This window comes from Enterobacter cloacae complex sp. P24RS, assembly GCF_014982165.1.
Lineage (GTDB): Bacteria > Pseudomonadota > Gammaproteobacteria > Enterobacterales > Enterobacteriaceae > Enterobacter > Enterobacter quasihormaechei.
Genome location: NZ_JADCKU010000006.1, coordinates 171,784 through 229,337, shown reverse-complemented (window position 1 = coordinate 229,337; position 57,554 = coordinate 171,784). Strand labels below are relative to the sequence as shown.

Below are 57,554 nucleotides of genomic sequence, written 5' to 3'. Positions count from 1 at the left end.
CCTCATCGCGGTCTTTCGCAAACTGCGCACTGGTCAGGTTAAGCCCGATATCAAACATACGTATCCCCATATGACAACCGCCCTGACGGGCGGTTGGTTTTATTCTTTAGTGGTCTCTTCAGACGGCTCGTCTTCTTCGTCCCCGGTACGTCCCTTTCCTACGTAGAAACGTGCGAAGAACACGCCGACTTCAAACAGGCAGTACATGGGTATCGCCAGTAAGGTTTGCGAGAAGACGTCCGGTGGCGTCAACAGCATACCTACGACAAACGCACCCACCAGGATATAAGGACGCTTCTTGCGCAGGTCGTCAGGCGTGGTCACGCCCACCCAGCAGAGCAGGACAATCGCGACGGGCACCTCGAAGGCAACACCAAAGGCCATAAACAGCGCCATGACGAAGCTGAGGTAGCTGGCGATGTCCGTCGAAACCTGTACCCCTTCCGGCGCGGTATGCGTCAGGAAGCCAAAGGCCAGCGGAAAAACAACGAAGTAGGCGAACGCCATGCCGATGTAAAACAGCAGCGAGCTGGATACCAGCAGCGGAATAACCAGCTTGCGTTCATGCCTGTACAGCGCGGGCGCCACAAATGCCCAGACTTGATACAAAATGACCGGTGCAGATGCAATCAACGATACCCAGAAGGTCAGCTTGATGGGGGTAAAGAACGGCGAAGCAACGTCCGTTGCAATCATCGTCGCGCCCAGCGGCATCTGTTTAATCAGCGGCGCAGAAACCACCTGATAGATATCGTTGGCGAAATAGACCAGACATAAAAAAATGAGGAAAACCGCAATAATGCAGTTTAACAGGCGCTTACGCAGCTCAATGAGGTGCGCAATCAGCGGTTGAGTATCATCTACTGCCATGTTTACGCTTTATCACTCGACGAGGGGGATGATTCGGAAACAGGCGCGGCGGGTTTTACCTCAGCCGTTTTGACCACGGGCTCTTCCGGCGGCACCTGCTTTTTCACTTCGGGCTCCTGCGGCGATTGCTCTGGCGAAGCGGCCTGATGCTCCGCGCTGGAAGGCGTCACACCCTCGCGCTGCTCTTCGCTGCCCTTCACCACCGGATTATGGATGGTGTTTGCTTCATCGCTCGCCTTCTCAGGATCGTTAATGCTGTATGAGCGCTTCATGGATTCAGCCGCTTCGCGCAGCTCATCCATCGATGCTTTCAGCTCCGGCGTCAGGTTGTCCATGCTCGCCTTTTCAACCTTTTTCAGGCTGTCCTGAAATTCCTGAAGCTTCAATTCCTGCGCCAGCTCGTTCTGCACGGTCGTTGCCAGCGAGCGGAGCGCCCGCACCCAACCCACGACGGTTTTCACCGCAACGGGTAAACGCTGCGGCCCCAGCACGATCAGACCAATCACAAAGACCAGCAGTAACTCACCAAAACCAATGTCGAACACGAATTACACCTGCTCTTTATCGTGACGTTTGGCCTCTTCCTTTTTGGCTTCGTCCTGCTTATCGGCGATAGATTTAGCGGTAAAATCAGCATCCTGACCGGTTTTTTCCTGCTTATTCTCATCATCGCTCATGGCTTTCTTGAAGCCTTTGATTGACGCGCCCAGGTCGGAACCAATCGATCCCAGTTTTTTCGTGCCGAACAGCAGCACAACGATGACGGCAATGATCACTAACTGCCAGATACTGATACCACCCATGCGTGTTCCCCAGTGATAGATGATTAATTAGTCAGATCGCATTATACGTATGCAATCCATCGATAGCGACGCTAATTCAGCGCGTTTTTCGCCAGCCAGCAAGCCAGACAACCACGCCGGCAGCCATAATCCAGGCTGGCATCATTTCCCAGTCCGGACGATTGATCAACAGCAACGTGCCGCTTATCAGCAGCGTCGCGCCAATTCCGAAGAGATAGCGGGACTGCCCCTGACGCACGCGACTGGATTGAAGCTCGTGCGCGATTTTATCCATGCTGTGCTGAAGGTTCTTGCTCTGACGCAAACTGTCGTAAACCAGTTCAGGAATTTCAGGCATTTTTTCAATCCAGAACGGGCCTTTCTCTTTAAGCGAGCGAACCAGCGCAGGAATACCGACCTGATCCTTAATCCAGGACTCAAGGAACGGTTTCGCGGTTTTCCACAAGTCTAACTGAGGATAGAGCTGGCGGCCTACGCCCTCAACGTAAAGTAATGTTTTCTGAAGTAAAACTAATTGTGGCTGCACTTCCATATTGAAACGGCGTGCGGTGTTGAACAGGTTCAGTAAAACGTGACCGAAGGAGATCTCCGACAGCGGCTTTTCAAAAATCGGCTCGCAGACGGTGCGGATCGCAAACTCAAACTCTTCCACGTTGGTATCTGGCGGAACCCAGCCTGAATCCACATGCAGCTCGGCCACCTTACGGTAGTCGCGGTTGAAGAAAGCGATAAAGTTCTCGGCGAGATAACGCTTGTCCTCTTTATTCAGCGAGCCAACAATTCCGCAGTCGATGCCGATGTATTTCGGATCTTCCGGGTGCTCGTAGCTGACGAAAATATTGCCCGGATGCATGTCAGCGTGGAAGAAGCTGTCGCGGAAAACCTGCGTGAAGAAGACCTGCACGCCGCGCTCGGCCAGCAGCTTCATGTTGGTGCCCTGCTTTTCCAGCGCCGCCACGTCCGAGACCGGAATGCCGTAGATACGTTCCATCACCATCATGTTCTGGCTGCAATAGTCAGAGTAGACTTCAGGAACATACAGCATCGGGCTGTCTTCAAAGTTACGACGCAGCTGAATGGCGTTCGCCGATTCACGCAGCAGGTTAAGCTCATCAATCAGCGTTTTTTCGTATTCCCGCACCACTTCCAGCGGACGCAAACGGCGGCCATCCGGCAACAGACGCGGCACCCAGCGGGCCAGGCGATAGATCAGCTTCATGTCCGCTCTGATAACCGGCAGGATATCCGGGCGAATCACCTTAATGACCACCTCTTTGCCATTTTCCTTCAGGCGCGCGGTGTGAACCTGCGCAATAGACGCTGAGGCCAGAGGCTGGATGTCGAAATCATCAAACCAGGTGTCGATGGGAATATTACCCATCGCCTCTTCGATTTGTTGCTTTGCTCTCTCCCCATCAAACGGGGCGACGCGGTCCTGCAACAGCGCGAGCTGATCGGCAATCTGCGGCGGGAATAGGTCGCGACGCGTTGAGAGCATCTGCCCAAACTTGATCCAGACAGGACCGAGCTCCTGCAACGCAAGACGCAGGCGTGCGCCCAGCTCCTCATCCTTATGGCGATTCGGCATCCAGAACAGCGTGCGCCGCCAAAGCCGAAGCGGCAGAGTGATACGCATTCTGGGGATAAGCTCGTCGAGCCCGTAGCTCAAAAAGGTGCGAACGATAAAGTAGAGGCGCCGAATTTCACCAGGCGTCATTTGCCCTCCAGTTTTTCCAGCCGTTTGGTTAACGCATCAACTGCGCGCTCAACTGCCGCGGTCTCTTCAGCAAACCAGGCGACCTCTAAAGGCCCCGGCGCCATACGCCACTCTTCGGTCAGCACCTCGGCAGCATAGCGTTGTTGACGGAGCAGACCTTTGCGCAGGAAAGCGGAGCCCGTGCGCAGCGTTTTGCTTATCCCTTCGGCCGCGATGTCGCCGATATAGGGTGCCAGAAGTTCCGCCGGGTCGAATTCTGCCTGATCGCTGAGTGCAACGAAGTTCTGTACAACCTGAATATCGCCTTCGACTTCCAGCTCACCGCTGCGAATAAGCGCCGTCATCTGCTGACGGTCACGCACTTTTGGCAGTACGCTCATGTGCGTAATCACCGAGCAGTCAGCCGTGCCTTCCCATTCACCCAGAACGTCAAGCTGGCGTTCGCTGAAGACCAGCACAAGCGGCGTCGAGAACTCCTTTAATACAATACGCAGTACCTTCCCGTTAAGCCGCTGACGTGCGGTTTTCAGCGCCGGTGCGCGATACAGAAAGGCATTCAGTACATTCTCGATGCCAGCGGTGACTAAGGGTTTAATGGGCACGGGAAACCTCCACTCAGAACTTGTAACCACGATGCAGCGCGACGACACCCGCCGTCAAATTGAAGTATTCCACGTTTTCAAACTCCGCATCCTGCATCATCGCTTTCAGCGTGTCCTGATCCGGGTGCATTCGGATGGATTCGGCCAGATAACGGTAACTTTCGGCATCGTTCGCCACCAGCTCGCCAATGCGCGGCAGAACGTGGAAGGAATAGGCATCGTAAGCTTTGCTCAGCGGGTCGATAATGGGTTTTGAGAACTCGAGAACCAGCAGACGACCGCCCGGCTTCAGCACGCGGTACATGGAGCGCAGCGCTTTGTCTTTATCGGTCACGTTACGCAGACCGAAAGAGATGGTGATGCAGTCGAACGTATTGTCCGGGAACGGCAGCGCTTCGGCGTTCGCCTGAACATATTCCACGTTCCCCACCACGCCGATGTTGCGCAGCTTTTCGCGGCCCATTTTCAGCATGGAGTCGTTGATATCCGCCAGCACCACGCGGCCCGTTTCGCCTACCAGACGGGAGAATTTTGCGGTCAGATCGCCCGTGCCCCCGGCTAAATCCAGCACCGTTTGTCCACGGCGCACGCCGCTGCAATCAATAGTAAAGCGCTTCCACAAGCGATGAATGCCGAATGACATCAAATCATTCATCACATCGTACTTCGCCGCCACGGAATGAAATACGTGGGCCACCATGTCAGCTTTCTGCGCTTTGGCGACAGTCTGAAAGCCAAAGTGCGTTGTGTCTTGTGAATCGTCAACCATCTCAGAGCCTGCTAATCAGTCAAATGTTCGTGAAGTGTAACAGATTGGGCGCATTTGCCCTACGTTTCAACCACCGTGAAAGAAACGTGCCGGCTGCTCATCTGGCGATAAACTCGCCGCTAAATCGTTGTCTTCATTGCGGGAATTTTGCTCAGCGTCGCCTTCGCGCAGGCGGAACTCTTCGTCCTGAGCGGTCGCCTGCTCCACCAGTTCCGGATTAATCTCGCGCTTCACCTCCACGCCCAGGCTGCGGAACGCCTCCGCCTGTGCCAGCAAATTGCCGCGCCCGGAGGAGAGTTTTTTCATCGCCTGGCGGTAATTATCCTGGGCGCGATCCAGGCTTTGCCCCACCGAGGACATATCGTCAACGAACAGCCGCATTTTGTCGTACAGCTTGCTGGCGCGATCGGCAATCTGCTGCGCGTTACGACTTTGGTGCTCATAGCGCCACAGGTTGGCAATGGTCCGCAAAGCCACCAGCAGCGTGGTGGGGCTGACCAGCATAATGTTATTTTTCAGCGCTTCGGTAATAAGCTCAGGCTGTCTGTCGAGCGCCAGCAGGAATGCAGGCTCGACAGGAATGAACATCAGCACGTAATCCAGCGATCGCAGCCCCGGCAGCTGCTGATAATCTTTCCTGCCCAGCAGACGAATATGGTTACGCACGGAGGCGATATGCTCCTGCAACGCTGATTCTCGGGTGTAGTCATCGTCAGCGTTGAAGTAGCGCTCATAGGCGACGAGCGTCATTTTGGCGTCGATAACCACATCTTTGCCCTGAGGCAGACGCACAATCACATCCGGCTGCATTCGCGAGCGCGCGTCGTTTTCAATGCTGACCTGCGTCTCATATTCATACCCTTCGCGCAGGCCTGAGGCCTCCAGCACGCGAGTTAAGACCACTTCGCCCCAGTTTCCCTGCGCTTTGTTATCGCCTTTGAGCGCCCGCGTCAGGTTGATTGCCTCCTGCGCCATCTGCGCATTCAGCTGCTGGAGGTTACGGATCTCGTGCGCCAGGGTGTGGCGCTCGCGCGCTTCCTGTCCAAAGCTGTCCTGCACCTGACGGCGGAAACCGTCCAGCTGTTCGCGCAGCGGCGTCAGCAGGCTGTTCAGGCTCTGGCGGTTTTGTTCATCCACGCGGCGGTTGCTGTGCTCAAAAATACGGTTCGCGAGGTTTTCGAACTGCTCGCTGAGGCGCTGCTCGCTGTTGATCATCTGGCGGATTTTGTCTTCGGCGTGCAGCTGGGTGGATTCAAGACGGGTGGTCACTTCGCGGAGATCGGCCTCCAGCGAGGTATTGATGTCGCGCAGGTTACGCAGTTCGTTATTGAGCAGTTCACACTCTTCGCGCCAGTGGTCGCTCAGCGCAAGCTGCTGTTTTGTCGCGCTGAGTTCAGCCACGATCTCTTCGCGCTCTGCCAGCTGTTCGGCTTTCTGCTGCGCGTGCTGGTAGCTGGAAATGAGCCAGCCAATCCCCACGCTCGCCAGCGCCACTACCGCATAAACCAGGATTGAGATATCCACAATGCCCCCCTGCATCCACGTATAACCCGCACAAAATAGAATTGTGCTGTATAAACGTCCAGTTTGAAAGGGTTTTCCTGCGAGGCGCTACGCAAAAAATAAAGGCCGAACGCGTCGGCCTTTTATCTCAGACGAGAGGATTAGAGGAGACGGCGAGCCGCTTCAACCACAATTTTCACCGCATGACTTTCGGTCTGCTTCATGGTTTCGGCGTTCGGGATCTCCTGCTGGGTACGGTTGACGATCACGCCCGCCACCATACCGGCACGCAGACCCTGGCTTGCGCACATGGTCAGCAGCGTTGCAGATTCCATTTCATAGTTCATCACGCCCATGGACTGCCACTCTTCCATTGAGCCTTTGAAACGGCTCACTACGCGGCCAGAGAAGGTGTCGTAACGCTCCTGGCCCGGATAGAAGGTGTCGGAGGAGGCCGTCACGCCCACGTGAGTGGTTGCGCCAACGGATTTCGCCGCTTCTACCAGCGCGGTGGTGCACTCGAAGTCAGCCACTGCCGGGAATTCCATCGGTGCAAAGTGCAGGCTTGCGCCGTCCAGACGCACGGATGCCGTCGTAACCAGCACGTCGCCCACGTTGATGTGCGGCTGAATGGCGCCCGTGGTGCCGATACGCAGGAAAGTACGAATGCCCAGCTGCGCAAGCTCTTCAACGGCGATTGAGGTAGACGGACCACCGATACCGGTAGAGCACACGATCACCGCTTTGCCGTCCAGCTCTGCGCGCCAGGTGGTGAATTCGCGATGGGCTGCCAGCTTAACCGGCTTATCCATCAGCGCGGCGATCTTTTCCACACGCTCAGGATCGCCAGGGACGATAGCCAGCGTAGCCCCTTGTAAATCGTTTTTAGTGAGGCCGAGATGAAAAACATCAGACTTAGACATAGGTGACTCCTCTGTGGGTCGGTTAGTCAGAAGAAGTAAAAAGGTACTTTACAGAAGCAATGTGCATTATTTCGTGATGCATCTCACCATGAATGAAAATGATTGCAGTTAATTTCCATCAAATAGTGATTCACATCACATTAACAAGTTATATCGACGGGTGCTGCACAAAAGATAGACGCTATAAGGCACTGTGGATTGTTAACCTGGTGTCTATATTTATCTTTGCGCTAATCCATTCATTGGTACGGAGAATGCCATGACTGAAAAAACCGGTTTTGCACCTGCTGCTGCCCCGCATGCCTCAACCTTTGTCTCAACCCCTGAAGAGGCCATCACCGCAGGCGAAACGTCGATTCCCTCTCAGGGAGAGAACATGCCGGCGTACCACGCGCGGCCAAAATCCGCCGAGGGCCCGCTGCCTATCGTGATTGTGGTTCAGGAAATATTTGGCGTTCATGAACATATTCGTGACCTCTGCCGCCGCCTGGCGCTGGAGGGTTATCTGGCCGTTGCGCCAGAGCTCTATTTCCGCCAGGGCGATCCGAACGATTACAGCGACATCCCGACGCTGTTCAGCAACCTGGTCAGCAAGGTGCCGGACGCGCAGGTGCTTGCCGATCTTGACCACGTTGCCAGCTGGGCGGCGCGCAACGGCGGCGACCCGCACCGTCTGATGGTGACCGGCTTCTGCTGGGGCGGGCGCATTAGCTGGCTGTACGCCGCGCATAACCCGCAGCTGAAAGCCGCCGTAGCCTGGTACGGCAAACTGGTGGGTGAAAAGACCCTAAACTCGCCGAAGCATCCGGTTGATATTGCTACCGATCTCAATGCCCCGGTGTTAGGGCTGTATGGCGGCCAGGATACCGGCATTCCGCTTGATACCGTCGAGACCATGCGCCACGCGCTGCGGGCGGCAAACGCGAAGGCCGAAATCGTGGTGTATCCCGATGCCGGACACGCGTTTAATGCCGATTATCGTCCGAGCTATCACGCGGAATCGGCGAAAGATGGCTGGCAGAGAATGCTGGCGTGGTTTAGCCAGTACGGCGGGAAAAAAGCATAAAAAAAGCCCGGTGGCGGCTGCGCCTTACCGGGCCTACAGGCAGGCCGGGTAAGCGATAGCTCTACCCGGCAATCCAGCAACACTACGCCTGACGCAGATTCTGCGCTGCCTTCACCATATTTGCCAGCGCGGCGCGCGTCTCCGGCCAGCCGCGGGTTTTCAGGCCGCAGTCCGGGTTTACCCACAGGCGTTCCGCCGGGATGCGCTGGGCGGCTTTCCTCAGCAGCCCTTCAATCCACTCCACGCTCGGCACGTTCGGGGAGTGAATGTCATACACGCCCGGCCCAATTTCGTTCGGGTAGTCGAGCTCTTCAAACGACTCCAGCAGCTCCATGTCTGAACGCGAGGTCTCGATGGTAATGACGTCGGCGTCCAGCGCGGCAATGGAGTCCATGATGTCGTTAAATTCGCAGTAGCACATGTGGGTGTGGATCTGCGTATCATCCTTCGCAACGGCGGCGTTAATGCGGAAGGCTTCCACGCCCCACTGTAAGTACGCATCCCAGTCGCTGCGACGCAGCGGCAAACCTTCCCGCAGCGCCGGTTCGTCGATCTGAATGATGCCAATCCCCGCCGCCTCCAGATCCGCCACTTCATCGCGCAGCGCCAGCGCGATCTGTTTGGCAATCGTCTCGCGCGACACGTCTTCGCGCGGGAACGACCAGCAGAGAATGGTCACCGGGCCGGTCAGCATGCCTTTTACCGGTTTATCGGTCAGAGACTGGGCATACTTCGCCCACTCCACGGTAATCGCCGCCGGGCGGCTGACGTCACCGATCACTACCGGCGGCTTCACGCAGCGGGAGCCGTAGCTCTGCACCCAGCCGTTCTGGGTAAAGACGAAGCCGTCCAGGTGCTCACCAAAATATTCCACCATGTCGTTACGCTCGGCTTCACCGTGCACCAGCACGTCCAGCCCGAGGCGTTCCTGCTCGATAATCGCCTGCTTGATGTGTTCCGCGATGCCGGTGCGGTAATGATTCGCGTCCAGATTGCCCTTTTTGAAGTCCAGACGCAGGCCGCGGATCTCGGTAGTCTGCGGGAATGAACCGATGGTCGTGGTCGGCCACGCGGGCAGGTTGAAACGGGCGCGCTGGGCTTCGGCACGTACCTCGTACGGGCTCTGGCGCTGGCTGTCCCGGGCGGTAATGGCCGCCAGACGCTTTTCCACCGCCGGGTTGTGCACGCGAGCCGAGTGACGACGCGCCTGGATTGGGGCGCTCCAGTCGGCAATCGCCGCCGTATCGCCGCTGTTGAGCGCATCGCGCAGCAGCGCCAGCTCTTCACATTTTTGCAGGGCGAAGGCAAACCAGCTTTTCACTTCTGCGTCCAGGCGAGTCTCCACGCTCAGATCGATCGGACTGTGTAGCAGAGAACAGGACGAAGCCACCCACAGCTCGCGTTTACCGACGATGTCTTTAATTTGCGCGTATTTCTCGGTCAGATCGGCGCGCCAGACGTTACGGCCGTTAACCAGACCGGCGGAGAGCAGCCAGTCCGCAGGCAGACGCTTATGCAGCTCCGCCACCACGTCGTCTTTACCGTGAACGAGGTCCACGTGCAGGCCCTGAACCGGCAGCGCGGTAATGGTGTTGAGGTTCGGCGTCACGCCTTCGAAATAGGTGGTCAGCAGCAGCTTCACCTGGCCGGTGAGCGCGTCATACGCTGGTTTAAAGGCATCCAGCCACGCCTGCGGCAGCTCAAGCACCAGCGCGGGTTCGTCGATTTGCACCCACTGGATGCCGCGTTTGCCGAGCTCGATCAGCACCTGCTTATAGACCGGCAGAATATCGTTGAGCAGGCTGAGGCGGTCAAACGGTTCGCCTTTCACTTTGCCCAGCCACAGGTAGGTTACCGGCCCCAGCAGTATGGGCTTCACCTGATGGCCCAGCGCCAGCGCTTCGTCCACTTCATCCAGAAGCTGCGTCCAGGTCAGCGCAAACTGCTGGCCCTTAACGAACTCCGGCACCATATAGTGATAGTTGGTGTTAAACCATTTGGTCATTTCCGCCGCTGCCGCTGGCTCACCCGTTGGCGCGCGGCCACGGCCGATGCGGAACAGGGTGTCGATATCTACCGATCCATCGCTGTTCTGATGACGAGCCGGCACGTTGCCAAGCAGCAGGCTGGTGGTCAGAACATGGTCGTACCAGGCGAAATCGCCCACCGGCAGCAGGTCAACGCCCGCCTGTTTTTGCTGATCCCAGTGACGGGCGCGCAGCTCGCGGCCCACCGCCAGCAGTTCTTCACGGGTGGCGTTACCCGCCCAGTAGCTTTCTTGCGCTTTTTTCAGCTCGCGACGCAGGCCAACGCGAGGGAAACCGAGAGTGTGAGAGCGGATTGTCATGGCATACCCCTTGTAGAAATTCGTTATTTAGACGTCCAGATGTTTACACTTCTATAATTGGCAGGTACTGTATATTCCTCAAGCGCAAAATGTTCATGGCGAAGTGAAGGACTTTCATGATCGAGATAAAACACCTGAAAACGCTACAAGCGTTGCGGAACTGCGGTTCTCTTGCGGCGGCAGCGGCCACGCTGCACCAGACCCAGTCTGCCCTTTCTCACCAGTTCAGCGATCTGGAACAACGCCTCGGTTTTCGTCTTTTTGTGCGTAAGAGCCAGCCTTTGCGCTTTACGCCGCAGGGCGAAATTTTGCTTCAACTGGCGAACCAGGTGCTGCCGCAGATTGCCAGCGCGTTGCAGTCCTGCAATGAGCCGCAGCAGACCACTCTGCGCATTGCCATTGAGTGTCACAGCTGTATTCAGTGGCTGACCCCCGCGCTTGAGAACTTCCGCCAGAAGTGGCCGCAGGTGGAGATGGACTTTAAATCCGGCGTTACGTTTGATCCGCAGCCGTCGCTTCAGCAGGGTGAGCTGGATCTGGTGATGACCTCAGACATTCTGCCGCGCAGCGGCCTGCACTATTCGCCGATGTTTGATTTTGAGGTGCGTCTGGTGCTGGCCCCGGATCATCCGCTGGCCGCCAAAACGCGCATCACGCCGGAAGATCTTGCCAGCGAAACGCTGCTGATTTACCCGGTACAGCGCAGTCGTCTGGATATCTGGCGCCATTTTCTGCAACCCGCAGGCATCAGCCCTCAGCTGAAAAGCGTGGACAATACCCTGCTGCTGATCCAGATGGTGGCGGCCAGAATGGGGATCGCGGCGCTGCCGCACTGGGTGGTCGAGACGGTTGAACGCCAGGGTCTGGTGGTCACCAAAACCCTGGGTGAAGGACTGTGGAGCCGGCTGTACGCTGCCGTGCGCGACGGCGAGCAGCGTCAGCCGATTACGGAAGCGTTTATTCGCTCAGCGCGGAACCACGCGTGCGACCATCTTCCGTTTGTGCGGAGCGCGGAGCGACCCAGCGGCGATGTACCCACAGCGAAGCCAGGATCACCGTTCCCCCAATAAGGAAGCTCGGCCAGTGCGGCTGTTCCTGCCAGATGGCGAGGTTTACCAGCAGCCCCGCCGGGACGTGTACGTTGTTCATGATCCCCAGCGTTCCGGCGTCTACCTGCGTAGCGCCGTAGTTCCACATAAAGTACCCCAGCCCCGACGCCACCACGCCCAGCCAGACCAGAACGCTCCACTGCACGGTAGTGGTCGGCAGCCTTTGCGGATTGCCGAGCAGAAACCACGCCGCTACCGCGACAATCGCCGCGCCCATATAGAACCATGCAAACGCGTTATGCTGCGGCATCGGGCGGGTTTCCATCAGGCGTTTGTAACCCACCATCCCGATGGCGAAGCTGATATTGGCGAGCTGGACGAACATCAGCCCGGTCCAGAAGTGATCGCTCACCTTGTCGTAGCGAATGATCGCCGCGCCAATCACCGCCAGCGCGGCGCTCAGCAGATATCCCCAGCGCAGGCGGCGCTTGCTGAGCAGGTCGTAAATCAGCGTGATATAGAGCGGCGTCAGGACGGTAAAGAGCAAGAATTCCGAGACGGACAGGTAGACGTAGGCCCGAAAGCTGAACAGATACATGATGCCGAGCTGCATCGCGCCCACCAGCATGTACAGAAGAAGGGTTTTCAGCGATTGTCCGCGGGTGCGCAGGAACGGCAGGAATACCAGCGCCGCCAGCCCTACGCGCATCAGTACCGAGAAGTAGCTGTCGACCGATCCGGCAAGGTATTCGCCAATCAGGCTAAAGGAGAAGGCCCACAGGACAGTGGTGATAATGAGTAGCGCCACAATGCTTGTCTCTCAGAAAGAAGGACAGGCATTGTAGCGAACTCTTTAGTTGACAACTGAGCAATAAATAATCAAATGAAGATTATTCAAGGAACAGCTTGCGCAAATACTTAGGCACCGCGTTATCGGCGTTGGTGCCGATCACTTCCAGCTCCGGGTGCAGGTCTTTAAGGCGCTGGTGCGCGTTCTGCATGATGCAGCCTTTGCCCGCCATGGAGAGCATCTCGGCATCGTTCATGCCGTCGCCGAACGCGATGCAGTCTTTCAGCTCAAAGCCCAGACGTTTTGCCACCGCTTCCAGGGCGTGACCTTTGGACACGCCGCCCGCCATCACTTCCAGACAGGTCAGCGTGGAGAAACTCACGTTGACGCGGTCGCCCCAGCGGGCGTTGATCGCCTGCTCCAGCGGCAGCAGCGCTTCGTGGCTTTCGCAGGTAAAGAACACCTTGCTGATCCCCTCCGGATCCAGCAAACCCGGCTCATACAGCGAGTAGTTGAATACCGCTTCCTTGAAGAAGCGCATTTCGTCCGGGCGATGACGGTTCATAAACCATTCGTCGTCACGGTAAACGTTGGTGACGATATCCGGGTTGTTATGCACCACGCCGAACAGATCGGCGGCGATATCACGATCCAGGTTATGGGTGAAAATGAGGTTGCCGTCCGTGTCGTGTACGCGAGCACCGTTGGAGGTGATCATGTACGATTTGATTTCCAGGTTATCGCGGATCTGCCCCACGTCCACGTGGTGGCGGCCGGTGGCGAAGACAAAGTTCACGCCGCGGGCGGTAAGGAGTTTTAAGGTCTCTTTCGCGTAAGGCGACAGGGTGTGGTCGGGGGAAAGCAGCGTGCCATCTAAATCAGATGCAACAACCTGGTACATAGGGATTTAAACCTCTGGTGAAAACAGTAATCAGTTATGCCTGTTGAAAAATTCAACAATAGCGTTGAGCGCGACTGAGCGCATAGCGTCCTTTTCGAAAAGGATCTCATGGTACGCGCCGTTGATGACAAGCGGTTTACCCCCTTCACACGGGTGGCCCGCCGCGGCGCGCAGTTCACAGTATCGATCGTGCATGCGGTTATCCACCACACGCTCTTCCTCCGCCTGAATCAGAAGCGTCGGCGTGTCATCATCCCCCACGCCCGCCAGCACCTGCTCACCGGCGTGAATGCCTTCCCGCACCCAGTGCCAGGTCGGGCCACCGACGCGTAAGCGTGGCTCATCGGCATAAAAGCGCAGGTTGCGGCGATAGCGCTGCCGGCTGTGGGTTAACACGTTGATGGCAAACGGCAGCGCCCGCCAGCGCCCTGTCCCGATGGCATAATTTTCCCGAATACGCTGATGGCCCTCAGCCCAGTCGAGAAGATGGCGTACCATCCAGTCAGGGAAGCGAATCACAATGCCATACATCGGCGCGGTAAGCGCGATGGCATCGCACTGGTGATCGTAGCGCTGCAAAAACAGCGTGGAAATGGCACCGCCCATGGAGTGCGCCAGTATATAGCGCTTGCGCCACGGGCCTGGCTGCACTTCCTGCTCCCAGAACGCGGCGAAATCGTCGACGTAATCGCTGAAGTTATCCACGTGGCCGCGATGGGTATCCGGCAGCAACCGGCCTGAAAGCCCCTGCCCGCGATGGTCGATAATTAATACGTCGAAGCCCAGATGGAACAGGTCATACGCCAGCTCGGCATATTTGACGTAACTTTCGATACGGCCGGGGCAGACCACAATCACCCGGTCATTTTTTTCATCACGGAAACGAACGAAGCGTACCGGGATCCCTCCGACGCCCGTAAATTCATCTTCCTCTCGCTGGCGCCAGAAATCGCTCAGCGGCCCCATGGAGAAAGCCGCAAATGCGTTTTCTCGTGTTTCCCAGTCCTTTTTCTGCTGAAACATTGGGTTTCCACCCCCCGTAATCCAGGGAATATAGTTTTTTTCGTCATCGGTCACAAAATGACTCAACAATAGCGTATTGTGGCATAAAAACAGACGATCCGGGAGTTTCAAATGACCTTCGAGTGGTGGTTCGCTTACCTGCTGACATCCATCATCCTCAGCCTTTCACCCGGCTCCGGGGCCATCAATACCATGACCACCTCCATCAACCACGGCTATCGCGGCGCGGCGGCGTCGATTGCCGGTTTACAGACCGGGCTTGGCATTCACATTGTGCTGGTGGGGATTGGCCTGGGGACGCTGTTCTCCCGTTCAGTGCTGGCGTTTGAAGTACTGAAGTGGGCCGGTGCGGCGTATCTGATTTGGCTGGGCATTCAGCAGTGGCGCGCGGCAGGCTCAATTGATCTGAATACGCTTTCCCGGACGCAAACGCGCAGCCATCTGTTTAAGCGCGCGGTGTTCGTTAACCTGACCAACCCAAAAAGCATCGTGTTCCTCGCCGCCCTGTTCCCGCAGTTTATCGTGCCGCATCAGCCTCAGGTCATGCAGTATGTGGTGCTCGGCGCGACCACCATTATTGTCGATATCATTGTGATGATTGGTTACGCGACGCTGGCGCAGCGAATTGCGGCGTGGATCAAAGGGCCTAAGCAGATGAAGGCCCTGAACAAAGTCTTTGGTTCACTGTTTATGCTGGTTGGCGCGCTGCTTGCGTCAGCGCGTCATGCTTAGCGAGAAATAATGAGATGAATGCCGAAGCCGGCGAACAGCGCGCCGGCAAAGCCGTCGATCCACTTCGCGATACGCTGGTAGCCGCGACGCATTGCCGGTAAGGCGAACAGGCTGGCAACAATAGTGAACCAGGCGAACGTCTCAACGACGATCAGCAGGAAGATCCCCCAGCGCGCGCCCGCGCCGACGCTGTCACCCACAAACAGCGAGAACACGGAGCCGAAATAGATAATCGCTTTCGGGTTCGCCAGGTTGGTCAGGAGACCTTTCACAAAGCTTCGTCCGCCCGTTGCCAGCTCAACCTTTGGCTCTTCCGGCTTTTTCTCTTCTTTCTTCAGCGCCCCGCGCAGCATCTGATAGCCCATCCAGCACAGGTACAGTCCGCCGCCGACCATGATGATGTTATGCAGCCACGCCATCTTCGCCAGGATCAGGTTCAGACCGAGCAGCGCAACCGCCGCCCAGACCATGACGCCCATGGTAATACCGAGCACACCCATCATCGCCTCTTTGCGGGAGCGGCTGACGGCCGTTTGTGACACGAAGAAAAAGTCAGGGCCAGGGCTCATCAGCGCAACGATGTGCACTAACGCCACGGTGAGAAATAGCATTAACATAATTAGCTCGCGGGGAAATAATTCAGTGAGTCATCATCCTGGCACTTTTTCGCCCGGCTGACTACTCCTCATCATCACCATCGGCGTGAGAGCGGATGAGCGCCATAAATTCTTTACCAAAGCGCTCCAGCTTGCGCGTACCGACGCCGTTGACGCTGAGCATTTCGCTGGCGCTGAGCGGCATCTGCTCGGCCATCTCAATCAGCGTCGCGTCGTTGAACACCACGTATGGCGGGATGTTCTCTTCATCCGCAATGGCCTTGCGCAGCTTACGCAGCTTGGCGAACAGCTTGCGATCGTAGTTGCCGCCGTAGGACTTTTGCATCACCCGCGGCTTGAGGGCGACGACGCGCGGCACGGCGAGCTTCAGCTCCACCTCGCCGCGCAGGACCGGTCGCGCCGCTTCGGTGAGCTGAAGCGCAGAGTGCTGGGCGATATTTTGCGTGGCAAAGCCGAGGTGGATCAGCTGGCGGATGATGCTTACCCAGTGCTCGTGGCTCTGGTCTTTACCGATGCCGTAAACCGGCAGCTTGTCGTGACCCATGTCGCGGATACGCTGGTTGTTGGCACCGCGCAGCACTTCCACCACGTAGCCCATCCCGAAGCGTTGGTTCACGCGTCCGATAGTCGAGAGCGCTTTGCGCGCGTCCATCAGGCCATCGTATTGCTTTGGCGGGTCGAGGCAGATATCGCAGTTGCCGCACGGCGCCTGTCGTCCTTCACCAAAGTAGTTGAGCAGCACCAGACGGCGGCAGGTTTGCGCTTCGGCGAAGGCCCCCATCGCGTTGAGCTTGTGGCGTTCGATATCCTGCAACTGCCCCTGCGGTTTTTCCTCCAGACAGCGGCGCAGCCACGCCATATCCGCCGGATCGTAAAACAGCATCGCTTCCGCAGGCAGGCCATCACGCCCCGCGCGGCCGGTTTCCTGATAGTAGGATTCAATGTTGCGCGGAATGTCGAAGTGCACCACAAAGCGCACGTTGGGCTTGTTGATCCCCATCCCGAATGCCACCGTTGCAACCACAATTTGCAGGTCGTCGCGCTGGAATTTCTCCTGCACCTCGGCGCGAATGTGGTTCTCCAGCCCGGCGTGATAGGCCGCGGCGCTAAAGCCGCGGTTTTGCAGACGCGCGGCGGTGTCTTCCACCTTCGCGCGGCTGTTGCAGTAGATGATGCCGGACTTGCCGCGCTGCTCCTGCACGTAGCGTAAGAGCTGATCCAGCGGCTTGAATTTTTCCATCAGCATGTAGCGGATGTTCGGCCGGTCGAAGCTGCTGACCTGGATGTACGGATCTTTCAGCCCCAGCAGGCGAACGATATCCAGACGCGTGGTGTCATCCGCCGTGGCGGTAAGCGCCATAAACGGCAGCTCGGGGAAGCGCTGACGCAGCTGGCCGAGCGCGGCATATTCCGGGCGGAAGTCGTGCCCCCACTGGGAGATACAGTGCGCTTCATCCACCGCCAGCAGGACCGGGTTCCAGTGCGCCAGGTTTTCGAGGAAGTTGTCCAGCATCAGACGCTCTGGCGCGATATACAGCAGACGAACCTGTCCGGTGCGGCACCCGGCCATCACCTCTTGCTGCTGCTCGCGGGTTTGCGTTGAGTTAAGACAGGCCGCCGCCACGCCGTTGGCGAGCAGCTGGTCGACCTGGTCTTTCATCAGGGAAATAAGGGGCGATACCACGACCGTCAGGCCGTTAAGCACCAGCGCGGGCACCTGATAGCAGAGCGATTTACCGCCGCCGGTCGGCATCACCACCAGGCAATCGCGGCCTTCCAGCACGGTTTCAATGATGGTTTCCTGGCCAGGACGGAACTGCTGGTAGCCGAAGGTTTCATGCAAAACCTGTTTAGCCAGCGATTCCTGATTCAATACTTCCGCCTGCGCCACGTTAACCCCATATGCCAGAAATGAAACAGGCGCTATTTTCAGCGCCTGAGAGAGAAACTTCAACGTTTAACGCAAAAACATTCGAGCAGCTTAGAAAATATCGTTCAGCATGACGCCCACACCAACGCGAGTCTGATTGAAGTTGTAATCGATCAGCGATTCGCCATACCCGCTATACACCTGGGTATAGAGACGCACGTGTTTCGTCACCGGGTAGCTCAGGCCCAGCTCAGCGCCGCCGTATCCGGTGTTCCAGTTGTACTGACCTTTGGCGCTCAGCACCGCGTCACCCAGCTGATAGCCCACCTTGAGCTGATAGTAGCCCATGTATTTGGTGATATCCGGGTTGTCATCGGTGCTGCCCACCACGTACCACGGCTTCACTTCCACCATGAAATTGCCGTTCTGCGCCATCAGACGCGTATAGACGCGGTTCCAGCTGCGTGAGGTTGGGTCGGAACGACCGTTGGAATCGTGGTTATAACCCACCTCTACGTCGCGCAGCGTCCAGCCTGCAAACTCATAATCGGTGGCGAAACCGAGGAACAGCTGCGGCTCATAGTTGGTTTCGCGGAACGGTGAAGATTCGCCGCTGTTGGAGAGCTGCCACCATGACTTCTGCGTGTAGGACGCGCCAAGCACCGAGTTCGGCCCCAGGATGCCGCGCCAGAACGGGAAGGCGAGGCTGAGCTGGAACTTCACCTCATCTTTACGCGCATTATCAGACCAGTTATAGGAGCTTATCGCCTCTTTGTTGAGATCGCTGGTCTGGGTGTAGATCACGTAGTTTGTGTCATAGGGGTACAGCGTGAACGGATTGTCGTGCTCCTGAAGCATATTGGCGATGATGCTGCCCTGAACGGCAGGTTTATCATGCACTTCTTTGATCGTCGCTTCCTGCGCATATGCTGTGAGGGGCAGCGCAACCGCCGCCAGTAACCAACCCAGATACGTCCGCATCGGTGGTGTTCTCCTGAAATTGTGACATTTAATGAATAGTTTTGTCTGCGCATTCTACAGACTTCTGCGATAACTTCCGCTTCCTCGTTTCTTAAAGTGGCATTCCTTTATCCTGAAGCATAAAATCAACATTTTATTAACAATAAGGATGCCACGTCTGATGTCAGCCACGCTAACCGCCGAAGAAACATTAAAACTCGTGGGCGAGATTTTTGTGTACCACATGCCGTTTAACCGTGCACTGGGTCTTGAGCTGGAACGATACGAAAAAGACTTTGCTCAGCTTAGCTTCAATAATCAGCCAATGATGGTGGGCAACTGGGCGCAAAGCATTTTGCACGGCGGGGTGATTGCCTCTGCGCTGGACGTGGCGGCCGGTCTGGTGTGCGTGGGCAGCACGCTGACGCGCCACGACACCATCAACGAAGATGAGTTACGCCAGCGCCTGTCGCGCATGGGAACCATCGATTTACGCGTCGACTACCTGCGACCAGGACGCGGAAACCGCTTTACCTGCACCAGCAGCCTGCTGCGCGCCGGGAATAAAGTTGCCGTTGCCCGCGTTGAGCTGCATAACGAAGAGCAGGTTTATATCGCCAGCGCAACCGCCACTTATATGGTGGGTTGAGGCGGCAAATTCGGGTAAAATTGATTCACTTTTTTGTAACGGATTTTCCCGATGGATGCTAAACAGACGCGGCAGGGCGTTTTACTCGCCCTTGCCGCTTATTTTATTTGGGGTATCGCGCCGGCGTACTTCAAGCTTATCGCCTATGTCCCGGCGGACGAAATCCTCACCCACCGCGTCATCTGGTCGTTTTTCTTTATGATCGCGCTGATGAGCATCAGCCGTCAGTGGTCAGGCGTCAAAACGCTGCTGAAAACGCCGAAGAAGGTCTTCCTGCTCGCGCTTTCCGCAGTGCTGATCGGCGGCAACTGGCTGCTGTTCATCTGGGCGGTGAATAACCATCATATGCTCGAAGCGAGCCTGGGGTACTTCATTAACCCGCTGGTGAACATCGTGCTGGGGATGATTTTCCTCGGCGAGCGCTTCCGTCGGATGCAGTGGGTGGCGGTGATTCTGGCCTTCTGCGGCGTGCTGGTGCAGCTGTGGACCTTTGGCTCGCTGCCGATCATCGCCCTCGGCCTGGCGTTCAGCTTTGCCTTCTACGGCCTGGTGCGTAAGAAGATTGCGGTGGAAGCGCAGACGGGCATGCTGTTTGAAACCTTGTGGCTGCTGCCGGTCGCGGCAATCTATCTGTTCGGTATTGCCGACAGCGCCACCAGTCACATGGGCAGCAACCCCTGGTCGTTAAACCTGATGCTGATGGCCGCAGGCGTGGTCACGACGATTCCCCTGCTGTGCTTCACCGGCGCGGCAACGCGTCTGCGCCTCTCCACGCTGGGCTTCTTCCAGTACATTGGCCCGACGCTGATGTTCCTGCTGGCGGTGGTATTTTACGGCGAAGTGCCGGGTGCGGATAAGATGGTGACCTTCGCCTTTATCTGGGTAGCGCTGGCGATTTTCGTCGCCGATGCGATTTATACCCAGCGCAGAACCCGCAGAGGAATGTAGGTGTTTTGTAGGGCGGGTAAGCGCAGCGCCACCCGCCAGATTTTACAGCCAGTTCTTCCGCTTAAAGTACAGATACGGCGCCAGCCCGGCGAGGATCATAAAGATAATCGCCCCCGGGTAACCAAAGCTCCACTTCAGCTCCGGCATAAACTCAAAGTTCATCCCGTAGCTGGACGCCACCAGCGTTGGCGGCAGGAACACCACGGAGACCACCGAGAAGATCTTGATGATGCGGTTCTGCTCGATGTTGATAAAGCCCATCGCCGCCTGCATCAGGAAGTTGACCTTCTGGAACAGGGATTCGTTGTGCGGCAGCAGGGATTCGATATCGCGTAAAATCTCACGCGCCTGCTCCAGCTGACCGCCCGGCAGACGCGCCTTGCGCACCAGGAAGTTCAGCGCGCGCTGGGTATCCATCAGACACAAACGCACCTTCCAGCCGATATCTTCCAGCTCCGCCAGCGTGGACAACGCTTCGTCGTATTCATCGCCCTGATGGCCTTCCATGATCACACGGCTCAGCTTTTCCAGGTCGCTGTAGATGTTTTCAATTTCATCCGCCAGCTGTTCGATTTTGGTTTCGAACAGATCCAGCAGCAGCTCATAGGCGTTTCCGTCTATCATCGCCTGGCTGCGGGCACGCATGCGGTAGAGACGAAACGCCGGCAGTTCGCGCTCGCGCAGGGTGAACAGGCGGCCATCGCGGATGGTGAACGCCACGGTAGAGTTCCCCGCGTGGTCTTCGGCATCTTCAAAAAAGAAGAAGGAGTGAATGTGCAGGCCGTCTTCGTCTTCAAAAAAACGGGCGGATGCTTCGATGTCTTCCAGTTCCGGGCGTGTCGCCAGGCTTTGCCCCAGTTCAGATTGTACGCGAAGGCGTTCATCGTCGTCCGGCTCGACCAGATCCACCCATACGGCATCAATGAGGGGCTGTGACTCTTCGGCTTCAAGCCGAGTCAGTCGGTTATTTTCGAGTTGAAATGCGCTCAACATGACCGGGACTCCCAATGCAAAAAATATCGGACAGTTCGGTGGGCACACAGAAACAAATTGGGTTTCAGACCATTAAACAGCCTGACTCAGCGCGACGGGAAAAATGCAGTCGCTGACAACCACTAAGGCCATCAGCAAGAGGAGATAGCCTTAGGAGTTGTTCCTGGATGACAGGGAATTGAGCCAGTATCTACTGGGTGTGTCCAAGGCGAATGTCCTCTTAGCGTAATCGTGCGCGCATGTTACGCCAGCAATAACTGTGGCGTCAACACGCAACGGAACGCTGAAGGGCATTAATTGACCTTCAGCGTATAAGGCTAGCAGATTATTACAAAATAGTGATATTTTTCTGAAAGTTACACACTTTCCAGCCTGGCATAGGCTGCCACCAGCCATTTGATCCCCTGCCCCTGGAACGCCACCTGCAAGCGGCTGTGCTCGCCGCTGCCTTCCAGGTTGACGATGGTGCCTTCGCCAAATTTAGCGTGGCGCACGCGCTGGCCCAGCTTATACCCGGTGTCGGTTTCAGAGATTGGCGACCCCATACGCTGATGGCTGACCGGACGGCTGATGCTGGCGCGCAGGCGCACCTCTTCCACGCACTCTTCGGGCAGCTCGCCGATAAAGCGCGACGGACGGTGATACACCTCTTTCCCGTACAGGCGGCGGGTTTCCGCATAGGTCAGGGTCAGCTTCTGCATCGCACGGGTCACGCCCACGTAGGCCAGACGACGCTCTTCTTCCAGACGCCCGCCTTCATCCAGCGACATCTGGCTCGGGAACATGCCTTCTTCCATCCCGACGATAAATACCTGCGGGAACTCCAGACCTTTGGCAGAGTGCAGGGTCATCAGCTGAACCGCATCCTGCCAGGTATCGGCCTGCCCTTCTCCCGCCTCCAGCGCGGCGTGAGAGAGGAATGCCTGCAACGGCATCAGATCTTCGTCTTCTTCGTTGTAGCTGAACTGGCGCGTTGCCGTGACCAGTTCCTCTAAGTTCTCTATACGGGTCTGCCCCTTTTCGCCTTTTTCCTGCTCGTACATGGTGCGCAGGCCGGAATCTTTGATCACCCGGTCGGTCTGTACGTGCAGCGGCATGTCGGCGGTTTCCTGCGCCAGCGCGTCAATTAACTCAAGGAAGCGCTGCAACGCGCTGGCGGCGCGTCCGGCGAGGGCTTTTTCCTGCAACAGCTCGCGGCACGCCTGCCACAGCGTAAGCTGACGATCGCGCGAGGCCTGGCGCACCACGTCCAGCGTGCGATCGCCGATGCCGCGCGTCGGCGTGTTCACCACGCGCTCAAACGCCGCATCGTCGTTACGGTTGGCAATCAGACGCAGATACGAGAGCGCATCTTTGATCTCCTGACGTTCGAAGAAGCGCATACCGCCATAAATACGGTACGGCATGCTCACCTGCAACAGCGCCTCTTCCAGCACGCGCGACTGGGCGTTGCTGCGATAGAGAATGGCGCACTGCTCCAGCGCGCCGCCGTTGTCCTGCCAGGTTTTAATGCGGTTCACCACGAAGCGCGCTTCGTCGAGTTCGTTGAAGGCGCAGTAAATCGAAATAGGTTCGCCGTCGACGCCGTCGGTCCACAGCTTTTTACCCAGGCGCCCGTTGTTGTTCTCAATCAGGGCGTTGGCCGCGCTCAGAATATTGCTGGTTGAGCGGTAGTTCTGCTCCAGACGGATGGTTTGCGCGCCGGGGAAATCGTTGAGGAAGCGCTGGATGTTTTCCACCTGCGCGCCGCGCCAGCCATAGATAGACTGGTCGTCATCGCCGACGATCATCACCTTGCCGGTATCACCGGCCAGCAGGCGGATCCACGCGTACTGGATGTTGTTGGTATCCTGGAATTCGTCCACCAGGATGTTGGTGAAGCGTTCACGGTAGTGTTGCAGGATATGCGGTTTGTTGAGCCACAGCTCATGGGCGCGCAGCAGCAGCTCGGCGAAATCCACCAGGCCGGCGCGGTCGCACGCTTCCTGATAGGCCTTGTAGACGTTCTGCCAGGTCTGCTCGACCGGATTACCGAAGCTCTGGATATGGTGCGGGCGCAAACCTTCATCTTTCTGACCGTTGATGTACCACATCGCCTGACGCGGAGGCCACTGCTTCTCGTCGAGGTTCATCGCCTTGATCAGGCGCTTCAGCAGGCGCAGCTGATCTTCGCTGTCGAGGATCTGGAAATCCTGCGGCAGGTTAGCGTCCATATGGTGCGCGCGCAGCAGACGGTGCGCCAGGCCGTGGAAGGTGCCAACCCACATGCCGCCCTGGCTGGTGCCCATCAGCTGTGCGATACGGTGGCGCATCTCTGCCGCCGCCTTGTTGGTAAACGTCACGGCCATAATTGAGTACGGCGAGCAGTTCTCCACGCTCTGGAGCCAGGCGATACGGTGAACCAGCACGCGCGTCTTACCACTGCCCGCTCCAGCCAGTACCAGCAGGTTTGTACGCGAGGCGGCAACCGCATCACGTTGTTTATCATTAAGGCTGTCGAGCAGGTAAGAAACGTCCATTGGCACCGTCACGTCATGTCGGGCAGGCAAATGTTTCCATTCGCCAAAACCCTGTTAATTTATACAGAACAATTGATGATTATATCAGCGTCGTGAGGGATGCCAACCGCGAAATTTCCACGTGCGGCAGAAGACGGCTGTCCAGGGTGGTCATCAGATCGGCGTTTTCCGGCTTGATCCAGCAGGCCTGCATGCCGCAGCGGATCGCCCCGGCGACGTCCGTGGTCAGGTCATCGCCCACGTGCAGGATTTCGCCGAGCGGCAAATCCAGTTTTTCCGCCGCCAGGTGATACATATCGTTAAACGGCTTCGAGCGCCCGTGCGGGCCCGCGCGCAGCACGAACTGAAAATAGTCACCTAAGCCGAACAGCTCGGGCTGAGCGTTGCCGTTGGTGATGGCCACCAGCGGCCACTTACTGGCCAGTTTCGCCAGCGTGTCGTGTGTCTCCTGCGGCACATCGATGCGGCTGCGCCATTTGGCGAAGTTTTCCATGGCCGCTTCGGCCCCCGTGGCCGCATCCTGCGCGCTCAGGCCGGCGTTGAGCATCGCCTGCTCAACCGCACGGCGACGCCATTCGGTCACGTCGTGGTAAATCTCCGGTTCGGTTTCCCGCAGGGACTGACGCAGCTGCTGGAAGTCTTTGTTCTGCATCGCTTTCAGCGCAGGATGGTAGTTCTGCACAAACGTCAGCGACTCCTGCTCGGTACGCAGGATCACCGGACGGTTATCGTAAAGAGTGTCATCAAGGTCAAATGTCAGGGCTGATATCTGGCCGAGTGGGCGGTAAAAACGCATTATTTCCCCCGTTTGGCGCGTGGATGCGCCGCGTCATACACCGAGGCAAGGTGTTGGAAGTCTAAATGGGTATAGATTTGGGTGGTCGACAGATTCGCGTGGCCGAGCAGCTCCTGCACGCCGCGCAGGTCGCCGCTTGATTCCAGCATGTGCGTCGCAAAGGAGTGGCGCAGCTTGTGCGGATGCACGTGGCTGTTCAGCCCCTGCTTAATGCCCCACTCCGCAAAGCGTTTCTGCACGTTACGCGCGGAGATCCGCTTGCCAAGCTTCGACAAAAACAGCGCATCTTCTTCGGCGCCAAACAGCCCGCGCAGATCCAGCCAGTGCTCAATCCAGGAGACGGCGTTGCGGCCAATCGGCAGGCGGCGCTCTTTGCTGCCCTTGCCCATCACCCACACTTCGCCCGTTTCCAGGTCGAGATGTTTTATATCGAGATTGACCAGCTCGGACAGACGCAGCCCGGCACCGTACATCACCTCCAGCATCGCGCGATCGCGCACGGCCAGCGGATCGTTAAGATCGATATCCAGCAGGCGGTTTACGTCGTCGACGTCGATATTTTTCGGCAGATGGCGTGGGGCTTTTGGCGTGGCGATCCCTTTTGCCGGGTTAGCTTTCAGCTTGCCCTGACTGACCAGCCAGTCGAAAAAGCTGCGCAGGGCAGAGAGCCGGAGCGCCAGGCTCGCCGGGCTTAAGTTTTTTTTACGGCTACGCACGACGAACCCGCGTACCGTGGCGGCGTCACATTGTTGCCAGCTTTTCAGGCCGATTTCATCGGCAATCTGCATGATGGCATCAAGCTGACGCTGATAGTTGAGCAGCGTAATGGGGCTAAGCTGGCGCTCTACGCCCAGATAGCGCAGAAAACGCGAGACGTCAGTGGCAAGCAGTGCGTCCGTCATACGCGCTCAATCCAGCGCTCCAGCAGCTCAGGCAGCATCAGGGCGATTTCCTGTAGCAGCTGCGTGCCCTGCCCCTGCTCATAATGATGCGCGTCGCGGCTGGTAAACAACATCACGCCCAGGTCACCATCACGCCCCATCAGCGACATCGCCACCGAGCCAATAGCTTTGGCTTCCGGCAACACCACCAGCAACTCTGGTCCATTAAGCGGCCCCAGATAGTGGTGCTCATGGCCCAGACGCTGAATGCGCAGCGGCTCAAATGCCTGACGGCTAAGCGCCAGATGGGTAAACCCGGACGGCGCGCCAATGCGCCAGCGGTCAGGGAACAGGCGGAGAGTTGCGCCTGCCAGCCCCAGCTCGCGCGCCCAGCGGTGGAAGCGGTTGAGAAACTCTTCGAGACTGTGCGCAGACGCCAGGCGCGCCTGGAGGTGCAGAAGACGGTGGAACAGGCTTTCGTTATTGCTGGCCTGCTCCATCAGCAGCGTCATGTTCTCTTCGAGCTGATGGATGTGATTGCGCGAGCGCGCCATGTGCCATTCAACCAGCGACACGGTCTCGCGAACCGGATGCGGCACGCGCATCCGTTCGACGACGCGTGCATTGCGGATAAAAAACTCAGGATTGTGCAGCAGGTAATCCACAACGGCGCTGTCGTCCAGCTCCGTTAAGGGTTCCCGCAGTTCTTCCCCTGGTTGCTTCATAGATGGATAAACCCGTCATAAACATGTGTCGCCGGGCCAGTCATGTACAGTGGATGACCCGCTCCTTTCCAGGCGATATCAAGACGCCCGCCCGGTAATTCCACGCGAACCTCTTCTGCCAGTAACCCCTGCGAGATGCCCACGGCCACCGCCGCACAGGCACCGCTTCCACAGGCCTGGGTTTCGCCCGCGCCGCGCTCGTAAACCCGCAGGCGAATGTGTTCACGCTTCACCACCTGCATGAAACCGATGTTCGCCCGCTCCGGGAAGCGCTCGTGGCTTTCCAGCACCGGGCCGAGCGTTTCGACCGCGGCGGTTTGCACATCATCCACCTGAATCACGCAGTGCGGGTTACCCATTGAGACAACGCCGCACAATACTGTCTGCTCGGCGGCGCGCATAATATAGGTCTTTTCCGCTTTGTTGGCGCGAAACGGCACGGCAGAAGGCTCGAAGTTTGGCTCGCCCATGTTCACGCGCACCAGTTCGTCGTCGGTGACGCTGAGCACCATCCGACCATTGGCGGTGCTGACGCGGATATCGCGCTTGTTGGTGAGCCCTTTTAGCCGAACAAAGCGGGCAAAACAGCGCGCGCCATTGCCGCACTGGGACACTTCGCTGCCGTCGGCGTTAAAAATGCGGTAGTGAAAGTCCAGGTCAGGATCGTAAGGAGGCTCCACCACCAGCAGCTGGTCAAACCCCACGCCCACGTGTCGATCCGCCAGACGACGGATCAGCTCCGGGGAGAAAAAGACATTCTGCGTTACCGCGTCGACGACCATAAAGTCGTTGCCAAGGCCATGCATTTTAGAGAACTGCATCATTTGCTCCATTGCGCGGGTACAGAACGTAATCGTCAGAGATTGACCTGAGTCGGGCCACCGTTATTGCCGCGATCGTTGGTATCCGGCGTAGATGACTCGATACCACTTTGCACCGGTTTTGTCGGCGGTGGTGCGTTTTTATCCTCTGGCGGGAAGTAAAGTGGTCCCTTCAGTCCACAGCCGGTCAGGCTAAACAGAGTGACAAGAACGGCAAGCGTTCGAAAGACGTTTTTCATGTAGAGGTTGCCCGTAAGTTCAAATCTGTTTCTATCATCGCAGGAGAAGACACAAAAGCAAGAGTTTGCCGCTTTCCTGCAACGGGAATTATTTAGCGTTATACTGCCGCCATCACGAAAAACAGGAATAAAACCATGAACGACAGTGAATTTCATCGCCTCGCCGATACCCTGTGGATGACCATCGAAGAGCGTATCGACGACTGGGACGGCGACAGCGATATCGATTGTGAAATCAACGGCGGGATCCTGACCTTAAGCTTCGAAAACGGCAGCAAAATTATTATTAACCGTCAGGAGCCGCTTCACCAGGTGTGGCTGGCGGCTAAACAGGGCGGTTATCACTTTGACCTGAAAGGTGACGAGTGGGTTTGCGATCGCAGCGGCGAAACGTTCTGGGATCTGCTGGAACAGGCTGCAACCGCGCAGGCGGGCGAGAACGTGAGTTTCAGGTAGTTTTGTTGCCCGGTGGCGGCTACGCCTTACCGGGCCTACAACGGCTCGGACCGTAGGCCGGGTAAGCGTAAGCGCCGCCCGGCGAAAAGGCTCGGACCGTAGGCCGGGTAAGCGTAAGCGCCGCCCGGCGAAAAGGCTCAGGAGAAATACTGCTGTAACAGCGGTGCGGTATCCTGATTCGCAGGCGCCGCAGGGGTAATTGCCTGCGTACGGAACGGGATCACCTGCGCCCGGCCATCTACGTTCACAATCTGGTAGAACTGCGGCAGGTTGAAGTTGATAAAGCTTGAGCCGTAGGTAAAGCGATCGTGCGAGGACGAATAGAAGCGGCTGACGTCGCGCACCAGCTCCTCTTTACTGCCTTCACAGTGGTGATACACCTCGGCGCGGTTGGTTTCATCCAGAATGTAGATATTAAACCCGGCGTTATCGCCCGACTCTTCAAAGAAGAACTGAATGATCCCTTCACTCGCAAAGCCATCCACCACCTGTGGCAGCTTAACGTGGTTGGTTTCCACCTGAACCGACAGGCCATGCAGCTTGTTGTGCGAAATCGCGCCGTAGAATTCAATGGCGTTTTCCAGCTTCTGTACCGACACGTTCAGGCGCTCAAAGAACAGGCCCCAGGTCTGGCCGGAGACGCGCAGCGCTTTAAAGCGCCCGGTTTCCTGGCGGGTGCTGGAGAGGCGCAGTTCGATGCACTCAGACACCAGCTGCTGCACGCGGGTACGAATCAGGCCGCGCAGGTGCTGGCTGTAGCAGAACACTTCCACGCTGTCCGGCGGCGCGGCGTCCTGGTGCATCTTGCCGAGAATGGTTTTCAGCGCTTCGATCATCGCCTGCTCGCCGTTGAAGTGCAGGGTGCGCACTTCGTTCCACGAGTTGCGGTACAGCAGATCCACGCTGCCCACCAGGCAGTTTTGCTGCTCGCCGAAGCTAAAGACGTCCAGCTTGCGGAAGTCAAAGTGGACCACCTGATTGCGGAAGGCCGCCGTCGGGTCGTATTCCAGGTTGACGATGATCGCCAGATGGCGGATCTCACACGGGCTGTAGAGCGCTTTTGGCGTCGGCGCAGGCAGGCGCAGCGGGAAGTGGTGCGAGACGTCCGCCACCATCTCCTGCAACTTGGCTAAATCGACCACCTCGTTGCCCTTGATAAACAACCGGGTGCGTGAGGTGAGAAGGCCGTTAAACCAGGCCCAGGCCACCAGCTTGTTCAGGTAGCGGTTATATTCCAGCGGCTGATGGCTGATGATTGAATCCATGCTTGGTGCACGGTTGTACAGATACCACCCGGTGCGGTTCGCGCGGCCCGGCGGCACGTAGATAAAGGTCAGATTCGGTTCAGACAGGTCAGGCGAAATCTGTGGGTTAACCAGCGTAACCTTGCCTGGCAACGCTTCAAATGCGGCGTACAGCTTACGGGTTAACACCCCGATATCCTGTGGGCTGGCAGAAACGCTAAGGTTGTTGCGGCGGGCAAAGCGGATCAGGTTGCGGTAGCTTTGCATCATCGCATCAAGCAGTTCGTTGTGCGCCTCACGCACCTGATCGATCTTCCAGTTGGCGCGGTTGTCGAGCATGGCGAGACGCGCTTCGTCCCATCCCCACTCTTTGACTAACTGGCTGACCACTTCACGACGCCAGCCAACGCAGGCGCGCTCACGGCTCAGTTTTTCACAGACTTTGAGATAGAAACATCGACGCACCAGGTCAAGACGCGTGGTGTCATCAATGGCCGTCAGGTATTCGGTGACGCGTTCCAGCATCATGCAGTAGGCATCAAGCCCGTAGGAGACGATCTCCCCGTCGTGCAGACGCTGCTTAATGTCTTTCGCCAGCAGACGCGGCGTAGGGTATTCCCAGGAGTAGGCTTCCAGCAGCAGGGTTTTCAGCACCGCTTTGTACGGTGAATCAATGCTCTTATAGAGCTGCCAGAGGCTTGCGCCAAAGTACTCTTCGGCGGACAGGGAGCTCAGGCCGCCCAGATCCAGCCACTCGTTTGGCGTCAGAACGCCCTGCGAGTAAAGCGACATGACGTAGTCGTCATAATTCTCTTCTTCATCGCACGGCACCATATTCCACAGAATACGTTTCCCGGCCAGGCGAACGGCGGTACGGTAAAACTCATCCAGCAACAGAATGTGCTGAGTCGAGCCGCAGTCTTCACCACCCAGACTGCCGCTTTCGTTATGGCGGAAACGGTTTTCATCAATCAGGAAGAAGCTTACTTCCACGCCGAGCGACGCCGCCCAGCTCTCCAGCAGGCTGCATTTACGCTGCAACAGCTGGCGCTCTTCATTGTCGAGCCAGGACTGATGGCAGACCCAGATATCCAGGTCAGAAGAACAGCTTTGCCCAACCGATGAGGTACTGCCCATCGAGTAAACCCCGGTAATCGGCAGCTCGCCTTTCGGCGAATCCTGCGGCGGCATACCACGGTAGAGCTCAAGTTCGGTCAGGTAATGCTGTTGGGTTTCATCAGGCGTGAAGAGGCAAATGCCCTGGGGAACGTTACCATCGAGGTAACCCGGCATTAGCGGATGGTGATAGTGCAACAATGTCGGCAGTAGACTGTATACCTGCTGGAAAGCAGGTCCCATGGCAGCAAGCGCGCGATCCACGCGCAATTGATTGATGGCATCCAGTCTCTGTTTCAGAGTCTCAATATAGAGGTACAAGACGTATCGCCTGATGTTTCCGGGTGTCGCACGCCAGTCAAAACAGAAAAAGCAGCGGACCCGCAGTATTTCAAAAAATAACCGTTACCCTTCTTTCGCCTTTTGCTTTTCTGGTGGTACAGACGAAAAAATGGTCTAAAACGTGATCAATTTAACACCTTGCCGGTTGACCGTAAAGAAAGATGCGCTACATACAAGTGTAGCACCGTTCTGTACGTGTAAATTCCTGAATACGGCGGTGGCTGACGCGTACGCCGCCCTGTCCCTCTCGCGCTTCATCAACCGTAAAACTGCCATCCGAGTGTCAACAATGTTAGGATGGTTAGCGATTGATAATGACGGTAACAAGCATGTTAGACAATGTTTTGAGAATTGCCACACGCCAAAGTCCCCTTGCGCTCTGGCAGGCACATTATGTTAAGCAGCGCCTGGAAGCCTGCCACACCGGATTACGCGTTGAGCTGGTGCCAATGGTCACGCGCGGTGACGTAATCCTCGATACGCCGCTGGCGAAAGTGGGCGGCAAGGGCCTGTTTGTCAAAGAGCTGGAACTGGCATTGCTTGAGAACCGCGCCGATATCGCCGTGCATTCGATGAAAGACGTGCCCGTTGAGTTCCCGGAAGGGCTGGGGCTGGTGACTATCTGCGAGCGCGAGGATCCGCGCGATGCGTTTGTCTCTAACCGCTATGCGTCGCTCGACGCGTTGCCAGAGGGCAGCGTGGTCGGCACGTCAAGTTTACGCCGCCAGTGTCAGCTGGCGGAGCGTCGCCCGGATCTGGTGATTCGTTCGCTGCGCGGTAACGTCGGCACGCGCCTTGGCAAGCTGGATAACGGCGACTACGATGCCATTATTCTTGCGGTTGCGGGCCTGAAACGCCTGGGGCTGGAGGAACGCATTCGCGTGGCGTTGCCGCCGGAGCTGTCGCTGCCCGCCGTCGGTCAGGGTGCCGTCGGCATTGAATGCCGTCTGGATGATGCGCGCACCCAGACCCTGCTCGCGCCGCTGAATCATGACGACACCGCCATTCGCGTAAAAGCCGAGCGTGCGATGAATACTCGTCTCGAAGGCGGCTGTCAGGTGCCCATTGGCAGCTATGCTGAATTAACCGACGGTGAACTGTGGTTGCGTGCGCTGGTCGGCGCGCCGGACGGCTCGCAGATGGTTCGCGGTGAACGTCGCGGCAGGCCGCAGGATGCCGAAGCGCTTGGCGTATCGCTGGCGGAAGAGCTGCTGAATAACGGCGCGCGTGAAATTCTGGCCGAGGTCTATAACGGAGAACCCCCTACATGAGTATTCTTGTCACCCGCCCTTCTCCCGCAGGAGAGCAGTTAGTGAGCCGTCTGCGCGCACTGGGGCAGGTGGCCTGGAGTTTTCCGCTGATTGAATTCTCCCCCGGTCGCGAGCTGTCTACGCTCGCTGACCAGATGCGTGCCTTGCAGGAAGGCGATCTGCTCTTTGCCCTGTCGCAGCATGCCGTTGAGTTTGCCCATGCGCAGCTGCAACAGCAGGGCGTTAACTGGCCCTGTACACCCCGCTATTTCGCCATCGGGCGCACCACCGCGCTGGCCTTACATACCGCCAGCGGAATTGACGTTCGTTATCCGTTAGATCGGGAAATCAGCGAAGTCTTGCTACAATTACCTGAATTACAAACCATTGCCGGAAAGCGTGCGCTCATTTTGCGCGGCAACGGTGGCCGCGAACTGCTGGGTGAAACGTTGCGGGAACGCGGTGCAGACGTGACGTTTGTGGAGTGCTATCAGCGCTGTGCGAAACATTACGATGGCGCGGAAGAAGCAATGCGCTGGCACGCGCGCGGCATTAATACGCTGGTGGTCACCAGCGGTGAAATGTTACAACAGCTTTGGTCGCTGATCCCGCTTTGGTATCGCGAAAACTGGTTACTCCGCTGTCGGCTTCTGGTCGTCAGCGAGCGTCTGGCGAACCACGCCCGGGAACTGGGCTGGCAGGATATTCGGATCGCTGATAACGCCGACAACGATGCGCTGCTGCGCGCATTACAATAACTCTCAAATGGGAAGCCATAATGACGGAACACGAAAAATCCTCCGCCGTGGTTGAAGAGACCAGGGAGACTGTGGACACCACGTCACAGCCAGAGACGACAGACAAAACCGTTGAGAAGAAAAACGGCAGCAACAAAACCAGCCTTACGCTGAGCGTGATTGCCATCGCGATTGCGCTGGCCGCAGGCGTGGGACTTTACGGGCTGGTGAAGAAACAGGGCACCAACCAGACGGCCACCAGCGACGCGCTGGTTAACCAAATCACCGCCCTGCAAAAAGCGCAGGAGACGCAAAAAGCCGAGCTGGAAGGCGTGATTAAGCAGCAGGCTGCCGCCCTCGCCGACGCGAACAGCAAGCGTGAAGCGTTGACCAAGCAGCTGAGCGAAGTGCAGGAAAAAGTCGCCACGATTTCCGGGACCGATGCCAAAACCTGGCTGCTCTCACAGGCCGATTTTCTGGTGAAGCTGGCCGGACGTAAGCTCTGGAGCGATCAGGATGTCACCACCGCCGCCGCGCTGCTGAAAAGCGCCGACGCAAGCCTGGCCGACATGAACGATCCGAGCCTGATCGGCGCACGCCGCGCCATTACGGAAGATATCGCCAGCCTGTCTGCGGTTTCTCAGGTCGATTACGACGGTATCATTCTTAAGGTGAATCAGCTTTCGAACCAGATTGATAACCTTCAGCTGGCGGACAACAACGACGACGACTCCCCAATGGATTCCGACGGCACCGAGCTGTCCAGCTCCCTGAGCGAGTGGCGTATCAACCTGCAAAAGAGCTGGCAGAACTTTATGGACAGCTTCATTACCGTTCGCCGCCGCGATGAAACGGCCGTGCCGCTGCTGGCGCCGAACCAGGACGTCTATCTGCGCGAAAACATTCGCTCCCGCCTGCTGGTGGCTTCTCAGGCCGTACCGCGCCACCAGGAAGAGACCTACAAACAGGCTCTGGATAACGTATCCACCTGGGTCCGCGCTTACTACGATACCAATGACGCAACCACGACCGCGTTCCTTGAGGATATCGACAAGCTAAGCCAGCAAAACATCACCATGAACGTGCCGGACAAACTGGAGAGCCAGCCGATTCTGGAAAAGATCATGCAGACGCGCGTGCGTAACCTGCTGGCCCAGCCGGGCGTTCCGGCAGAGCGCCCGGCTGAAGCACCTGCCGCCGCGCCAGCGCCTGAAAGCGCGCCGCAAGGAGAGTAATGATGCTAAAAGTCTTCTTACTCTTCATCCTGCTGATCGCCGGGGTTGTGCTGGGGCCGATGCTCGCGGGTCACCAGGGTTACGTACTGATCCAGACCGATAACTACAACATCGAAACCAGCGTGACCGGGCTGGTGATTATCCTGATCCTGGGTGTGGTCGTTCTGCTGGCCGTGGAGTGGATCCTGCGTCGTATTTTCCGTACCGGCGCGCATACCCGCGGCTGGTTCGTTGGCCGTAAGCGCCGTCGCGCCCGTAAACAGACCGAGCAGGCGCTGCTGAAGCTGGCCGAAGGCGATTATCAGCAGGTTGAAAAGCTGATGTCGAAAAATGCCGACCATGCAGAACAGCCGGTTGTGAACTATCTGCTGGCCGCTGAGGCGGCGCAGCAGCGAGGCGATGAGGCCCGCGCCAATCAGCATCTTGAACGCGCCTCTGAGCTTTCTACTAAGGATCCGATTCCGGTTGAGATCACCCGCGTTCGTCTGCAACTGGCGCGGAATGAAAACCATGCGGCACGCCACGGCGTTGACCGTCTGCTGGAAATTACGCCTCGTCATCCGGAAGTGCTGCGTCTTGCTGAGCAGGCATACATCCGGACCGGTGCGTGGGGATCGCTGCTGGACATTATCCCTTCCATGGCGAAAGCCGACGTGGGCGATGATGAACACCGTGATGAACTTCAGCGTCTGGCGTGGATTGGCCTGATGGATCAGGCGCGTGCCGATCTTGGCAGCGACGGGCTGAAGGCCTGGTGGAAAAACCAGAGCCGCAAAACGCGCCAGCAGGTCCCTCTCCAGGTGGCGATGGCCGAACATCTGATTGAGTGTGACGACCATGACACCGCGCAGGAGATCCTCCTCGACGGTCTCAAGCGACAGTATGATGACCGCCTGGTAATGGTGATCCCGCGCCTGAAGACCAATAATCCTGAGCAGATCGAAAAAGTACTGCGCCAGCAGATCAAAACCGTCGGCGATCGTCCGCTGCTGTGGAGTACGCTGGGCCAGTCACTGATGAAGCACGGCGAGTGGCAGGAGGCAAGCCTCGCCTTCCGCGCAGCGCTGAAGCAGCGCCCGGACGCATTTGACTACGCCTGGCTTGCTGATTCGCTGGACAAGCAGCACAAGCCGGAAGAGGCCGCAGCCATGCGACGTGATGGACTTCTGCTGACGCTACAGAACAACGGAACGCAGCAGTAGATTACAAGGAGGCCAGATGGCCTCCTTTTTTTAGGCATAAAAAAACGCCTGCTATAAAAGCAGGCGTTAAAACAGGTCTGTAAGACAACATATGTGGTGCTTCACTCAACGTTGTGTCCATGGTGTTTGATGAGGCCGAAGCGACATCTGTCAGTGGACGATAAGCACCGTAAACGGCTCTGCGTCATTCCTGAGTTTATGAGGCCCTGAGGCGAGCATAAGAGATGGAATGAGCATCTACCCCTGTATTATTGCACGTATTGTGCCAGGTTTACACACAGAACTTTTACATCACGCAACATTTTAAGATAAAAGGAAATTATGCTGTTAAGAACCGCCTTACGCCGTACAACATCGCGTTAAGGGCGGCGATCTGTCGTCAGCAGGAGACGCTTAAAGTGAAAAAATAAAAATTTCTTTGTTATTAATGAGTTATATGTCGCTGAATCGCGACAAGGATGCAGGGTGTTGTCGGGGGATGGCTACAGGATGAAAAAGCGAAAAAGCGCAGAAAACAAAAAACCCCGCCGAAGCGGGGTTCAAAATTGGTCGGCGAGAGAGGATTCGAACCTCCGACCCACTGGTCCCAAACCAGTTGCGCTACCAAGCTGCGCTACTCGCCGATGTACTGCTTTTTTGAATTTTTAGTTCAATTCATTAAAAGTCGTGGTGCGAGGGGGGGGACTTGAACCCCCACGTCCGTAAGAACACTAACACCTGAAGCTAGCGCGTCTACCAATTCCGCCACCTTCGCAATTCACAACTCTTTCAATAATGGGGTGGCTAATGGGATTCGAACCCACGACAACTGGAATCACAATCCAGGGCTCTACCAACTGAGCTATAGCCACCACTGTATTCTTTCACGCGGTTCTGACTACTTCTCAGACCACCGCAGCTCTAGCGCCGGGACTAAAATGGCGCGCCCGACAGGATTCGAACCTGAGACCTCTGCCTCCGGAGGGCAGCGCTCTATCCAGCTGAGCTACGGGCGCTTAGCGCCGTTGCGGGGCTGGATATTACGTACCTCCGTCCCCGCTGTCTAGTGCTTTTTTGAAAAAAATGCGCGTTTGGTTATGGTTTGCACATTTTGCCGCTTATTCCTCCACTTTATGGGCGGAGCCGCGGCGACCCAGGCCAAAAAGCTTATAGGCAGCCGTCACGGCGGCCAGGAAGATCATCCCGACAAACAGCGACATGCGGGTATCTTCATTAAAGTACATTCCAATTAATACGCAAATCAGGAACGCCATCGTCAAATAGTTTGCATACGGGAACAAAATGGAGCGGAATGGATGGCTGGCAATCGCCTGCCTGTGCGCCTGACGAAAACGCAGCTGGCTAATCAGAATCACAAACCACGGCACCATACCCGGCAGTACGCTGGCGCTGTAGACGTAAACGAACACGCGCTGCGGATTGGGGATGATGTAGTTCAGGCAAGAACCGATCAGCAGAATGACAATCGATACCGCCACACCCGCCACGGGGACACCCACGCGGGAGACTTTGCCCATCACTGCCGGCAGCTGTTTGTTTTGCGAGAGCGCGTAAAGCATGCGCCCGCAGCTGTACATTCCGCTGTTACAGCCGGAAAGCGCCGCCGTCAGCACCACAAAGTTGATAATCGCGGCCGCCGCCGTGATGCCAATCTTTGCAAAGGTTAAAACAAACGGGCTGCCGGTCGTGCCAATTTCGTTCCACGGGAAAATGGTCACGATAACGAAGATGGCGCCTACATAGAAAATCAGGATACGCCACAGCACCTTGCCTACCGCGCTACGCAGCGTCACCTGCGGGTTTTTCGCTTCACCTGCGGTGATCCCGATTAGCTCTACGCCTTGATAGGATGCCACCACGATACAGAGCGCCGTCAGGAAGCCCTTCCAGCCGCCCGCAAAGAAGCCGCCATGCTCGGTCAGGTTACCAAAACCGATGGCGTGCCCGCCGTTACCGAAGCCAAAGAAGATGACCCCGAGGCCAACGACAATCATCACGATAATGGTGGTGACTTTGATCATCGCAAACCAGAACTCGATTTCGCCGTAAAGACGAACGGCGGCAAGGTTCGCCAGCGCCACCAGCCCTACGGCAATAAGCGCGGGTATCCACTGGGCCATCTCCGGGAACCAGAACTGCACGTAGACCCCGATGGCGGTGATCTCCGAAATCCCCACGGCCATCCACATAAACCAGTACGACCAGGCCGTGAGATAGCCAAAGAACGGGCTCATATAACGGTGGGCGTAAACGGCGAAAGAGCCCGTCACCGGCTCCAGGAACAGCATTTCGCCCATTGAGCGCATGATGAAGAAGACGAACAGCCCGGCAATAATATACGCCAGCAGGACGGAAGGCCCCGCCCACTTCAGCGTGCTTGCCGAGCCCATAAACAGGCCAACGCCGATAGTCCCGCCCAGCGCGATCAGTTCAATATGTCGAGCTTCCAGCCCACGCTGAAGCTCCGGTTTTTTCTCTGCCATAATTCCTCGGTTGTGTTTGCTGTTTCCCGACTTGTTGCCGGTTATTATTTTTGAGGGGTACTGAAATACGGAGCGAATGGTTTCTTAAATTCTGGCAAATGGCAAACAATGCATTAAAAAAATGAATGCATTGCACATAAACTCAGCAGTTTTGCGGGGGGCGTTGCAGCGCGAACGGTAGATCGCGCTGCATATTGATTACATTTTCCCGGTGTAGTGCCAGGCGAGGTAGCGCAGGAGGCGAATCTGTCGTTTGATGCGCGTCGGTTGGGAAAGCAGGCGGTACAGCCACTCCAGCCCAAGGTTTTGCCAGACTTTCGGCGCACGCTTAACGTGGCCGGTAAAGACGTCGTAGGTGCCGCCAACGCCCATATAGAGCGCATCCGGGCTGACCAGACGGCAATCGCGCATCAGTATTTCCTGGCGCGGCGATCCCATGGCAACGGTGACAATTTTCGCCCCGCTGTCGCGTACGCGCTCATATAACGCCTGGCGATCTTCCGGCCTGAAGTAGCCATCCTGACTGCCCACGATGTTAACATTCCACTGGCTACGCAGCTTTTGTTCGGTCTGTGCCAATACCTCGGGCTTGCCGCCAATCAGAAATACCGGCGTGCCTTCAGCGCCTGCACGCTCCATAAGCCGCTCCCAAAGGTCGGCTCCCGCCACGCGAGACACATTAGCGTCAGGAAACTTTTTCCGGATCGAACGCACCACGCTAATACCGTCTGCGTATTTAAACTCCGCGGCTTCGATCAGGCTTTTCACTTCCGCGTTATCTTCAACCGCCAGCATTTTTTCTGCGTTGATGGCCACCAGCGTGCCCGACTTCATCTGCCCGTCCGCGAACAGAAAATCCAGCGCGTGCTGCATGTCACGCCAGCCAATCAGCTGTAGCCCACGCAGCGCATAACGCGGGGCTGAAGTTTTATCCGTCATGATAATCCCTACTCAGACTTGCGACAGCGTTGTGCTGCCCTGTGGCTCACGTCTGTGCACAAGCCCTGCACTGTCAAACAGCCAGTACAGGAGTTTTGCCAGCAGCAGACAGACGCCGAAAACGACCATAAAGAACACCACGCGCGAGACGAACGAATCCAGCCCCTCGCGCGCCAGAACGATCATATTGAAAATGGCACCGAAACAGAAACTGTGCAAAACAGCGGCTTTGTAGCGGTTGGTCTCTTCGTTACCCAACGTGTACAGCCAGTCGAACCATTTTATTATCAGTCCGACCGCGATGGCGCCGGGCAGGATAAACCACGTTCCGCCCATCACCACCAGCGAGCCAATCAGGGTGGGGGAAATCGCCAGGCCCGAGTGATTATTCAGCACTTCCCAGGTGAAGTAGTTCGCCGTGTTCAGGACAATGCCGGGACGGTCAGGCCACAGCCACGTCGGAATAAAGACATAGAAATCGCGAACAATCGGCGCCAGCCCCTGGAATTCGATCTTGTCGTAGTTTTGCAGCAGCAATGCCAGGTTTTCCCACGGCGAGAAGGTATCGCGCGTCAGATACAGGAAGGTATAAAACGCTTCGTCACCGGCTACGTTAAGACCGTAGCGCTTCAGCGCCAGCCAGAACATCCCCACAATCCCAAAGACGCCTGCCGCCGCCAGCATCCACAGGGAGATCCAGCCGCGAATAATGCCGATAAACAGGAAAATCGCGAAGGCGATAATGATGTTGGCGCGGGTACCGCCGACGATCATGTAGGTCAGAATGCCAAACGCGACGGTGCTGACCAGGAAGAACAGCCAGGCTTTGCTGTCCTGGCGCAGGAAGAAGACCACCAGCATCGCCGGGATGAAGAAATAGAAGAAGCGCTTGAGCGCGACGCCGGAGACTTCGGCGGAAAAAATCTGGCTATAGGACTGCAACTTAAACAGTAAAAAACCGTTATGCATGAAGAAAATCGCCACGCTGACCAGGGCGATGGTCATCAGCATAACCCACGTCAGATGGGTCTCTACCCGGTTCATGGTAAACAGCGGTCGACGGGGCGCGGTGTCTTTCGCCGCGCGCAGGCGCGTTTTATAGGTGACGTAGTACACCGCGTAGAAGCAGGTCGCAGAGAGCAGCGCCTGCAACAAGATTTCCGGCGGAGCGACGCCCACATCAAAGCGGAACACGAGGATGCTGGTCAGCGGGAAACCAAAGAAAAAGGTCAGCAAAAACAGCAGCGAGAAGAATACGTTGAAGTTAAAACGTACGCGCCGGAACTCAAACCAGGTGAGCGTGGCGATAAACAGCGTGCTCAGCAGCCAGACCACGAGCAAGCCGCTAAACTGCAACTGGCTCATGCGTTGTCTCCTGAAGCAATACGCAGCGCGCGGTGCCACGGCGTAAGGTAGTTCGGGCTGAAAAAGTCGATGCTATTTTTATCCACCAGCGCGAGCTGGCGCTGTGCTTCCCGTACCACCCCGACATTAAGCGTGTCAGAGGTAAACAGCACCGGAATGTGCTGCTCGGCCATGTCCTGCCAGAACGGGTTTTCGCGGTTGAGCACGCACGGTACTCCCGCCTGAATCAGCAGACACAGCGTGCCAATCCCCTGCTGACGGGCAAAGATGAAATAGCCCAGATCGCATTTTCGCAGCAGCGCGAGATAGTCATCAAATTCCAGCTTATCCCTGAGAATGTGCAGATTGTCTGCGCTAAACAGCGCAAGCCCCTGCTGGCGGACCTCGTCGATGTAGGCGTCGTTATTGGCGGGATAGCCCATCGGCACCACCACGTTCACCGTGTCGCCAAACTGCTCATGCACTGCCCGGAGCGCCGCGACATGCTCGTTGCTGCTATCGCCGGAATTCCCCACCAGGATGGTCAGTTTGCCCTCACGAACCGCGTCATTCGCCATCGTATTCAGCGCCGGATCCATGCGGGTCGGGAAATAGAGCAGCTCGCCGCGCACCTTCGGATGCTGTTTAGCAAAATAGGTGAGATCGCCGCGGGTGGCAAAAACGCAGCCCACGCGCGCCTGCGCCAGACGGCGCAGCGGGTAGAACAGGCGGAATTTCCAGCCGTGGGAGACTTCATAGAGATCCGCTCCCCAGATATGCCAGCTGAACTGGGAGGGTTTGATCCCGCCGCTCAACAACGCCAGCCACAGGCCGGTATTGAACTGCCCGTGGAAGAAGAAACGCTGGCTTCGATCCGCTTTGGCTTTCGCGACAACGGCTTTGGTCAGGGCCGCTTTGTCTGGCCAGAAAGTTATGTTCAGTGCCGGACAGGCCGCGCTCAGGCCATTATCTTTTCCAACAACCATAAACTCGCGCGCGTCGGGCGTGCCGGATGCCAGCTCATCGTTGAAGAACCGCAGAACGGTCTGGTTATGATGCGGGATGTCCGATCCCAGAATGTGTATCAGTGCAGTCATGCGCGTTTACGCCAAAGTAAAAATACGCCGCAACAGGCAGCGAAATAAACGATATAGGTTGCCATATAGGCCTGAGCCGCCCCCAGCGCTCCGTGGGTAGGGATCAGCCAGTGAGAAAATGCCGTCAGCAGCGCAAACTGGCTAATCTCTGCCAGGATATACAGCCGCAGCGAGGCCTTCGCAATCACCAGATAGCCGAAAACGTATGCCCCCACTTTCAGCACATCGCCGACCAGCTGCCAGGCAAACAGGTCGCGCATGGCGGTAAACTTCGCCGAAAACAGCAGCCAGATGGCGAAGTCACGCAGCAACCAGACGGTAAAGCTGGCGACCGCAACAGCCGGCAACACAAAACGCAGGGAGCGAAAAATCTCGCGGGTAATATCCTGCCTGGACGTCAGGCGCGATAAGGTTGGCAGCAAATAGACGCTAAAGGAAGCCGTAATAAATTGGAGGTAGGCATCGGAAATGCTGCTCACGCCCTGCCAAATCCCCACTTCATCCCAGCTGTAATGCGCCGCAAGCAGGTTTCGCATCATCACGTAGGCTACCGGAATGGTGACGGAAGTGATGAGGGCCATCAGCGTAAATTTCGCCAGCTGGCCTGCCAGTAACTTGTCCCACTGCGGTTTCAGGTAACTCAGCGGGACATCGCCTCTGCGCATCAGCATAAACGCCGCCGGGATGACAACCAGGGCAGGCACCAGCGCCAGCCCCAGCAGTGCGCCTTCATAGCCGCCCAGCCGGTAGCAAAAGTAGTAGGCAATAACGCCGATGACGCTGCCGAAGATCAGCGCCAGTGCATTCCCGGCGGCATCACGGAAGCCTTTCATCAGCGCCAGCAGCAGGTTCGCCCAGGCGATGCCCATCTGAACCAGCGCCACCAGGCGTACCAGCCCCTGATAGTGCGTATGTCCGAACAGCCCCTGGCTGATGGGTGCCGCCGCCAGCAAAAAGACGACGGCCAGCAGTGTAGAGAAGCCCAGCACCATTGCAGATGAGGTCCCCACCACCGTGCGGAGCTTTCCGGCATCGTCATGATGCTGCGCTACGTATTTGGTGACGCCATTGAATATCCCGGCCCCCGCCAGCACGCCAAGCACCGTGACCAGCTGGCGGAAATTCCCGGCCAGCCCAACGCCTGACGGACCAAATGAGACGGCCAGCAGCTTGACGACCAGTAATCCGGCGCCAATTTTTACAAGCGTGGACGCTGCCGTCCACACCGACGCTTTTGCCAGAGACATATCAGGCGAAATAACTCAGAAGCGAATTGATCACCGTACGCTGGTTCACCGGCGCGAGGTTGTAGAACAGGGGCAGACGGAGCAGACGTTCGCTCTCTTTGGTGGTGTAGCGGTCTTCACCGGCAAACGCGCCGAAGGCTTCTCCCGCCGGGCTGGAGTGCAGCGGAATATAGTGGAATACCGCCATAATTTCCGCTTCTTTCAGCCAGGCAATCAGCTTGCTGCGATCGTCGTTATCGCGCAGCTTGATGTAGAACATGTGGGCGTTGTGGACGCAGTCGGCCGGTACGGTCGGCAGCTCAATACGCCCTGCCTTAGCCAACGGCGCCAGCGCGTCGTAGTAGGTTTGCCACAGGGAGAGGCGGTGCAGATTGATTCGCTCTGCCGCTTCCAGCTGCGCCCAGAGGTATGCGGCCTGCAAATCCGCCATCAGGTAGCTTGAGCCGATATCACGCCAGGTGTACTTATCCACCTGGCCGCGGAAGAACTGGCTGCGGTTGGTCCCTTTCTCACGGATCACTTCCGCACGCTCTACCAGAGCGCGATCGTTAATCAGCGTCGCGCCGCCCTCACCGCCTGCGGTGTAGTTTTTGGTTTCGTGGAAGCTAAAGCAGCCGATATGACCGATGGTGCCCAGCGCGCGTCCTTTGTAGGTGGACATCACGCCCTGCGCGGCGTCTTCCACCACGAACAGGTTATGCTTTTTGGCGATGGCCATGATGGTGTCCATTTCGCAGGCCACGCCCGCATAATGCACCGGCACGATCGCCCGCGTTTTGTCGGTGATCGCCGCTTCAATCAACGTTTCGTCAATGTTCATGGTATCCGGGCGGATATCCACAAACACGATTTTCGCCCCGCGCAGGACAAAGGCGTTCGCCGTGGAGACGAAGGTGTAGCTCGGCATGATCACCTCATCGCCGGGCTGGATATCCAGCAGCAGCGCCGCCATCTCGAGCGATGCGGTACAGGACGGCGTCAGCAGAACCTTGGCACTGTGGAAACGTTGCTCCATCCACTGCTGGCAGCGACGGGTGAACCCGCCGTCGCCACAGAGCTTGCCGCTGCCCATAGCAGACTGCATATAATCAAGTTCAGTGCCCACGACCGGAGGCGCGTTAAATGGAATCATCTTGTCACCTGTATAACCAGTAGGCGGTGGCGTCGATGCTGGCACCACTCGCAATATAACGTTTAAGCGCAGCGGTGTTGCCCATCTGGGTCGCGACCCGCAGCGTTGATACTCGCTGTTGCTCCGCCCAGTGCAGCGCCGCCTGCATGAGTTTTTCGCCCATGCCGCGTCCGGCTAATAAACCGATGCGCGCCTCGTGCTCGTTGAGCCTGCGAAGCGAAACAAAACCTTCAATCGGACCTTCCGGCGCACGAAACACCAGACAGACGTGGTCAAACGTGCCCTTTACCGCATTCTCAATCCACTGGGCATAAAAACGGCCGCTGTCATCGGGCGCATACCAGGGCGCCCTGAAACGGCTCTGAGCGAATGCCAGCGCCGCCATGTTGCGCAGCGCGGGAATATCCTGCTCTAATGCAATTTCCGCGCCCGGTGAGTCGTGGCGGGCCACGGTAATAGAGAGATCAACCTCACCCTCAACCAGCCGGAATCCGTGCTGCTGGAGCGCGTCCAGCATTTCGGCCCGGTCTGCCGGGATCTTAGCCTGCACGCGCGGCCAGGCGCCGAAGTCGGCTTCCCGCAACGCAGGAGCATTTTCGCGCAGACGCACTATCGCTGAGGGGCGCGCAAAGAATGTGCTTTCCCACTCAAGGGGCTCCAGCACGCCGTTGAGGATACTCAACGCCACACGCCTTTAGTATCAACAACATACTGCTGACGCACGGCATCACCGGAGACCGCTTTAAACGCATTGTGATCTACCAGCAGTACCAGCACATCCGCCGTCGCCAGCGCGTCATCCAGTGCGGTAAGGGTGCAGTGACCGGCAAGCTTTGCCGGCAACGCATGAATATTCGGCTCAACCACCAGCGTTTCACCGCTGTGCCAGTCAGCGATCATCCCGGCAATTTCCATCGCCGGGCTTTCGCGCAGATCGTCAATATTCGGTTTGAATGCCAGACCAAAGCAGGCGATTTTCAGCTCGCTGGCGCGTTTGCCGCTGTCGGCCAGGCAATCCGCGACCGTGGCTTTCACCTGATTGATCACCCAGTGCGGTTTGTGGTCGTTCACTTCGCGCGCGGTGCGAATCAGGCGTGCCTGTTGCGGGTTTTGCGCCACGATAAACCACGGATCGACCGCGATACAGTGCCCACCCACGCCAGGCCCCGGCTGAAGAATGTTCACGCGCGGATGACGGTTGGCAAGGCGGATCAGTTCCCAGACGTTAATTTCCTGATCGGCGCAAATCAACGACAGTTCATTCGCAAACGCGATGTTAACGTCGCGGAAGCTGTTTTCGGTCAGCTTGCACATTTCGGCGGTGCGGGAGTTGGTCACCACGCATTCGCCTTCAAGGAAAATCTTATATAACTCGCTGGCACGCGCGGAGCAGACCGGGGTCATGCCGCCAATCACGCGGTCATTTTTAATCAGCTCAACCATTACCTGGCCCGGCAGCACGCGCTCAGGGCAGTAGGCGATATTGATATCAGCCTGCTCGCCCGCCTGCTGCGGGAAGCTGAGATCGGGGCGCGCCTCGGCCAGCCACTGGGCCATCTGCTCGGTGGCCCCAACAGGTGAAGTGGACTCAAGGATAACCAGCGCCCCTTTCTTCAGCACCGGCGCAATGGATTTTGCCGCCGCCTCGACGTAAACCATGTCAGGCTCATGATCGCCTTTAAAAGGGGTTGGTACCGCAATCAGGTACGCGTCGGCTTCTACCGGCGTCGTGCTGGCGCGCAGGAAGCCGCCGTCCACCGCTTTTTTCACCACGCGATCGAGGTCAGGCTCCACGATATGAATTTCGCCACGGTTGATGGTTTCCACCGCGTGCGCGTTGATATCTACGCCAACAACCTGCTTTTGACGAGAGGCAAAGGCCGCCGCAGTAGGCAGTCCGATATAGCCAAGACCAACAACAGAGATGGTAGTAAAACTCATAGCGTTACCCGATTGTGTTTAAGTGCGTGCAAAATACGGCCACAAGCCTGCCCGTCCCCGTACGGGTTATGGGCGCGGCTCATCGCCTGATACTCTTCATCGTCATGCAGTAAGCGCGTGACCTCTTCGACAATACGACGCGGATCCGTTCCGACCAGACGGACGGTCCCGGCAGTTACCGCTTCCGGACGTTCGGTGGTTTCGCGCATCACCAGTACCGGCTTGCCAAGAGAAGGCGCTTCTTCCTGAATGCCGCCAGAATCGGTCAGGATCAGCCAGGCGTGGTTCATCAGCCAGACAAACGGCATATAGTCCTGCGGCTCAATCAGGAGCACGTTTTCCACGTGGCCGAGGATACGGTTGACCGGTTCGCTGACATTAGGGTTGAGGTGTACCGGATAGACAATCTGCACATCCTCGTTCTGCGCGGCAATTTCAGCCAGCGCGTGGCAGATTTGCTCAAAGCCACGGCCAAAACTTTCGCGACGGTGGCCCGTTACCAGGATCGTTTTCTTGCCGTTATTCAGGAACGGATAGCGCGCAGCGAGTTCTGCCTGAAGTTCGCCGTTAGCCAGCACGCGGTCACGCACCCAAATCAGCGCATCAATAACGGTATTGCCGGTGACGAAAACTTTGCTGTCGCTGATATTTTCTCGCAGCAGGTTCTGACGTGAGTTCTCGGTAGGCGCAAAATGGTACATCGCCAGGTGGCCGGTGAGGGTACGGTTGGCCTCTTCCGGCCAGGGAGAATAGAGATTGCCGGTACGCAGTCCCGCTTCGACATGGCCCACAGGGATACGCTGATAGAACGCGGCCAGGCTGGTCGCCACGGTGGTAGTGGTGTCGCCATGCACCAGGACCACATCAGGCCTGAACGACTCCAGAATAGGCTTTAACTCTTGCAGAATACGGCAGGTAATTTCCGTCAATCCCTGTCCCGGTTTCATTATATTGAGATCGTAATCCGGGACGATAGAAAAGAGGGTTAAGACCTGATCGAGCATCTCACGGTGCTGGGCAGTTACGCACACCTTCGCTTCAATGTCAGGATCTCTGGCCAGCGCATGAACCAGAGGTGCCATCTTAATGGCCTCCGGCCTGGTGCCAAATACGGTTAGTACTTTCACATCGATTCTCTTCGATTAGACGATGAAGGCCGCAGCCTTCATCGTAGACGGCGTTCTTAGTTTGTGCGGCGACGCAATAACGCTACGCCAGCGCCAGTCAGTGCGCCCACAATCCCCCACATGATCATCAGGAAGGCGCGACGCGGACTATCGCGTTTTACAGGCTCTTCAGGCGTTCTCAAATAACGATAGGTCTGAAAACGCGGGTCCAGCGTTGGACCGACGTTGAGCGTATTGAGCATGGCGCGATTTTGGTCGTAATCAAGGTCAAAGTCAGGGCCAACCGCCTGGATATTTTCCAGACGTGCCTGAAGCATTGGGCGACCCAGGAGGAACATTTCTGAATCCGGGAGTTCGTCAGCCGGAACATCCGTTTCGCTACGGGAAATATTGTGCTGTTCAGCAATCTTCAGCGCCTGCTCAATATTATGCACGCGTCGCGCGAAGATGGCCTTTGCGACCTCTTCCTGACGTTTTACCTGTGCCTTCATCTGGATTGTACGTGCCGCCCAGGCGCCTTTCAGCTCGTCATTCAGATGGCTCGCCGCGCGCTGGCTGGCAAAAGCAACGTACTGACGCAGCAGGTTATTGGCGTCCGGCGCCGTTTCCGCAATCAGCTTCACGCTGTCGCTAACATTACGGAGCATATCGCCAGGCATAAACTGAATGTTATTAATTAAATCATCCAGCAGCGCGGCATCCGCTTTGCTGTTCCCGACCATGCGCTGCTTGTAATAGTCCGTCTGGGACCAGAAATCGCGACGTGTATCCCACGACGCCAGCTGCATCACAAACTCTTTGTAGGATTCATCCATCACTGAGGCCTGATCCGGGGTCGCCAGATTGGCCTTGATATCAAGATTACGCAGGAATTGCTGCTGGGAGTAGTAGCCTCCAAGCATATTCACCGTTGGTCGGTCTGTAATTGCCGTGGCGCTCCACTCTTGTTTTGCAAAGAAGGTGTAGGCAAGCGCTAACAGTGCGAACCCCAATGCAATACCCACAATCCACAGTTTGCCTTGCCATAACACTCGAAACAAACCACGAATATCCAGCTCGTTCTCAGTGCCCACTGATTTCGCTCCCGCCAACGGTTGAGTCATCATAGTCCCGGTTTTACTTAGTTAATGTTGTGTTTTTGCCACTGTTCCGACGCATCCTGCGTTTTAAACGTTTAATAAAACGCGCGACTTTCCATGCACGCTTAATGCAGTAACCGTACATGAAAAATGCTAGCAAGAATAATACCAACATTACCCATTCAGGAATGAAATGTGCGTATTCCGCAGCAACGCCAATCGCAGCCAGAATAGCAGCCGCAAGCGTAATCAGCACAAATGCCTGACGAGACGTGAAGCCAGCACGCATAATCAGATGATGAATATGCTGGCGATCGGGAGAGAACGGGCTCATCCCTTTACGCAGACGGCGATACATAATGGCGACCATGTCCATCAGCGGGATGGCGATAATCCACAGAGCCGTTACCGGGCTTATCGGGTGAGTTTTGCCCTGGGTGGTCTCCAGCAGGACCCAGATCACCGTAAAGCCAATCAGGGTACTGCCCGCATCGCCCATAAACACTTTATAGCGACGCCCCAACACACCCAGGTTCAGGCAGATATAAGGCAGGATGGCGGCAATCATGGCAAAGCACCACATTGACAGGCTGTACTGGCCGTCAAACCATAAAATGATGCCGATAGCGCCAAATGAAACAGAGGACAGCCCACCGAGCAGACCGTCTATACCGTCAACCATGTTAAAGGCGTTGATGGCCGCCCAAACGGCAAACAGCGTCAGGAAGAAGCCGAATGGCCCAAGCACCAGCTCCCAGGGACCAAAGACGTAGCCCAGACTTCTGAGATAGAGACCGCCCACCACCATCATAATGATGCCGATAGCCGCCTGTACCGTCGCGCGAAACTTCACGCTGATATCAAAACGATCGTCAAGGGCGCCGACCAGTACCAGCACACCGGCACACGCCAGGTAGAGTGCGGCATGGGGGATATAGTAATCCGCGATCCCGAATGTGAAACAGATGCCTGCGTATACCGAAATGCCGCCCACCAGCGGAATAAGCCCCTGATGACGTTTACGGAAGTTCGGTTTGTCCACTAACCCAATTCTTTTTGCTACCTTGCGCGCAATGAACAAAAAACAGGTTGTGAATAAAAAAATACTGATCAGCTCAGTTACTGCAGTGAGTAGATTCACAATGGATTGCTCTCAACAAATGTTAGTCCCGGAAGTATAACCATGAAGCCTCTGCCTCAGAAGGATTAAAGATGGCTTCTCACAACTCCCTTTGTATGTTTTTCAATCAATTATTTCTTTGACTGTGCAAACCTTCTTATTGTCGCACCGACAGGTCTAAATTGGGAGTGTGTGGTAATAGCGTATAGTCCATAAATAAAAAACGCCACGTAAAAACGTGGCGTTTACTGGGATTATTTGCGTTACGAGCGTTTCATCATGTCGAAGAAATCGTCGTTTGTTTTGGTCATCGCCAGTTTGTTAATGAGGAATTCCATTGCGTCGATTTCGCCCATTGGATGGATGATTTTGCGCAGGATCCACATTTTCTGAAGCTCTTCCTGAGTGGTAAGCAGCTCTTCTTTACGGGTACCGGAACGGTTGTAGTCGATGGCCGGGAAGACGCGTTTCTCTGCGATCTTACGAGAAAGGTGCAGTTCCATGTTGCCTGTACCTTTAAACTCTTCGTAGATAACTTCGTCCATTTTGGAGCCGGTATCGATCAGCGCCGTCGCGATAATGGTCAGGCTACCGCCCTCTTCCACGTTACGCGCCGCACCGAAGAAACGCTTCGGACGGTGCAGGGCGTTGGCGTCCACACCACCGGTCAGTACTTTACCGGAAGCCGGCACCACGGTGTTGTAGGCACGTGCCAGACGGGTAATGGAGTCGAGCAGGATGATCACGTCTTTTTTGTGTTCAACCAGGCGTTTCGCCTTCTCGATAACCATTTCCGCAACCTGAACGTGGCGAGAAGCCGGTTCGTCGAAGGTAGACGCAACCACTTCACCTTTCACCAGACGCTGCATCTCGGTCACTTCTTCCGGACGTTCGTCAATCAGCAGCACCATCAGCACACAGTCTGGATGGTTGTAAGCAATGCTCTGCGCAATGTTTTGCAGCAGCATGGTTTTACCGGCTTTTGGCGGTGCCACAATCAGACCACGCTGACCACGACCAATTGGCGATGCCAGATCCAGCACACGAGCGGTTAAGTCTTCAGTAGACCCGTTACCACGCTCCATGCGCAGGCGAGAGTTCGCGTGCAGCGGCGTTAAGTTCTCGAACAGGATCTTATTGCGGGAGTTTTCCGGTTTGTCGTAGTTAACTTCGTTAACCTTCAACAGCGCAAAGTAGCGTTCACCCTCTTTAGGAGGACGAATCTTACCTGAAATGGTGTCACCAGTGCGGAGGTTGAAACGGCGGATTTGGCTAGGGGATACGTAGATGTCGTCAGGGCCGGCGAGGTAGGAGCTGTCTGCGGAGCGGAGGAAACCAAATCCGTCTTGCAGTATCTCCAGCACACCGTCGCCAAAGATATCTTCGCCACTCTTAGCGTGCTGCTTCAGGATGGCGAAAATGATGTCCTGCTTGCGCATACGAGCCTGGTTTTCCAGTCCCATATTTTCGCCGAGAGTGATCAGCTCAGAAACCGGCGTATTCTTTAATTCGGTAAGATTCATAATGGTGTGGGTTCTTAAACTCGGGGTGATTCTCGAACTTAATGTTGTGAATGGTATGGCAGGGTCATCCATGCCTGTTTAGCGGCCATCACCTCATGTCTGTTCGCTGTCTGGTCACAGGGAAAGAACGCAGAACTGAAACGACAAGACGGATTGAGTGACAAGCCCGGAATCTAGCAACTTCACGCACTGTTTACATTAACAACGGGAAGTATCGGGTAAAACAAGATTCAAACAACAAGATATGTTTAAAACGTAGTCATAGCTAACTTAGCACGACTAAAGCCGGGCGTCCAGAGCTCGCCATTAATTAGGCGCTCTGAACGCTCAGCTGAGAAACCTTACGCCAGATTAGCGTCCAGGAACTCTTTCAGTTGACCTTTGGACAGTGCGCCCACTTTGGTCGCCGCCACGTCACCGTTTTTGAACAGCAGCAGGGTCGGAATGCCACGGATACCGTATTTTGGCGCGGTGCCCGGGTTCTGGTCGATGTTCAGCTTGGCAACGGTCAGTTTGCCCTGATATTCGTCAGCGATTTCATCCAGAATCGGAGCGATCATTTTGCAAGGACCACACCATTCAGCCCAGAAATCAACGAGGATCAGCCCGTCAGCTTTAAGTACGTCCGTGTCAAAACTGTCGTCAGTCAGGTGAATAATTTTATCGCTCATATATAACTCCACAGGAATAAGCCTGGTACGTTGGTTTTGTCACCACCAACGACGTGTTGATGTCGCATTAACCAACTAAAGGTTGACTTTATTTCACCGGATACGCTTTCGTAAAGCAATAGTAAGCTGATATTCTACCACACTATGAGCAAAACACATTTAACAGAACAGAAGTTTTCCGACTTCGCCCTGCACCCAAAGGTGATCGAAGCCCTTGAAACTAAAGGGTTTCATAACTGCACGCCCATTCAGGCTCTCGCCCTGCCGCTGACGCTGGCCGGTCGCGACGTTGCAGGGCAGGCGCAAACCGGTACTGGCAAAACGATGGCGTTTTTAACGTCAACGTTTCATTATTTACTTTCTCACCCAGCGATTGCAGACCGCAAAGTTAACCAGCCGCGCGCGCTAATTATGGCCCCGACGCGAGAACTGGCGGTACAGATCCACGCAGACGCTGAGCCTCTGGCGCAAGCCACCGGCCTGAAGCTTGGCCTGGCCTATGGCGGCGACGGCTACGATAAACAGCTGAAAGTGCTGGAAAGCGGCGTGGATATCCTGATTGGAACCACCGGCCGCCTTATCGACTACGCCAAACAGAACCATATCAACCTCGGCGCAATCCAGGTTGTCGTGCTTGATGAAGCAGACCGCATGTACGATCTGGGCTTCATTAAAGATATCCGCTGGCTGTTCCGTCGTATGCCTGCCGCAAACCAGCGTCTGAACATGCTGTTCTCCGCAACCCTGTCATACCGCGTGCGTGAACTCGCCTTCGAGCAGATGAACAACGCCGAGTATGTGGAAGTGGAACCGGAGCAGAAAACCGGGCACCGCATTAAAGAAGAGCTCTTCTATCCCTCTAATGAAGAGAAAATGCGCCTGCTGCAAACGCTGATCGAAGAAGAGTGGCCGGATCGCGCGATCATCTTCGCGAACACCAAACATCGCTGTGAAGATATCTGGGGCCACCTGGCGGCAGATGGTCACCGCGTAGGTCTCCTGACCGGCGACGTGGCGCAGAAAAAACGCCTGCGCATTCTGGACGAGTTTACCCGTGGCGATCTCGATATTCTGGTCGCGACCGACGTGGCGGCCCGTGGCCTGCACATTCCAGCCGTGACGCACGTCTTTAACTACGATCTGCCAGATGACTGTGAAGACTATGTACACCGTATCGGTCGTACCGGTCGTGCCGGCGCAAGCGGCCACTCCATCAGCCTGGCGTGTGAAGAGTATGCGCTGAATCTTCCGGCCATTGAGACCTACATCGGTCACTCTATTCCACAGAGCAAATACAATCCGGACGCGCTGTTAAGCGAACTGCCGCCGCCTAAGCGCCTTACCCGCCCACGCCCCGGCAATGGTCCGCGTCGTTCCGGCGGCGCACCGCGTAACCGTCGTCGTTCAGGTTAAGAAAATATGCTCAGCTCCACCTCGCTCTATGCGGCAATAGATCTCGGCTCCAACAGTTTTCATATGCTGGTTGTGCGCGAGGTGGCGGGAAGCATACAAACGCTGACGCGCATTAAGCGCAAGGTCCGCCTCGCGGCGGGCCTGAGCAGCGACAACCACCTCTCCCCTGAAGCCATGGAACGTGGCTGGCAGTGCCTGCGTCTGTTTGCAGAACGTTTGCAGGATATCCCGCTCAGTCAAATCCGCGTTGTTGCCACGGCGACCCTTCGTCTGGCGGTTAACGCTGGCGATTTCATTGCCAAAGCGCAGGAAATTCTGGGCTGTCCGGTGCAGGTCATCAGCGGTGAAGAAGAAGCGCGTCTGATTTATCAGGGCGTGGCGCACACGACCGGTGGCGACGATCGCCGTCTGGTGGTGGACATCGGTGGCGCCAGTACCGAACTGGTCACGGGCACAGGCGCACAGGCGACCTCGCTCTTTAGCCTGTCGATGGGCTGTGTGACCTGGCTGGAACGCTACTTTACCGATCGAAACCTTGCCAAAGAGAATTTCGACGAGGCGGAAAACGCGGCGCGTGAAGTGCTGCGCCCGGTCATGGATGAGCTGCGCTATCACGGCTGGAAAGTCTGCGTCGGGGCTTCCGGCACCGTTCAGGCGTTGCAGGAAATCATGATGGCGCAGGGCATGGACGAGCGGATCACCCTTGCCAAGCTCCAGCAGCTTAAACAGCGCGCCATTCAGTGTGGACGCCTGGAAGAGCTTGAAATTGAGGGGCTGACGCTCGAACGCGCGCTGGTTTTCCCAAGCGGGCTCGCCATCCTGATCGCCATTTTCACCGAGCTGAATATCCAGTGTATGACGCTGGCAGGCGGTGCGCTGCGTGAAGGTCTGGTTTACGGAATGCTGCACCAGTCGGTCGATCAGGACATCCGTAGCCGTACGCTGCGTAACGTTCAGCGACGCTTTATTGTTGATACTGACCAGGCGCAAAGAGTAAGCCAGCTGGCGTCACTTTTTGCCGATCAGGTGAAAACTAGCTGGGATATTGAACCGTTAAGTCGCGATCTGTTGCTAAGCGCCTGTGCGCTACATGAAATTGGTCTCAGCGTGGAGTACAAGCAGGCACCGCTGCACGCAGCCTGGCTGGTACGAAATCTTGATTTACCCGGCTATACGCCCGCACAGAAAAAGCTACTGGCCACCCTGCTGCTGAATCAGACCAACGCCGTCGATCTCTCTTCACTTCACCAGCAGAACGCCGTGCCGCCGCGCGTGGCCGAGCATCTGTGCCGTCTGTTGCGCCTGGCGATCCTGTTTGCCAGCCGCCGTCGTGATGATTTGCTGCCAGACATTACGCTGGTGGCAGACGATGAGAAACTGACGCTGACGTTGCCGAAAAACTGGCTTGAAAATCACCCGCTTGGCGCAGAACTGGTTGAACAGGAGTTTCAGTGGCAGAGCTATGTGCACTGGGCGCTTGAGGTGAAGTGACCCTTTAAAGCGTGCCGGGCGGCGGCTTCGCCTTACCCGGCCTACAAACCGTTATCCCTTCTCTTTGGCTTTTGCCAGCATCGCGCGAATGTTTGCCACGTTGGCCTGGCCTTTGTGCATGCGCTCTTCCGCGGTAATGACCTTACGTTGCTGCTCCCAGATAAGATCGTCCTGAGGCAACTCCAGCAGAAAACGGCTCGGCTCCGGGCGCACCAGCTCACCGTACTGACGGCGCTCTTTACACAGCGTAAACGTCAGCTCCTTCTGCGCACGGGTGATCCCCACGTAGGCCAGACGGCGCTCTTCGTCGACGTTATCTTCATCAATGCTGCTCTGGTGCGGCAGTAGGCCCTCTTCCATCCCCACCAGATAGACATACGGGAACTCCAGCCCTTTGGACGCGTGAAGCGTCATCAGCTGGACCTGGTCGGCCTCTTCTTCGCTTTCGCCGCGCTCCATCATATCGCGCAGCGTGAAGCGGGTGACGACCTGCGTCAGGGTCATCGGCTCGTCTATCTCTGAACCTTCAAGCATTTCGGTCATCCAGCTGAAGAGCTGGTTAACGTTTTTCATGCGCATCTCAGCCGCTTTTGGGCTGGCGGAGGTTTCATAGAGCCAGGATTCGTAATCAATGCCGTGGATCAGATCGCGTACCGCCGCCACCGGCTCGCGCTCGGCCAGACGCTGCACTTCACCCAGCCAGTGGGTGAAGCGGGTTAAGGCGTCATAGCCGCGCCCGGTCAGGGTCTGGCTCAGCCCCATATCGAAGCTGGCGGTGAACAGGCTTTTGTTGCGGGTCATCGCCCACTCGCCCAACTTTTGCAGCGTCGCAGAGCCAATTTCGCGTTTCGGCGTATTCACGATGCGCAGGAAAGCGCTGTCGTCATCCGGGTTGGTCAGCACGCGCAGGTAGGCCAGCAGATCCTTGATTTCCGGACGCGAAAAGAACGACGTGCCGCCGGAGATTTTGTAGGGAATGCGGTTCTGCATCAGCATCTTTTCAAAAACGCGCGACTGGTGGTTACCGCGATAGAGGATCGCGTAGTCTTTATAGTCGGTTTTGTTGACGAAGTGATGGGCAATCAGCTCACCCGTTACGCGCTCCGCTTCGTGCTCTTCATTGTTGGCGCTGAGCACTTTCAGTTCAGTACCGTAACCCAGCTCGGAGAACAGGCGCTTCTCAAAGACGTGCGGGTTATTGGCAATCAGGATGTTCGCCGCCTTCAGGATGCGCCCGGAAGAACGATAGTTCTGCTCCAGTTTGATCACCTGCAACGCCGGGAAGTCTTTGCTCAGCAGCACCAGGTTTTGCGGACGAGCGCCGCGCCAGGAATAAATGGACTGATCGTCATCGCCAACGACGGTGAAACGCGCACGCTGTCCTACCAGCAGCTTCACCAGCTCGTACTGGCTGGTGTTGGTATCCTGATATTCATCCACCAGCAGGTAGCGGATTTTGTTCTGCCAGCGCTCGCGCACCTCTTCATTTCGCTGAAGCAGCAGCGTCGGCAGCAGGATCAGATCGTCGAAATCCAGTACGTTGCAGGCTTTCATATGCGCATCGTACAGACCGTAGCAGTGGGCAAAGATACGATCGCGCTCGCCTTTGGCACTCGCCGCTGCCTGGGCCGGCGTCATGAGATCGTTTTTCCAGTTCGAGATCGTCGAGATCAGCTGTTGCAACAGCACTTTGTCATCTTCGATCAGCCCTTCCGTCAGCTCTTTAAGCAGCGCCACCTGATCGGTGTCATCGAAGAGCGAAAAGTTGGACTTCATGCCCAGCGCCGCGTATTCACGCTTGATGATATCCAGGCCCAGCGTGTGGAAAGTGGAGATCATCAGCCCGCGCGCCTCTTTACGGCCCAGGGTCTGGCCGACGCGCTCTTTCATCTCACGCGCCGCTTTGTTGGTAAAGGTGACCGCCGCGATATGGCGCGCCTGGTAGCCACAACCGCGAATTAAGTGGGCAATTTTGTTAGTGATCACACGTGTTTTACCGGATCCCGCTCCCGCCAGCACCAGGCAGGGTCCGGTGACGAATTCGACAGCTTGTTGTTGTCCGGGGTTTAAACGCATAAGTGATCGCTCAATGAAAGTGGGGAGAGGAGGAAAAACGCGTGGTAGTATACCGATCGTAAACTCGTTGACTCAAGGCACGATCATGGCAAAAACAGCAGCAGCACTGCATATCCTTGTTAAAGAAGAGAAACTGGCACAGGATCTTCTCGAACAGATTAAAAACGGCGCCGATTTCGGCAAACTGGCGAAGAAACACTCGATTTGCCCGTCAGGCAAACGCGGCGGTGACTTAGGCGAGTTCCGCCAGGGCCAGATGGTTCCGGCGTTTGATAAAGTGGTTTTCTCCTGCCCGGTGCTGGAGCCAACCGGTCCCCTGCATACGCAGTTCGGCTATCACATTATCAAAGTGTTATACCGCAACTAATCAAAAGCCCGGTGCATTGACTCACCGGGCTTTTTTATCTGGCTGTTCCCGCGTTTAAATACCGTCGCCGTATTCGAAGGTGTGGTGAATACCGTTGAAGTGCTGATCCATATCCATCGACGGTTTATCGCTGTCTGGCTTACCGACGATGCGCGCCGGGACGCCAGCGGCGGTGGTATGCGGCGGTACGGGCTGGAGTACAACTGACCCCGCGCCAATCTTCGCGCCGCGTCCGACTTCAATATTGCCAAGGATTTTGGCGCCTGCGCCAATCATCACCCCTTCACGAATTTTCGGATGGCGATCTCCGCTGGTTTTACCGGTACCGCCCAGCGTAACGGATTGCAGGATCGACACATCATCTTCAATCACCGCCGTTTCACCGACAACAATGCCGGTGGCGTGATCGAGCATGATCCCGCGGCCAATTTTCGCCGCCGGGTGAATATCGACCTGGAAGGTCACGGAAACCTGGTTTTGCAGGAAGATAGCCAGCGCGCGGCGTCCCTCATTCCATAACCAGTGGCCGATGCGGTACGCCTGTAAGGCGTGAAAACCTTTGAGATACAGCAGCGGCGTGGAGTATTTATCCACCGCCGGATCGCGCGTGCGTACGGCCTGAATGTCGCAGGCGGCAGAGGCGATCATTTCCGGGTCTGCGGCGTAGGCCTCTTCCACCACCTCACGAATGGCGATAGCAGGCATGATGGAGGAAGCCAGCTTATTGGCGAGCATATAGCTCAGGGCGCTGCCGAGGTTTTCGTGCTTGAGTAGCGTCGCGTGATAGAAACTGGCCAGCATAGGCTCACAGTCGGCCAAAGCACGGGCTTCGGCTTTAATATTATTCCAGACGATATCCAGTTCTTCACACGGCATTGCTTGCTCCAGACGATAGTTAATGACCAGCCAGTTCTGCGCTGGCTGGGTCATTCAGGTGACGATACTTCCCGGCTAATTGCTGCTGCGCTCGTCCTTGCGCGCACGACCTAATAGGGTCAATGCTGCCTCGCGCGCATTTTTTCCGCAATACAATACCTGATAAATTTCCTCGGTTATTGGCATTTCGACACCGAAACGGTGCGCCAATTCGCGGACTTCTTTGGTATTGCGATAGCCTTCAACCACCTGACCAATCTTCTCCTGCGCGCTTTTTACATCGCTGCCCTGTCCGAGCATCATGCCAAAGCGGCGGTTACGCGACTGGTTGTCGGTGCAGGTCAGCACCAGGTCGCCCAGCCCAGCCATCCCCATAAAGGTGGCCGGATCGGCACCCAGCGCTTCGCCCAGACGGGACATTTCGGTCAGACCACGGGTGATCAGCGCCGTACGCGCATTCGCGCCGAAACCGATGCCGTCAGACATCCCGGCCCCGATGGCAATGACGTTCTTCACCGCACCGCCCAGCTGTACGCCGATAAAATCAGGGTTGCTGTAGACGCGGAAGCTCTTGCCGCAGTGCAGCAGTTGCTGAAGATCGTCGGAAAATGCCTGGTCGGTGGACGCCAGCGAGATCGCCGTCGGCAGACCGGCAGCCAGCTCTTTGGCAAACGTCGGCCCGGAGATCACCGCCAGCGGGATCGCCGTTCCCAGCGCTTCGCGGGCAACGTCCTGCAACAGACGTCCGGTTTCGGCTTCCAGCCCCTTCGTCGCCCACACAATACGCGCATCCGCACGCATCAGCGGCTTAATCTGACGCAGGACTTCGCCAAACACATGGCTCGGCACCACAATCAGAATATTGCGGCTGGCCGCCAGCGCGGTCGCGAGGTCGCTTTCCAGATAGAGAGAGTCAGGGAACGGAACGTCCGG

54 protein-coding genes and 4 tRNA genes (2 of these 58 only partly in view) are annotated in these 57,554 nt (G+C 56.7%); 13 read left to right on the top strand and 45 right to left on the bottom strand.

Features of this window, described 5'->3' with window-relative positions; all coding sequences use genetic code 11:
* From tatD to udp, 9 genes are all read right to left on the bottom strand, one after another.
* Positions 1–58 carry the 5' end (the start) of a 3'-5' ssDNA/RNA exonuclease TatD gene (tatD, locus tag INF58_RS08950; RefSeq protein ID WP_193527532.1) on the bottom strand. It extends 725 nt beyond the left edge of the window, so 58 of the gene's 783 nt are visible here — the first part of the coding sequence; its start codon is at positions 56–58; its stop codon lies off the left edge, out of view.
* A gap of 41 nt (positions 59–99) precedes the next feature.
* Complete coding sequence (tatC, locus tag INF58_RS08945) at positions 100–870, bottom strand: Sec-independent protein translocase subunit TatC (RefSeq protein WP_063452191.1); 771 nt, start codon at positions 868–870, stop codon at positions 100–102.
* Between the two features lie 2 nt (positions 871–872).
* Positions 873–1,415 (bottom strand): Sec-independent protein translocase protein TatB, encoded by a 543-nt coding sequence (gene tatB, locus INF58_RS08940; protein ID WP_003860783.1) that lies wholly within the window; start codon positions 1,413–1,415, stop codon positions 873–875.
* A 3-nt stretch (positions 1,416–1,418) separates the two neighbouring features.
* A complete protein-coding gene (gene tatA, locus INF58_RS08935) occupies positions 1,419–1,673 on the bottom strand; it encodes a Sec-independent protein translocase subunit TatA (RefSeq protein WP_063452190.1) in 255 nt (84 codons plus the stop codon).
* 76 nt (positions 1,674–1,749) lie between these two features.
* On the bottom strand, positions 1,750–3,390 hold the full coding sequence (gene ubiB, locus INF58_RS08930; RefSeq protein ID WP_102749584.1) for a ubiquinone biosynthesis regulatory protein kinase UbiB: 1,641 nt from the start codon (positions 3,388–3,390) through the stop codon (positions 1,750–1,752).
* Positions 3,387–3,992: an SCP2 domain-containing protein gene (locus INF58_RS08925; RefSeq protein WP_193527531.1), complete on the bottom strand. Its 606-nt coding sequence runs from the start codon at positions 3,990–3,992 to the stop codon at positions 3,387–3,389. Before INF58_RS08925 ends, ubiB begins: the two co-directional genes overlap by 4 nt.
* A 13-nt stretch (positions 3,993–4,005) precedes the next feature.
* Positions 4,006–4,761 (bottom strand): bifunctional demethylmenaquinone methyltransferase/2-methoxy-6-polyprenyl-1,4-benzoquinol methylase UbiE, encoded by a 756-nt coding sequence (ubiE, locus tag INF58_RS08920; RefSeq protein ID WP_063452187.1) that lies wholly within the window; start codon positions 4,759–4,761, stop codon positions 4,006–4,008.
* A gap of 66 nt (positions 4,762–4,827) precedes the next feature.
* Positions 4,828–6,285, bottom strand: coding sequence for a DNA recombination protein RmuC (gene rmuC / locus INF58_RS08915; RefSeq protein WP_107534432.1), 1,458 nt, complete (start codon positions 6,283–6,285; stop codon positions 4,828–4,830).
* A 140-nt stretch (positions 6,286–6,425) separates the two neighbouring features.
* Positions 6,426–7,187 carry a uridine phosphorylase gene (gene udp / locus INF58_RS08910; protein ID WP_045417628.1) on the bottom strand — a complete coding sequence of 254 codons (762 nt, stop codon included), beginning with the start codon at positions 7,185–7,187 and terminating at the stop codon, positions 6,426–6,428.
* Between the two features lie 259 nt (positions 7,188–7,446).
* Between udp and INF58_RS08905 the strand changes: the two genes are divergently transcribed.
* Entirely contained in the window at positions 7,447–8,253 is an 807-nt protein-coding gene (locus INF58_RS08905) for a dienelactone hydrolase family protein (RefSeq protein WP_193527530.1), read from the top strand.
* A gap of 82 nt (positions 8,254–8,335) precedes the next feature.
* On the opposite strand, the gene metE is transcribed toward INF58_RS08905, so the two are convergent.
* Positions 8,336–10,600 (bottom strand): 5-methyltetrahydropteroyltriglutamate--homocysteine S-methyltransferase, encoded by a 2,265-nt coding sequence (metE, locus tag INF58_RS08900; protein ID WP_193527529.1) that lies wholly within the window; start codon positions 10,598–10,600, stop codon positions 8,336–8,338.
* A 116-nt stretch (positions 10,601–10,716) separates the two neighbouring features.
* On the opposite strand from metE, the gene metR reads away from it, so the two are divergent.
* On the top strand, positions 10,717–11,670 hold the full coding sequence (metR, locus tag INF58_RS08895; RefSeq protein ID WP_063868862.1) for an HTH-type transcriptional regulator MetR: 954 nt from the start codon (positions 10,717–10,719) through the stop codon (positions 11,668–11,670).
* On the opposite strand, the gene INF58_RS08890 is transcribed toward metR, so the two are convergent.
* The 3 genes from INF58_RS08890 to pldB form a co-directional block, all read right to left on the bottom strand.
* On the bottom strand, positions 11,558–12,457 hold the full coding sequence (locus tag INF58_RS08890; protein WP_193527528.1) for a carboxylate/amino acid/amine transporter: 900 nt from the start codon (positions 12,455–12,457) through the stop codon (positions 11,558–11,560). The two genes, metR and INF58_RS08890, sit on opposite strands and share 113 nt — an antisense overlap.
* Positions 12,458–12,539: 82 nt before the next feature.
* Complete coding sequence (yigL, locus tag INF58_RS08885) at positions 12,540–13,340, bottom strand: sugar/pyridoxal phosphate phosphatase YigL (RefSeq protein WP_063452181.1); 801 nt, start codon at positions 13,338–13,340, stop codon at positions 12,540–12,542.
* Between the two features lie 30 nt (positions 13,341–13,370).
* A complete protein-coding gene (gene pldB / locus INF58_RS08880) occupies positions 13,371–14,363 on the bottom strand; it encodes a lysophospholipase L2 (protein ID WP_063452180.1) in 993 nt (330 codons plus the stop codon).
* A gap of 111 nt (positions 14,364–14,474) precedes the next feature.
* On the opposite strand from pldB, the gene rhtB reads away from it, so the two are divergent.
* Entirely contained in the window at positions 14,475–15,095 is a 621-nt protein-coding gene (rhtB, locus tag INF58_RS08875) for a homoserine/homoserine lactone efflux protein (RefSeq protein WP_193527527.1), read from the top strand.
* Here rhtB and rhtC read toward each other — a convergent pair.
* The 3 genes from rhtC to pldA all read right to left on the bottom strand — a co-directional run bounded on the left by rhtC (position 15,092) and on the right by pldA (position 18,563).
* Positions 15,092–15,712 carry a threonine export protein RhtC gene (gene rhtC / locus INF58_RS08870; RefSeq protein WP_010426287.1) on the bottom strand — a complete coding sequence of 207 codons (621 nt, stop codon included), beginning with the start codon at positions 15,710–15,712 and terminating at the stop codon, positions 15,092–15,094. The genes rhtB and rhtC overlap by 4 nt on opposite strands.
* 61 nt (positions 15,713–15,773) lie before the next feature.
* Positions 15,774–17,603, bottom strand: coding sequence for an ATP-dependent DNA helicase RecQ (recQ, locus tag INF58_RS08865; protein ID WP_063868856.1), 1,830 nt, complete (start codon positions 17,601–17,603; stop codon positions 15,774–15,776).
* Between the two features lie 90 nt (positions 17,604–17,693).
* On the bottom strand, positions 17,694–18,563 hold the full coding sequence (gene pldA / locus INF58_RS08860; protein WP_063452178.1) for a phospholipase A: 870 nt from the start codon (positions 18,561–18,563) through the stop codon (positions 17,694–17,696).
* Between the two features lie 160 nt (positions 18,564–18,723).
* Between pldA and yigI the strand changes: the two genes are divergently transcribed.
* Positions 18,724–19,191 carry an acyl-CoA thioesterase YigI gene (gene yigI, locus INF58_RS08855; protein WP_006812366.1) on the top strand — a complete coding sequence of 156 codons (468 nt, stop codon included), beginning with the start codon at positions 18,724–18,726 and terminating at the stop codon, positions 19,189–19,191.
* Positions 19,192–19,242: 51 nt separating this feature from the next.
* Positions 19,243–20,139 (top strand): EamA family transporter RarD, encoded by an 897-nt coding sequence (rarD, locus tag INF58_RS08850; protein ID WP_193037142.1) that lies wholly within the window; start codon positions 19,243–19,245, stop codon positions 20,137–20,139.
* 42 nt (positions 20,140–20,181) lie between these two features.
* On the opposite strand, the gene corA is transcribed toward rarD, so the two are convergent.
* From corA to INF58_RS08815, 8 genes are all read right to left on the bottom strand, one after another.
* Positions 20,182–21,132 (bottom strand): magnesium/cobalt transporter CorA, encoded by a 951-nt coding sequence (gene corA, locus INF58_RS08845; RefSeq protein WP_063868853.1) that lies wholly within the window; start codon positions 21,130–21,132, stop codon positions 20,182–20,184.
* 150 nt (positions 21,133–21,282) lie between these two features.
* Positions 21,283–21,339, bottom strand: a complete 57-nt coding sequence (gene ysgD / locus INF58_RS20940) for a YsgD/CorL family protein (protein WP_212743980.1) — start codon at positions 21,337–21,339, stop codon at positions 21,283–21,285.
* Positions 21,340–21,488: 149 nt separating this feature from the next.
* Complete coding sequence (uvrD, locus tag INF58_RS08840; protein ID WP_063868850.1) at positions 21,489–23,651, bottom strand: DNA helicase II; 2,163 nt, start codon at positions 23,649–23,651, stop codon at positions 21,489–21,491.
* 79 nt (positions 23,652–23,730) lie between these two features.
* Positions 23,731–24,447 (bottom strand): 5-amino-6-(5-phospho-D-ribitylamino)uracil phosphatase YigB, encoded by a 717-nt coding sequence (gene yigB, locus INF58_RS08835; RefSeq protein WP_112792050.1) that lies wholly within the window; start codon positions 24,445–24,447, stop codon positions 23,731–23,733.
* On the bottom strand, positions 24,447–25,349 hold the full coding sequence (gene xerC / locus INF58_RS08830; RefSeq protein ID WP_063868846.1) for a tyrosine recombinase XerC: 903 nt from the start codon (positions 25,347–25,349) through the stop codon (positions 24,447–24,449). Before xerC ends, yigB begins: the two co-directional genes overlap by 1 nt.
* A complete protein-coding gene (locus tag INF58_RS08825) occupies positions 25,346–26,053 on the bottom strand; it encodes a DUF484 domain-containing protein (protein WP_063868844.1) in 708 nt (235 codons plus the stop codon). The genes xerC and INF58_RS08825 overlap by 4 nt, the downstream gene beginning before the upstream one ends.
* Positions 26,050–26,874 carry a diaminopimelate epimerase gene (dapF, locus tag INF58_RS08820; protein WP_022646661.1) on the bottom strand — a complete coding sequence of 275 codons (825 nt, stop codon included), beginning with the start codon at positions 26,872–26,874 and terminating at the stop codon, positions 26,050–26,052. The genes INF58_RS08825 and dapF overlap by 4 nt, the downstream gene beginning before the upstream one ends.
* A 35-nt stretch (positions 26,875–26,909) precedes the next feature.
* Complete coding sequence (locus tag INF58_RS08815) at positions 26,910–27,113, bottom strand: lipoprotein (RefSeq protein ID WP_006812373.1); 204 nt, start codon at positions 27,111–27,113, stop codon at positions 26,910–26,912.
* A gap of 135 nt (positions 27,114–27,248) precedes the next feature.
* On the opposite strand from INF58_RS08815, the gene cyaY reads away from it, so the two are divergent.
* A complete protein-coding gene (gene cyaY / locus INF58_RS08810) occupies positions 27,249–27,569 on the top strand; it encodes an iron donor protein CyaY (RefSeq protein ID WP_028014797.1) in 321 nt (106 codons plus the stop codon).
* A 137-nt stretch (positions 27,570–27,706) separates the two neighbouring features.
* Here the strand turns inward: cyaY and cyaA are convergent, their stop codons facing one another.
* A complete protein-coding gene (gene cyaA, locus INF58_RS08805) occupies positions 27,707–30,250 on the bottom strand; it encodes a class I adenylate cyclase (protein ID WP_063452171.1) in 2,544 nt (847 codons plus the stop codon).
* Between the two features lie 350 nt (positions 30,251–30,600).
* Between cyaA and hemC the strand changes: the two genes are divergently transcribed.
* The 4 genes from hemC to hemY are packed head-to-tail and all read left to right on the top strand — an operon-like array spanning position 30,601 to position 34,695.
* On the top strand, positions 30,601–31,542 hold the full coding sequence (hemC, locus tag INF58_RS08800) for a hydroxymethylbilane synthase (protein WP_193527526.1): 942 nt from the start codon (positions 30,601–30,603) through the stop codon (positions 31,540–31,542).
* Positions 31,539–32,279 carry a uroporphyrinogen-III synthase gene (gene hemD, locus INF58_RS08795; RefSeq protein ID WP_193527525.1) on the top strand — a complete coding sequence of 247 codons (741 nt, stop codon included), beginning with the start codon at positions 31,539–31,541 and terminating at the stop codon, positions 32,277–32,279. Before hemC ends, hemD begins: the two co-directional genes overlap by 4 nt.
* A gap of 20 nt (positions 32,280–32,299) precedes the next feature.
* The gene (hemX, locus tag INF58_RS08790; protein WP_193527524.1) at positions 32,300–33,493 is read left to right on the top strand and encodes a uroporphyrinogen-III C-methyltransferase; all 1,194 of its coding nucleotides are present in this window, start codon (positions 32,300–32,302) and stop codon (positions 33,491–33,493) included.
* Positions 33,494–33,495: 2 nt separating this feature from the next.
* A complete protein-coding gene (gene hemY, locus INF58_RS08785) occupies positions 33,496–34,695 on the top strand; it encodes a protoheme IX biogenesis protein HemY (RefSeq protein WP_193527540.1) in 1,200 nt (399 codons plus the stop codon).
* A 546-nt stretch (positions 34,696–35,241) separates the two neighbouring features.
* Here the strand turns inward: hemY and INF58_RS08780 are convergent.
* The 17 genes from INF58_RS08780 to trxA all read right to left on the bottom strand — a co-directional run bounded on the left by INF58_RS08780 (position 35,242) and on the right by trxA (position 50,398).
* Positions 35,242–35,318, bottom strand: a tRNA-Pro gene (locus INF58_RS08780).
* A gap of 44 nt (positions 35,319–35,362) precedes the next feature.
* A tRNA-Leu gene (locus tag INF58_RS08775) sits at positions 35,363–35,449 on the bottom strand.
* Positions 35,450–35,470: 21 nt separating this feature from the next.
* Positions 35,471–35,546 (bottom strand) — tRNA-His (locus tag INF58_RS08770).
* A gap of 67 nt (positions 35,547–35,613) precedes the next feature.
* Positions 35,614–35,690: transfer RNA gene (locus tag INF58_RS08765), tRNA-Arg, on the bottom strand.
* A gap of 102 nt (positions 35,691–35,792) precedes the next feature.
* On the bottom strand, positions 35,793–37,178 hold the full coding sequence (locus INF58_RS08760; RefSeq protein WP_063452166.1) for an amino acid permease: 1,386 nt from the start codon (positions 37,176–37,178) through the stop codon (positions 35,793–35,795).
* Positions 37,179–37,376: 198 nt separating this feature from the next.
* Entirely contained in the window at positions 37,377–38,117 is a 741-nt protein-coding gene (wecG, locus tag INF58_RS08755; protein ID WP_063868829.1) for a lipopolysaccharide N-acetylmannosaminouronosyltransferase, read from the bottom strand.
* Between the two features lie 12 nt (positions 38,118–38,129).
* Entirely contained in the window at positions 38,130–39,482 is a 1,353-nt protein-coding gene (gene wzyE / locus INF58_RS08750; RefSeq protein ID WP_063868827.1) for an ECA oligosaccharide polymerase, read from the bottom strand.
* Positions 39,479–40,558 (bottom strand): TDP-N-acetylfucosamine:lipid II N-acetylfucosaminyltransferase, encoded by a 1,080-nt coding sequence (locus INF58_RS08745; protein ID WP_193527523.1) that lies wholly within the window; start codon positions 40,556–40,558, stop codon positions 39,479–39,481. The genes wzyE and INF58_RS08745 overlap by 4 nt, the downstream gene beginning before the upstream one ends.
* Complete coding sequence (gene wzxE / locus INF58_RS08740; protein WP_107534419.1) at positions 40,555–41,805, bottom strand: lipid III flippase WzxE; 1,251 nt, start codon at positions 41,803–41,805, stop codon at positions 40,555–40,557. The genes INF58_RS08745 and wzxE overlap by 4 nt, the downstream gene beginning before the upstream one ends.
* Position 41,806: 1 nt before the next feature.
* Complete coding sequence (gene rffA, locus INF58_RS08735; protein ID WP_063452161.1) at positions 41,807–42,937, bottom strand: dTDP-4-amino-4,6-dideoxygalactose transaminase; 1,131 nt, start codon at positions 42,935–42,937, stop codon at positions 41,807–41,809.
* Positions 42,938–42,941: 4 nt separating this feature from the next.
* Complete coding sequence (gene rffC / locus INF58_RS08730) at positions 42,942–43,619, bottom strand: dTDP-4-amino-4,6-dideoxy-D-galactose acyltransferase (protein WP_193527522.1); 678 nt, start codon at positions 43,617–43,619, stop codon at positions 42,942–42,944.
* Positions 43,616–44,878: a UDP-N-acetyl-D-mannosamine dehydrogenase gene (gene wecC / locus INF58_RS08725; RefSeq protein ID WP_193527521.1), complete on the bottom strand. Its 1,263-nt coding sequence runs from the start codon at positions 44,876–44,878 to the stop codon at positions 43,616–43,618. The genes rffC and wecC overlap by 4 nt, the downstream gene beginning before the upstream one ends.
* Positions 44,875–46,005 (bottom strand): non-hydrolyzing UDP-N-acetylglucosamine 2-epimerase, encoded by a 1,131-nt coding sequence (wecB, locus tag INF58_RS08720; RefSeq protein ID WP_063452158.1) that lies wholly within the window; start codon positions 46,003–46,005, stop codon positions 44,875–44,877. Before wecB ends, wecC begins: the two co-directional genes overlap by 4 nt.
* A 56-nt stretch (positions 46,006–46,061) precedes the next feature.
* Positions 46,062–47,108, bottom strand: coding sequence for an ECA polysaccharide chain length modulation protein (gene wzzE, locus INF58_RS08715; RefSeq protein WP_063868815.1), 1,047 nt, complete (start codon positions 47,106–47,108; stop codon positions 46,062–46,064).
* Positions 47,109–47,121: 13 nt separating this feature from the next.
* Positions 47,122–48,225, bottom strand: coding sequence for a UDP-N-acetylglucosamine--undecaprenyl-phosphate N-acetylglucosaminephosphotransferase (gene wecA / locus INF58_RS08710; RefSeq protein WP_001050933.1), 1,104 nt, complete (start codon positions 48,223–48,225; stop codon positions 47,122–47,124).
* 242 nt (positions 48,226–48,467) lie between these two features.
* Positions 48,468–49,727: a transcription termination factor Rho gene (gene rho / locus INF58_RS08705; protein WP_001054528.1), complete on the bottom strand. Its 1,260-nt coding sequence runs from the start codon at positions 49,725–49,727 to the stop codon at positions 48,468–48,470.
* Between the two features lie 341 nt (positions 49,728–50,068).
* Entirely contained in the window at positions 50,069–50,398 is a 330-nt protein-coding gene (gene trxA, locus INF58_RS08700; RefSeq protein ID WP_006812392.1) for a thioredoxin TrxA, read from the bottom strand.
* A gap of 144 nt (positions 50,399–50,542) precedes the next feature.
* Between trxA and rhlB the strand changes: the two genes are divergently transcribed.
* Positions 50,543–51,811: an ATP-dependent RNA helicase RhlB gene (rhlB, locus tag INF58_RS08695; protein ID WP_063452156.1), complete on the top strand. Its 1,269-nt coding sequence runs from the start codon at positions 50,543–50,545 to the stop codon at positions 51,809–51,811.
* A gap of 6 nt (positions 51,812–51,817) precedes the next feature.
* A complete protein-coding gene (gene gppA, locus INF58_RS08690; RefSeq protein ID WP_193032444.1) occupies positions 51,818–53,302 on the top strand; it encodes a guanosine-5'-triphosphate,3'-diphosphate diphosphatase in 1,485 nt (494 codons plus the stop codon).
* Between the two features lie 51 nt (positions 53,303–53,353).
* Here gppA and rep read toward each other — a convergent pair whose 3' ends face one another.
* Positions 53,354–55,378, bottom strand: a complete 2,025-nt coding sequence (gene rep, locus INF58_RS08685) for a DNA helicase Rep (protein WP_063868811.1) — start codon at positions 55,376–55,378, stop codon at positions 53,354–53,356.
* An 85-nt stretch (positions 55,379–55,463) separates the two neighbouring features.
* Here rep and ppiC point away from each other — a divergent pair, with 85 nt between their 5' ends.
* Complete coding sequence (gene ppiC, locus INF58_RS08680; RefSeq protein ID WP_006812396.1) at positions 55,464–55,745, top strand: peptidylprolyl isomerase PpiC; 282 nt, start codon at positions 55,464–55,466, stop codon at positions 55,743–55,745.
* A gap of 54 nt (positions 55,746–55,799) precedes the next feature.
* Here the strand turns inward: ppiC and cysE are convergent, their stop codons facing one another.
* Together cysE and gpsA are read right to left on the bottom strand one after the other, a co-directional pair.
* Positions 55,800–56,621 (bottom strand): serine O-acetyltransferase, encoded by an 822-nt coding sequence (gene cysE, locus INF58_RS08675; protein ID WP_008502718.1) that lies wholly within the window; start codon positions 56,619–56,621, stop codon positions 55,800–55,802.
* Positions 56,622–56,696: 75 nt separating this feature from the next.
* Positions 56,697–57,554, bottom strand: partial view of an NAD(P)H-dependent glycerol-3-phosphate dehydrogenase gene (gpsA, locus tag INF58_RS08670; protein WP_006812398.1) — the 3' portion only. The gene runs 162 nt beyond the window's last position; 858 of the gene's 1,020 nt are visible here — the last part of the coding sequence; the start codon falls outside the window, past its right edge; its stop codon occupies positions 56,697–56,699.

Coding starts and splice junctions, on each gene's coding strand:
- ppiC (WP_006812396.1), top strand. CDS start 55,464: ATGGCAAAAACAGCAGCAGCACTGCATATCCTTGTTAAAGAAGAGAAA.
- metR (WP_063868862.1), top strand. CDS start 10,717: ATGATCGAGATAAAACACCTGAAAACGCTACAAGCGTTGCGGAACTGC.
- hemX (WP_193527524.1), top strand. CDS start 32,300: ATGACGGAACACGAAAAATCCTCCGCCGTGGTTGAAGAGACCAGGGAG.
- yigB (WP_112792050.1), bottom strand. CDS start 24,447: ATGCGTTTTTACCGCCCACTCGGCCAGATATCAGCCCTGACATTTGAC.
- pldB (WP_063452180.1), bottom strand. CDS start 14,363: ATGTTTCAGCAGAAAAAGGACTGGGAAACACGAGAAAACGCATTTGCG.
- INF58_RS08760 (WP_063452166.1), bottom strand. CDS start 37,178: ATGGCAGAGAAAAAACCGGAGCTTCAGCGTGGGCTGGAAGCTCGACAT.
- wecG (WP_063868829.1), bottom strand. CDS start 38,117: ATGACGGATAAAACTTCAGCCCCGCGTTATGCGCTGCGTGGGCTACAG.
- INF58_RS08815 (WP_006812373.1), bottom strand. CDS start 27,113: ATGAAAAACGTCTTTCGAACGCTTGCCGTTCTTGTCACTCTGTTTAGC.
- corA (WP_063868853.1), bottom strand. CDS start 21,132: ATGTTGAGCGCATTTCAACTCGAAAATAACCGACTGACTCGGCTTGAA.
- hemD (WP_193527525.1), top strand. CDS start 31,539: ATGAGTATTCTTGTCACCCGCCCTTCTCCCGCAGGAGAGCAGTTAGTG.
- rep (WP_063868811.1), bottom strand. CDS start 55,378: ATGCGTTTAAACCCCGGACAACAACAAGCTGTCGAATTCGTCACCGGA.
- yigI (WP_006812366.1), top strand. CDS start 18,724: ATGTCAGCCACGCTAACCGCCGAAGAAACATTAAAACTCGTGGGCGAG.
- rhlB (WP_063452156.1), top strand. CDS start 50,543: ATGAGCAAAACACATTTAACAGAACAGAAGTTTTCCGACTTCGCCCTG.
- INF58_RS08905 (WP_193527530.1), top strand. CDS start 7,447: ATGACTGAAAAAACCGGTTTTGCACCTGCTGCTGCCCCGCATGCCTCA.
- hemC (WP_193527526.1), top strand. CDS start 30,601: ATGTTAGACAATGTTTTGAGAATTGCCACACGCCAAAGTCCCCTTGCG.
- metE (WP_193527529.1), bottom strand. CDS start 10,600: ATGACAATCCGCTCTCACACTCTCGGTTTCCCTCGCGTTGGCCTGCGT.
- ubiE (WP_063452187.1), bottom strand. CDS start 4,761: ATGGTTGACGATTCACAAGACACAACGCACTTTGGCTTTCAGACTGTC.
- tatC (WP_063452191.1), bottom strand. CDS start 870: ATGGCAGTAGATGATACTCAACCGCTGATTGCGCACCTCATTGAGCTG.
- uvrD (WP_063868850.1), bottom strand. CDS start 23,651: ATGGACGTTTCTTACCTGCTCGACAGCCTTAATGATAAACAACGTGAT.
- wzyE (WP_063868827.1), bottom strand. CDS start 39,482: ATGAGCCAGTTGCAGTTTAGCGGCTTGCTCGTGGTCTGGCTGCTGAGC.
- rhtC (WP_010426287.1), bottom strand. CDS start 15,712: ATGTTAATGCTATTTCTCACCGTGGCGTTAGTGCACATCGTTGCGCTG.
- hemY (WP_193527540.1), top strand. CDS start 33,496: ATGCTAAAAGTCTTCTTACTCTTCATCCTGCTGATCGCCGGGGTTGTG.
- wzzE (WP_063868815.1), bottom strand. CDS start 47,108: ATGACTCAACCGTTGGCGGGAGCGAAATCAGTGGGCACTGAGAACGAG.
- ubiB (WP_102749584.1), bottom strand. CDS start 3,390: ATGACGCCTGGTGAAATTCGGCGCCTCTACTTTATCGTTCGCACCTTT.
- xerC (WP_063868846.1), bottom strand. CDS start 25,349: ATGACGGACGCACTGCTTGCCACTGACGTCTCGCGTTTTCTGCGCTAT.
- trxA (WP_006812392.1), bottom strand. CDS start 50,398: ATGAGCGATAAAATTATTCACCTGACTGACGACAGTTTTGACACGGAC.
- pldA (WP_063452178.1), bottom strand. CDS start 18,563: ATGCGGACGTATCTGGGTTGGTTACTGGCGGCGGTTGCGCTGCCCCTC.
- wecC (WP_193527521.1), bottom strand. CDS start 44,878: ATGAGTTTTACTACCATCTCTGTTGTTGGTCTTGGCTATATCGGACTG.
- INF58_RS08745 (WP_193527523.1), bottom strand. CDS start 40,558: ATGACTGCACTGATACACATTCTGGGATCGGACATCCCGCATCATAAC.
- rarD (WP_193037142.1), top strand. CDS start 19,243: ATGGATGCTAAACAGACGCGGCAGGGCGTTTTACTCGCCCTTGCCGCT.
- INF58_RS08825 (WP_063868844.1), bottom strand. CDS start 26,053: ATGAAGCAACCAGGGGAAGAACTGCGGGAACCCTTAACGGAGCTGGAC.
- cyaY (WP_028014797.1), top strand. CDS start 27,249: ATGAACGACAGTGAATTTCATCGCCTCGCCGATACCCTGTGGATGACC.
- gppA (WP_193032444.1), top strand. CDS start 51,818: ATGCTCAGCTCCACCTCGCTCTATGCGGCAATAGATCTCGGCTCCAAC.
- rho (WP_001054528.1), bottom strand. CDS start 49,727: ATGAATCTTACCGAATTAAAGAATACGCCGGTTTCTGAGCTGATCACT.
- rffA (WP_063452161.1), bottom strand. CDS start 42,937: ATGATTCCATTTAACGCGCCTCCGGTCGTGGGCACTGAACTTGATTAT.
- udp (WP_045417628.1), bottom strand. CDS start 7,187: ATGTCTAAGTCTGATGTTTTTCATCTCGGCCTCACTAAAAACGATTTA.
- dapF (WP_022646661.1), bottom strand. CDS start 26,874: ATGCAGTTCTCTAAAATGCATGGCCTTGGCAACGACTTTATGGTCGTC.
- rhtB (WP_193527527.1), top strand. CDS start 14,475: ATGACCTTCGAGTGGTGGTTCGCTTACCTGCTGACATCCATCATCCTC.
- tatA (WP_063452190.1), bottom strand. CDS start 1,673: ATGGGTGGTATCAGTATCTGGCAGTTAGTGATCATTGCCGTCATCGTT.
- wzxE (WP_107534419.1), bottom strand. CDS start 41,805: ATGTCTCTGGCAAAAGCGTCGGTGTGGACGGCAGCGTCCACGCTTGTA.
- cysE (WP_008502718.1), bottom strand. CDS start 56,621: ATGCCGTGTGAAGAACTGGATATCGTCTGGAATAATATTAAAGCCGAA.
- yigL (WP_063452181.1), bottom strand. CDS start 13,340: ATGTACCAGGTTGTTGCATCTGATTTAGATGGCACGCTGCTTTCCCCC.